Raw genomic sequence first — 57,281 nt, 5'->3', positions numbered from 1 at the left:
TCCGAATAATTACAAATAATAAAGAAGGGCGGCGCTAACGCGCTACCCTTCTTTATTATTTGCAGTTTCAGGCGTTTGCCGTACGGTCAAGCACTTTGCCGATGTTGATAAGCCACCGGACTTCATCCGTAATGGTATCATCGAAGGATCGGGTACGGTAGCCGAGTTCTATCTGGGCCTTTTCCGATGAGAAATTATTATTGCGTACCATATTATAAAGTCCGAATTTCAGTGTCGCCAGTTGGGCTTCTTTATCCGGTCCATCAGGTATTGTTTGTGCAGCATTGGATAGCATGACGTCTGCCGGTAAAATGCTTTCTACTCTCGGCGCACCGCTTGCGGCACTAATAAGGTCAAACATCCGGCGGATCGGCACCATTTCATTGCTCATAATGTACCCCTCACCTTTGGTTCCTTTCTCTGTGCAAGCGATAACCCCTTCCGCCAGATCGCGTACATCTACAGAATTGAAGGAGCCTTCAAAGCCGACTGACATTTTCCCTTCGCAGTATTGCATAATCAAATGTGCTACCGGTCCGAACGCGTAATCATTGGGCCCGCATATGCCGGAAGGATAAACAATGGATGCGTCCAGATTATGTTCCTTTACCGCTCTTTGGACGATTTGGGTCGCGAGTGCTTTGGTTTTACTATAGTATCCGACAACCGCTTCCGCATCCAGAATCTCCGGCTCGAGGATAATTTCCCCATGCGGTAATTCTGGAATAGCACCTGTCGAGCTCACGTATACCAGCTTCTTGGCCTTGCGGGAAATACAGAGATCAACGATATTCTGTGTGCCGGTAACATTCACGTCGTAAACTTTCAGGCTGGGCAGCGGGGACACTGATACGATACTTGCACAATGAATGACAATGAGCTCGGTACCCTCCGTTACAGTAAAGAATCTTTCCAGTGAAGAAAGATCCGTCACATCACCTGTGACAATCTCTGCTTCGGCGGGTATATGCTGTGCTGCCGGATCTCCCTCCAGGACAAGCGCCCGGACCTGCTTACCCTGGGCAATCAGTGAAGCGGCAACATTGTTTCCCAATAGTCCGGCTGCTCCGGTCAGTAGATAGATAGTATTTGTATTCATAGTAGATTTCCCTCCATGCTTGATTCAAATGATGTCTCACTTGTTGGTTACATTCTACCGGGAAGTTGTTGTCAAGTTGATAACGAGATGTTTGAGAATTGTTAATATAAATATGGATTGCATTATGAAACTAATTAAAGATCATTCCTTGGAGGATGATATAAATAAAAGGGTTAATCAGCAATAAAACAAGCCCAAACCTATAACGGTCTGGGCTTGTTTGGGTATACATTTTAGAGATGCATACCTATTCATTTTCCAACTAATTTTGGAATTTCGGATATCAACAACTCACCCGCACCGGCTGTACCCGCAATTTCCGCAGGTCTTGCATCCCTCAATATTAATAAGCGATGCACCTCCGCATGAAGGGCAGAGATCCCGCGATGCCGCCGAATGGCTATGCGCCCCATGGCCTCCGTGCCCGGCATCCGCAGGAGCCGCGGCTGGCACGCTTGATTTCAGCTCGGCGCTCAGCGCCTCATTGAAATCGAGCTCCAGGGTGGCCGCGATCGGAGCGGCCACGTGGTCGTCATGTGCGTTGTTCTGCACATGCGTTTCGAGGGCTTTGGCTACCGCGTCGGCAATGGACTCGACACGGTTCGCGCCGAAGCCGATGGCGCCGGAGCCGCCGATACCTTTGAGATGCTTGATCAGCAGCTCGACCTTCTCGCCGTGGTCGCCGTAGCGCAGGAACAGCGAGCAGACACGGCCCAGGGCTTCAGCCATGGCGAAGACGTCGGAGCCGGCCTTGCCGACATTCAAGAAGATTTCGGCCGGAATGCCGTCCAGGTCGTTGATGGTGATATACGCCATGCCGAATGGCGTGTTGATTTTATAGGTAGCGCCGCGCAGCACCTGCGGGCGTTTTTTGTATTGCTTGTCGACCACATTCGCCTGTGGTGCCGGAGCTGCCGCCACTACCGGAGCCGGTGCTGGTGCAGGAGCAGGCTCAACTGCAGCCGGCTCTGCTGCGGCTGGTTCGTCCTTCTTGTCTTCCTTCTTCGACGTTTCCAGCACCTGAACATCGCGGCTGCCGTCGCGGTAGATCGTTACGCCTTTGCAGCCGAGGTCGAAGGCCATTTCATACAGCTCAGCCGTTTCTTCGACGGTGAAGTCGGACGGGCAGTTCGCTGTCTTGGAGATCGAGCTGTCCACCCAGCGCTGAATCGCCGCCTGCACACGGATATGGTCCTTGGCAGACAGATCCATCGAGGTTACGAAGTACTCCGGCAGCTCCTCACCCGGATTGGCCTGCAGCCATTCCTGTGCAATCGGCACGAACTGCTCGTCATAGCCGAGCCGGCTCTGGCGGAAATATTTGAAGGCAAAATACGGTTCAATCCCGGTCGATGTACCGACCATTGTACCAGTGCTGCCTGTCGGTGCCTGTGTAATAACAGTAACGTTACGCATACCGTGCTTACGGATGGATTCGCCAACCTCCGGATACACATCGGCAATATTGCGTATAAATCCGCTCTGCAGATATTTTTCTGCATCAAAGGCCTTGAAGGATCCCTTATCACCTGCGATGGCCGAAGAAGCCAGATAGGCCTCTCTTGCCATGAAGCCGTAGAGCTTGTCCAGGAATTCCAGAGATTCCGGGCTGCCGTAGCGGATATTCAGCTTGATCATCAGCTCGGCCAGGCCCATCGTACCGAGACCTACGCGGCGCTCCAGCTTCTGGTTCGCTTCATTTTCCGGGAAATGATACGGCGTCTTGTCGATAACATTGTCCAGAAAACGGACGGAATAACGGGTCGTTCTCGCCAGATCCGCCCAGTCCACATCATGATTCTCGGCATCATAGAATTTGGACAGGTTAACCGCCGACAGGTTGCAGACGCCCCAGCCCGGAAGCCCCTGCTCACCGCAGTTGTGTGCAACTACTCCGCCGGCAATCAGCGAGTGCGTTACAGGCTCGGTGATATCATAGACCGTTACAACCTCTCCAGTCTCAATACCAACGACTTTGGACATAAACTTCTCTGATTTGCGCGAAGGTCTGGCGATCCGTTCCAACGCTTCTTGTTTTCTGGTGATCAGCTTGAAGCCGATCTTTTCCTTGAATTGCACAATGTTGTTTCCGCTTAGAATCAGCTCATAGAATCCGCTGCCCTCGTAGGTTCGCTCTTCTCCACTTAGAGTTGTGTAAGTAAAGACAGCCTGTGCTTTCTTTGGACGGTTATAAATAGAGCTGTTAATCCCAAAATTAAGCAGCAGCAACTGAACCCCCTGCAGAAGCTTCTTTGATGCGGATGTCAATCTCACAGTCCGGTGCATCTCGTCATTCTCATACACCGTTCCGTCTGCCGAAAATAATCCTTGCAGGAAAGCCACAACTGTCGCGCGCGAAGCGGTATACAGTGCGGCCGGAACCTCTTTTTCCGCCGCTTTGACAGCCTTGACTCCAAGGGCTTCAAGCTGCTCACGGAACGATTTGCGCCACCAGTATGCCTGCTTTGTCCCGTTGTCCCGGTTAAACACTTTGGCGGTTACGCCTGTAATACTTTCTCCAGCAGCAATCAGTGCCGGGATGACTTCACTGTCCGCCTCACCGAATACCATGCCGATGTCGCCGCGTCCTGAGATCCAGCCATCTCCGGTCAGCCACCCCAGGAACCAGCCCCACTGCTCCCCGAGTGTGTCTTCTGCCGCAAAGCCGCCCTCACCGGACTGCAGATAGACACGATCGTCAGGAGTTAAAGCGTGAGCCTCTTTCCAGCCGGAATCGGTAAACAGACGATGTTCAGGTGTTACAGATAATTCAACCCCATTTTGCAGGGAAATTTTCAAGGTCTCTCTGGTTCCCGTAGGGAATACCTTCGCCCTTCTCATCTGCAGCCCCGGAATTTCATAGCTTCGGCCGCCGACCACTTTTACCTGCTCGACCAGTCTCAAATCGGTTCCGACAAGGAACGATTCTCCAGCCGTCTTTTTGTATAATTCCTCTATAGTAAGAAGTCCATATTCTGTTGCAATCCGGGTGTCCGGGTGGAAACAAGGATTCGTACAAATAATCGGACTGAAATACCAGCTGTTCGACATCTGGTTGTAATACTCCATAAATACAACACCCGGCTCCGCAGACTTCCAGGCCGATTCGATAATCGTATGCCAGACATCGCGAGCCTTGACAGTCCGGTAAGGGATGACCGCACGGCCGGCTGCCTTCCATTTATCCAGATCGCCGTCCCAGATTTCGTCGTAGTCCGGATCGGTCGTATCCGGGAAGACCAGCTCCCAGTCCAGATCCTCTTTGACGGCCTTCATGAAGCTGTTACTCACGCACACCGACAGGTTGGCATTGGTCACCTGCCCCATTGTCTGCTTCACAGTGATGAAATCGACTACGTCCGGATGCCAGTCGTTGATCATCAGCATCAGCGCACCGCGGCGGCTTCCGCCCTGCTCAATCAGTCCGGTCGTGTAGCTGAACAGGCCGCCCCAGGATACGGAACCGCTGGATGAGCCGTTAACGCCTCTCACAATCGCCCGGCGCGGGCGCAGCGAGGAGAGGTTAATGCCGACACCGCCGCCGCGGGCCATAATTTCGGTCATTTCGGAGAGGGTCTGCATAATCCCGCCACGGCTGTCTTTTGGCGAAGGAACAACGTAGCAGTTGAACAAGGTCAGCTCTTCACTCGCCCCCGCTCCTGCAGCAATCCGTCCGCCCGGAACGAGCTTCCAGTCATCAAGAATGGAACGGAATTTGCCGGTCCACTCCTCCTGCAGTTCAGGTGTCTTCTCGACAGAGGCCATGGCCGCAGCCAGACGGTCCCACATTTCCTCCGGAGTCTTCTCTATATTAAGGGTAAGCTTCTCCACATCCGATTGCACAAGCTCACCGCTGCGGGTCTTTACGGTTACAATCCGTCCGCTGCGCTCGACAATTTCGCCAACTTCCTTGGTCGGAAATTTCGGGTCATCCTTGGTCAGCACCAGCACGACATCGCCCACCTTGGCGTTATTGCTGTCCGCATCCTTCCAGGCGTAACGGTCCAAAAATATTTTCTCGCTCAGTCCCTCAAGGCGCTGCCTGGGTTCCACTGTACTCAATAGAAAAACCTCCCGGTATGTGATATGTAAAACAAGTACTGCAGATAATGCCAGCTTCGGCTTGTCAATAAAAAATTAACTCAAAAAGCCTGCCGCAAACCAACATTTCAAGCTTTTGTAACAATATATTGTGTAAACATGCTTTAACACTATACCACATATTGTACCAGAGTTCCTTTTTGAAAATAGAAGCCTTAGCGCAAAAATAAGCCTTTTCGGCAGCATTTTCCGGCAAAATCTCGGTTTTTTAGTCTCTGTTATGAATTCTCTTTTTTACGAGCATACTACTTTTACGCATTCCGATATGAGACCTTGCCGGAGGAGGCTGCAACATGATGCAATTATCCCGCAATTCCTTGCCGCAGGAGGGAGGCATATCCGCTCCGCTGCTGCCGGTTCCCCTGTCCTTTGAACGGAACTGGCTGCAGGATCTGGAATCCAGGCTGGAAAAAGGCGGCCCCTGGGGCGACTGGAAATTATCCCGGCTGGCTGTGCAGGGGGAACAATGCGGTCTTGTCACCAGCTTTGACGAACTGCAGTGCACGAAGCATCTGTCCGGCCTGTCCCCGCTGCCCCATCAGCTGGATACTGCCCATAAAGTACTGTTTGAAATGTCCGGCCGGGCCATTCTTGCTGATGAGGTGGGGCTTGGCAAGACGATTGAAGCCGGCCTGATACTGAAAGAGTATCTGGTACGCGGTCTGGTGGGCAAGGTACTGATTCTCGTCCCCGCTTCTCTTGTGCTGCAATGGGTCCGCGAGCTTAATGCCAAGTTCGGAATTAACGCCGTCGCCCAGAAAAAAGCCTATTCGTGGAGCAATGACATCGTTGTCGCCTCCCTGGATACAGCCAAGCGTGATCCGCATAAGGAGCTTCTGTTAAGCGCTGAATACGACATGCTGATTATTGACGAGGCCCATAAGCTGAAGAACAAGAAATCGACCAATTATCAGTTCGTTCAGCAGCTGCGCAAAAAATACTGCCTGCTGCTCACCGCGACGCCTGTCCAGAACGACCTCGGCGAGCTGTTTAATCTGATTACGCTGCTGAAGCCGGGACAGCTGGGGAATCAGGGTGATTTTGCAGCCAATTTTGTCGTCGATAAACGTCAGCCGAAGAACGAGGTCCAGCTGCGCGGCGAGCTCTCCAAGGTGATGATCCGCAACCGGCGCGGCGAGGGGCCTGTTACCTTCACAAAGCGCAAAGTACGCAATATTCCGCTCACTCTTTCATCTGAGGAAAAGGCACTCTATGACGGGGTTACCGCGTTTGTCAAAGATACTTATCAGGAGTCCGGCGGCAATCTCAGCAGCATGCTCTCCCTTGTAACACTGCAGCGTGAAGTCTGCAGCAGCCGTGACGCCGTATTCATTACTCTCGTTAATCTGATCAAAAAACTGCCTGCCGATTCGCCCAAACGTGACCGGATGATGGAGCTGCTGCAGAGTATCCGTACAGTCAAGACGAACACCAAGGCGGAGAAGACGATGGAGCTGATCCGGGAAATGAATGAAAAGGTCATCGTATTCACAGAGTACCGGGCCACCCAGGAGTATTTACTGCAATATTTCCGTGATCACGAGCTGCAGTGTGTGCCTTATTCCGGCGGAATGAACCGCGGCAAAAAAGACTGGATGATGGATCTGTTCCGCGGACGCGCCCAGGTCATGATTGCCACCGAAGCGGGCGGCGAGGGTATTAATCTGCAGTTCTGCCACCATATGATCAATTTCGATCTGCCCTGGAACCCGATGCGGGTGGAGCAGCGGATCGGCCGGGTACACCGGCTGGGCCAGACGAATGATGTCGTCATCTATAATCTGTCTACCCAGGGAACGATTGAAGAGCATATCCTTCATCTGCTGCATGAGAAAATAAACATGTTCGAAATGGTGATCGGGGGGCTGGATGTCATTCTCGAACGCTTTGAACAGAAGGAGTCCCTGGAAAAAAGCCTTTATAAAATCATGTTGGAAGCCCGCAGCGACGAGGAGCTGCGCAACGGACTGGATCATATCGGCGAATCGCTGAGTGAGCTGTCCCAGGAAACGCGGCAGGAAAGCAGGGTTTCGCCATGACACTGACTGCACAGGAGGTCCGCAGGCATGTGATGGATTATCTGGAGGCTACGGACTGCACCGTTATCGAGGTTTCACCGCTGCATGTAACGGTCAAGCTCTCACCCCGCGCCGACCGGATGCTGACCGACAGGCCCTATTACTGGGGTTTCGTGGAGCGGACAGGCGCAGAGCCGGAGACGCTTTCCTTCACCTTCGTATTTGATCCCGAGCAATATGATCATGCCGCAGCCCAGGCAGCTGCAGCCCCTGCCCGGCCGCGCGGCGGTATGAACCTTCCGTCAGCACCCTTGGTTCAGTCCGGCAGCACAGAGATGGAGGCTGCGTCAGAGCCTGCCGCAGGCGCTTTTAACGGCTCCCCGAACGGTGCGCCGCCCGGAGTTTCCACGGACCCGCAGGACAGCATTCTTGCCCGCTATTTCGGCATCGTGCCGGCACTGCCGCGGCTGGGACCGGGCCTGATCCGCCGTGAGGATGTCACCTACGGCAGCAAGCGGCTCAAGCAAATCTGGGACGCTGCAAGAGATGAAGGCAAGTGCCTGCAGCTGTTCGAGGACCCCGGCAGCAGACAGCGCATGACATTATTCTCGGCAGCCTATGAGCCTTGGCTTGGCGTGTGTTACAAGGTCGAGATGACCTGCGACCTGAAGCGGGAGGAGCTGCATTTCCTCGGCATCTCCCTGACCACAGGGAGAATTGCCGCTGATTTCGGCACCAGGCTGGGCAGTCTGGAGCTAACCCCCCGCCTGCCTGAGAATATTCATATCCAGCCCTATGAGCTGACCGTTTCAGGCGGAGCAGACAGGCTGGAGAGCTATCTGACAGATCAGCTCGCCGGACTGGATTACAGCTGGGCTGAGGAAGCGCGGGAGCGGCTTAGACTGGAGCTGGGCATCGTGGATCTTTATTATTCCGAGCTGCTGAAGGAGCCGGACGAGGAGAAGAAGCAGGCCATCGAGGAGCAATATAACGCCCGGCGGACCGAGACCGCCTGGCAGTACGAGCCGCAAATCGCAGTTTCCGCTGTCACATATGGTCTGTTTCATCTACGCAGCTCATAGAATACGACCAGGTCTGCTAAAAGCAGGCAAAAAAAGAAGCCGAATTCTCCGCAGCCGCGCGACAGCAAGCAACAGCCTTTTCAGGGCTTGTCTTCTACAATAGCTGTAGAGGACAAGCCTGTATGATTTTGGAAGAAGAAAGGTGAATGATGAGATGAAAGCATCTGCAAGACCACAGGCAGTGCCATGGCGCCGCCGGCTGTTTCCCCTTCTGTGTCTCGGACTGGCCCTGCTGCCTGCAGCTGCAGTGGTTCCGTCAGCAGGTGAAGCAACCGCCCAGGGCAGCCGTATTCTTGTGCCGCAAGCCGTTTCCCAGGCGCTTCAGCCTGACCTCTCCATAAAGCCTCTGCCGTCACCCAATACCTTGCAGGAATTCACTGCCGATACAATCAGCAGGTTATCTGCAGCTGAACCTTTTACAGCATGGAAGAATGCCGAAACGGAATATTACCCGCTTGGACCAGGCACACACAGCTGGCTGATCAATGTGCTCAGCGGCGGGCAGCGCATCGGGTATCTGATCATCTCTGCTGTTGAAAACGGCGGCTATATGCTCAGTGAATACGGTGCGGGTACGACCGGACTTCCATACAGCTTGACCGAACTGCGCCAGTTTGTGGTGCAGGAGGCCCTTATTCCCTCATCCTATTCAGGCAACACCGAACTCACTGCTCTTTATGCTCCCATGCTGCCGGTATGGAAGCTGACCGTTGATCAACAAACCTACTATATTAATGCTGTAACCCTGCAGCTTCTGCCCTGGAATTCAGCCAAGGCTGATGCTGTCCTGAAGGCAGCGCTGACGGCAGCCGATGCGGTAATCAGCACCGGCAGCCGCTGGTCTCCGCTTCAGGCCAGCCTTAGCGGCGGCCAGGACGATCCGTATGCGGATATCCGGTGGCTCGCCAGCTCCAGGCTGAAGGCTGTCGACAGCGGCAATGTTGCCGTCCTGCTTGGCAGCGGCCGGTCCCTGGCCTATCAGTCACCTGGAGCGAATGATACGACCGGCGCTCCTTTTATGATCACCGGCTATCAGAGCTGGCGTCCCTCCGTCCAGGAGAACACCAAAATCAGCCGCACAGTGATCTATGCCGCTACAGGCGTGAAGGGACGGCGCTATTTGCCCTTTGCCCTGCTGCAAAAGACGGGAACTCTGCACAAGCTTCCCGATGGGCAGGGCAGTGATTTAGCTTACAGGACTGAGATTGAATCTGTTACAATATTGCGTTAGCTGATGAAGTTTTGCGTCTGTTGTTGTTAAGGTGTAACTGCTGTAAAGATTGTGTTAACTGGTGGATGAGTCACTTGCTGAAGCGCCTGAGATCGCCAATTCTACAGACCGCACGATCCAAATAAGCTTATCTCTAAACACAAAACAACCTTCCCTTTCAGTTGCCGTAATGCGGCCGGGAAGGTTGTTTTATTTACACAGATACCGCTGTGCTTCTTGTATACTTAGTTCACTTGCGGCTTTCCCGGGTCCATTTGCTCCGCCAGATCGACAGGCCAAGCGGCAGCATGCCGAACCATTTTTGCGCCCACGGCTGCTTCTCCGCTTTGCGCCGTTCCCTGCTGGCCCGCGGGTCCTCCATATAGACTACTACCTTTTCGGTGATGTACTTTACCAGATCATCTCCGCTGGAAGCCATAATCCATACCTCCTTTTAGATCTACAGCTATTCTTTATCCGGTCTGTGCCGGACCTCTATGGATCTAGTGTGCTCGAAAGGTGACCTCTCTAAACCGGCAGCAGCCCGTATAGAGTTGCCTTTTACAGCACAATCTAACAAAGATTCCACCGGATGAACCAGTAGAACATGCAAGGAGGTCATACACTTGAGAAATGTAAGCTTGCGGTCTGCCGGCTTTGATAACAAGGCTGTATACCGGAGATGGCGCAGATGGACCATTCTGCTTGCTTCAGCGGGACTGCTGGCGATGCTGGCCGGACCTGCCGATGCCGCACACAAGGCATCTTCGGACCCGTCGCCTCAGCCGAATGATGAACGCCGCCAGGTGCTGGGCCATGATCAGCGGATTATCCTGATTGATGCCGGGCACGGAGGGATTGACGGCGGAACCTCCCACGGCGAGATTCTCGAGAAGGATATTACCCTGGCTATTTCCCGCCGTCTATTCCTGCTGCTGCGCAGTGACGGCTTCGACGCCATCCTTAACCGTACCGGGGATTACGCCCCCAGCGACGAGAACCTCTGGCTGCGCAGCAAATCACGCCATCTGCGCGATCTGGCCCAGCGCAAGGAGCTGGCAGAGACACTGCCTGCGAATGTGGTCGTCAGCGTTCACATTAACTGGGCGCCTTCACCCGCCAAGCACGGGCCGCTGGTGCTGTACCGCCAGGAAGGGCGCAGCTTTATGCTGGCCAGGTCAATTCAGGATCAGCTGGACAAGCTGTATGGCATGAAGACCGATCCCAGACCCGGCAAACCGTTCTATCTGCTTAACAAGATAACTGCCACAACGGTAATCGTTGAGGCGGGATTCATAAGCAGTCCGGACGACCGCAGCCGGCTCTGCACCCCTCATGGGCAGGAGGAGCTGGCTGAGGCCATCGCCGCCGGGATCACAGCCTACCTTATGGAAGTGTAAGCTTCGCATTCCATTTCCATTCTGCCTTAACCAGATCCGAGATGCCGACAAAGTCTACACTGTCCTTCAGTTCTTCAATGCCGCTGCGGATGCCCGCGGCGGTCTCTTTGCCCTGTATGCCGACATGCCCGATGGTTATACAAAACCGCTGGTCCTGTGCATGCTCCTGCACCAGCCGCATTTGCTTCAGGACATGGCCTGCAGAATGGACATCATCAAGAAAGATGTGGTTCTCCACCGGAGGAAGACCTTGCTCACGGGCAAGCTTACCGGCTATTGACCGGTAATTGGTATGGCTGTCTACAAAAAACAGCCCCCGCTCCCTGCAGACCTCCAGCACAATGCCCATAACCCGTTCATCCCCGGTTACCTTGGAGCCCATGTGATTGTTGATGCCGATGGCGTAAGGGACATTATCGATCGCCGCTTCCACCCTTTCCCGAACCTCTGCGTCGCTCATACTGGTCAGCACAGCACCCGGTCCGAGCCACTCCGGCTTGCCCTGCCGCGGCTCCATCGGCAGATGCACAAGCACATCATAGCCGCGTTCATGCGCTCTCTTAGCGTCCTCCTCTGTGGTGGACAGAAACGGCATGACTGCAGCCGTAATTTTGATCGGCAGCGCAAACATCTCCTCTGTCCCGCGCATCCTGTTGCCGAAATCGTCAATGATGATCGCTACCTTGCTGCGGGCTGCCTGTACGGGCTTATCCCCTGTCAACTCTACACCATGGATCCCGGACAACTTCACGACCGTCCCGGCCCCGCCTCCTGTTTCAGAAGCTGCTGATCCTGCAGCAGACGGAGCTCCCGGAGTCAGTGATGTTATAAGGACAGCAACGGCAACATAGGAGAGCAGCTTGCGGCAGCTTAGCAGCGGGTACTGGCTTTTGTTCATAAGAAACGCCTCCTTCATCTGTAACTAATACTCTCATTGTTTGGAATCCGCAGGAGTAATATGTACAGGCGGGATGCGCAATAATTAACAGTCCTGCTCAGTCTGCCGTCCAAAAAGGTCGGCTGCCAGCAGTGCGTCATATACATCCTGAGGCATTACCGCAAACGGCATGTTCTCCATCGGTCCGTCTCCGGCACAGCTGGCCGCAGCAGCAGCCATAAGCTTCTCCGCAGCAACACCTCCAAGCCCCATCTGATCCAGGGTAAGGGGTAAGCCCACCCCGCGGCAGAAGCCGGCAACGGCAGCAGCCTCTTCCTCAGGCGCCTGCTCCAGCATCAGCTGGGCCAGGGTGGCAAAAGCCACCTTCTCTCCGTGCAGCATGTGCCGGCATTCTTCAAGCATGGTCAGCCCGTTATGAATGGCATGGGCTGCAGCGAGGCCGCCGCTCTCAAAGCCTATCCCGCTGAGATAAATGTTCGCCTCAATAATGCGGGCAACCTGCGCGGAGGCTCTGCCCTGCCGGACATCTTCCAGAGCGCAAAGCCCGTCCTGTAGAAGGGTATCATAGCAGGCCCGGGCGAGAGCGAAGGCAGCGGTCGAGCCCACGCCGCCGGCTTCGGTGACAGCGCCCGATCTGCGGCAGGCTCTCGCTTCAAAGTAGGTCGACAGCGCGTCTCCCATCCCCGCTGCCAGCAGCCGGGCCGGTGCCTTCGCGATCAGCCCGGTGTCTACAATCACAGCATCCGGGCTGCGCCGCAGGGATAAGTAACGGTCAAATTCTCCTTGTTCCGAGTACAACACGGATACTGCGCTGCACGGCGCATCCGTTGAAGCAACCGTCGGAACCAGAATGACCGGCAGTCTGGCGTAGTGACTGACCGCCTTGGCGGTATCCAGTGTTTTGCCTCCGCCGATCCCCAGAATAACCCCTATCCTGTCAAGATCTAGCTCAGAAACAATCTGTTCCACTTGCGCAAAGCTGCACTCGCCCTGAAATTCCCGCAGCCGGAGTCCTAGCATCTCCCTTTCAAAGCTGCTCCGGATCTCCTCACCATATACCGACAAAATATAAGGATCTACTATTGCATAAGCCTCCCCGGCTTCCATTTGTACACAATAGGCTCCAAGCCTGGCTATCTCGCCCTCTCCCTGAATATACTTTGACGGAGCATATGTAACCTGTCTCATGCCAATCCCCTCCCTTTTCCAATTGACCTCCATTGTAAAGAAGCACTGCTCCCTGCGCTATTAAAAAAGCCCCAATCCCGGCGGGATGGAGCTTAAGTAGGCAGTTATCTATTTTTTCGGGCAGGCATCCGTTTGACATCTCCGGTCAGTGTACAGTTCTCATTGCGGGTTCCAATACCGCTGACGCTAACCTTGTTGTCGATGAAATCCACGATCTGCTGCAACGATGCAATCTGATCAATGATATTTTGCTTGTGGATCTGGATTTTGTCATACAGCTCCGGGTATTCGCTCAGGGCGGAATCCGGGGTCAGACTCAGATAAGGGCGCATCTCATCCAGCGGCATTCCTGTTTTTTTGAGGCAGACAATAAGCTTCATCCGCTCCACATCCGTCGCGCTATAGATCCGGTGCGTATTCCCTTTGCGCTTTGCCCGGGGCAGCAGCCCGATTTTTTCGTAGTAGCGGATGGTATCCTCGGCAATACCGGTAAGCTCTGCTGCTTTTTTAATGGAATAGCCCTCCTGGGCTCCCTCCTCTACTCCACCTGCTTGTTCTTCCTTCGCCAATTCTTCTTTTGCCTGTTCCATTCCAGCTTCCGTCGCCTCTATCATTCCTGCACCTCCAGAATTTCCCGGCCTATTCTTGGGACTGTAATATCCAATTAACTTATTGTATAACTTGGAGTCAGCTCCAAGTCAAGCGCCTCATTTTCCGCCAAAACACCCCTTGACTTGGAGCCGGCTCCAGGTTATAGAATGAGCCCACCATCAGATACACGGTGTTGCCGCACCCGCTATCCTGGACCCTATTTTCAAACGAAGGAGAGATATCAATGAATGAACAATATAATCGCACCAGCCGCGGAACCGCGCTGATTACCGGAGCCAACAACGGCATCGGACTTGAGCTGACCCGTAAAATGCTGGGCGAGGGCTGGCAGGTCGCCGCGCTGATCCGCTCTGCTTTTCCCGCCGGTGATCCCCTGATCACTGAAGCTGCAGCCGGCAAAAGGCTGAGGATTTACAACGCGGATTTGACCGATTTCGCCAGTCTGCACCAGGCCCTGGATGCAATTAAAGCCGGCGAGTCCAGGCTGGATCTGCTCTTTAATAATGCCGGAGGCAGTTTTTCGGAACTAAGCTATTCCGCACAGGGCCGTGAGCTGCATTTCGAGCTGCAGACGGTTGTCCCGTATATTATTACCATGGAACTGAAGGAGCTGCTGCTGAAGGGTTCTGCTCCGACCGTCATTAACACATCCTCCAATGCGATTCTGAGTGTAAAATCCTTCGACCCCGCCCTGCTGGAGCGGCCCCGTTCCTTCAGAAAGCTGTTCGGTCCGTACGCGGTCTCCAAACTGGCGCTGTCCCTGTGGACGAAGGAACTCGCGCCGCAGCTCGCTGCCGAGGGCATTATGATCCGCAGTGCCGACCCTGGAGGCAACAACACGCTCCGCAAGAATAAAAATTCAGGCCTGCCCTTCTATATTAAGCCCCTGATGAAAATGTTCTTTCACCATCCGAGCTACGGCGCCGGTCTGCTGTATAATGCCGCTTTGGGCAGACACAAAGATCAGCCGGGCATTTTCCTGATGAAGGATAAGGTATCCGGCCTGAAATTTTCCGAGCATGCCCCTGCCGTTCTAAGTAAGGTCCACAATATTTATGCCCAAGAGTTCTCTGCCATCCGTAAAAGCTCCTAACAGCGTTCCAGCAAAAGCGCTATCCTGCTAACAGCGGATAAAAGGCGGCGCCGCAAGCCGTCTCCCCAGGGAGAACAGCTGCGCCGCCGCCTTATTTATTGTACCCGTATTCAGTTTAGCCGTCCGAAGGACCGCAAGAACAGCAGCTTCTCCAGCGCAATCCAGCCCTTCCACCAATTTTCGCTGACGGCAAACTCCCGCTCATAGCCCGCCCAGCTCCAGTTCAGGTTCCAGACGCCTTCCCCGTTGCGGCTTTCAAGCGTATAGTCCAGCTCCTTCTCCACGATAGCTGCATTGTCTTCGTAGCCCAAGCTTTCCCGCTTTTGAATGAAAAACGAAGGTTTGCAGGTATAGCCGGTCCAGTCACCGGCATCCCGCTGCAGCAGGGCATTAATCCGCCGCTCAGCGGCTGATTTCATCTCAGCGTAAGCGAACTGGTCCTGAAGGCCTGCCAGGGCGATATACTCTAGCAGCGTCACGACACATTTGAGCGGATGCATTTCGATCTCCGGTTCCTGTAAGAAAAGAGCTTCTAACTCCTTCACAATCACCACTCCACGTGCAAAAAGCGCACTGTCCCTGTCAGCGAACCGCAGAATGAAGCCGGCGAGGATCGCGGTCGGATTAAATATACTGCGGGCTGTGCTGTCCGAGTCCATATTCCACCAGGGTGCATGCGGGTAATCGTTGTTAGAGGCAATCACATTCCGCCATGTGTTACCATCCATTTCGGCTCCGCTGTCCAGATACCTGAGTATGCCCTGCACTACGGGATGATCTTTGTCCTCAAACCCGATCTCCATCAGCATATCCGCCCCGGTTGCGGTCTGAAGCGGCGAGGAATACGGATTCCAGCCATCCGGTTCGAGGGCCTTTCCGAATCCGCCGTCTTCATTCTGGAAGGCTCCCAGTGCCGTCAGCACAGCAGTCTGTCCGCCATTCTCGAAATGAAACTGCCACTTTGCCAGTTCGAGCGGTCGGGCATTACGGTAAAACCAGTTTCTGATCCCTTGAAAATCCTCCCGTGCAAGCTTCATCCTCATTCCCCTTTTATTCAATTTATGCTGCCCAAGCAGCCCTTACCCCTGTATTATATACCTGACAGGCAGCATCTTGACTGTGATGTTGTTCAAGCAGGTTAATATTATAAACATACCAGTGCATATTATAGAGTACACAGAGGAGGGAATTATGAAGAAGAATGCCGCCGGAATGTACGCTTTTGCCAAAGAGCTGTTCAGCAAAATAAAAAACGATGATGTGCAGGGCGTCAGTGCGCAATTAACCTATTATCTTATCCTCTCCCTGTTTCCGTTCCTCATCTTCATCATGACGCTGATCGGGTACGCCCATATTTCCCTGGAGGACAAGATTCAGCAGCTCGAGCGGATTATGCCGGCCGAAGCCTATTCTATCATTGAAGAAATTCTGCAGGATGTCTCCGAGGGGCGGAGCCAGGCCCTGCTGTCGTTTGGTATGCTGGCTACGCTCTGGGCCGCCTCGAAGGGAGTCAACGCCATTATCAAAGGGCTTAACCGCGCTTATGATATTGACGAGAGCAGGGTCTTCTGGAAAGTCAGGGGGATCGCTTTTCTGGCTACGCTGTCCATCGGCCTGGTCGTGCTGCTCAGTATTCTGCTGCTCGTATTCGGGAGCTGGCTGAAGACACAGGTCTTTTTGCTTACTGATCTGCCTTATGGTCTGCAAAAGCTCTGGGACCTGCTGCAGTATGCCGTTCCCCTATTCGTTATGTTCGTCGTATTCACGCTGCTCTACTGGATTGCTCCCAGCCGCAGGCTGCGCCTAAGGGAGGTTATGCCGGGTGCACTCTTCTCTACCGTCGGCTGGATCGTCACCTCTGTACTTTTTTCCGTCTATGTCAATCAGTTCAGTGATTTCACCAAAACCTACGGCAGCCTTGGCGGGGTCATGATCCTGTTAATCTGGCTCTATATCAGCTCAATCATCATTCTGGCGGGCGGAGAGATCAATGCGCTTCTGCTGAACCGCAGGACTGCTCCGCGTATCCGGGCCTGATTTTGTATACCGCCGCATAACAATAAGGTGCTCTCCACATATGGAAAGCACCTTTCATCGCAGAGTGCGTAACGGGTATTTATACTCCGGATCCGTTAAGTGCATATCTGAAGCAGACTGCAGATTCAGCCTCCCTGAAGCCCTCACCGGTATACAGCGCCTTTGCCTGTTCATTTTCTGCGTTCACACACAGGATGCTCCGGCTATATCCGTTATTCTTTGCCGTGTGAAGCGCTGCCCGCAGCAGGACTCTTCCAAGGCCTTTCCCCTGATACTCCGGCAAAAGCGCCAGCGGGCCGATGTTCATAATCGGCTCACCGCCGTATTCATCGTCCGAGCCGCGGACAACACCCACGGCCTTGTCCCCGTGGTACAGCAGCAGCATTCCATCCTCAATATATTCCGCTCCTGCAGTCATTGTCTTTACCATCTCCGGAGTTACCGGCGTTTCACTGCCCTGCAGCCTGGCGAAGCCGGCATTTCTGACCTGGCACCATACATCCTCATCTGTCCCCGGACGAAACGCTCTCAGATCAAAAGGTTCCGGCACGCCGGCATCTGGCAGCTCCCCGATGTCACGGATAAGCAGATAGGAATACCGCTCCACCGTGAACCCTGCGGCAGCAAGCTTTTCCAGCTCATCCGGATTTGTGGACGGGACAAAAATATTCAGCTTATCCAGTCCGGCTGTATGCTGAAGCACCGTCCGCAGCATTCCGCGGTACACTGCCGGGTCCTTCGGCTCTGCATGCAGAATCCGAAGCCGCGCCTTCCGCCCTCTGCGTGCGTAATCATTAAGCATCAGCGAGGCCGCTCCGGCAATATCTCCCCGCTCATTCACTGCAATGTATGTCGGATTCTCCGCATTCCGTTTAAACGCTGCAAGCTCTTCATCGCTGAGATAGGAATCATCCAGCAAACTGCGGTGTTTCCGGCAATAGTCCAGAAAGCCTTCGGTTTCACCCTGCTCCAGTGCTTTGATTATCAAATTCTCTCCCCCTGCGCTATAGAAAATACCTTCAGCTATGTTCACCCGGATTCAAGGGTTCAAGCCGTTAAACTGCTTAAGCATTTCAACAAAATCATATAGCTGCTTATCCTTCCAGCCGGCAATCCGCTCATAAAAAACAGTGCCCTTCTCTTTAAGCGCCTCCGCGATCTTCTCCTGCCCGTGCCCGGTAAGCGAGAGCAGAATGGCCCGCCCGTCCTCCGGAGACGATTCTCTCTTGACATAACCCAAGGCTTCCAGTTGTTTGATCAGGCGGCTTACCGAACTGCGGTCCATTGCTGTGGATTCCGCCAGCACCGCAGCACTGGCCGGGCCATAAGAATACAGCCAGCGGATGAGGTGAAAAGCCGCCGGCTGCAAAGAATCATCGAACCGGGCCGCTGCCCTCACATTGATGGCATGGGACGCGCTAAGCAGCGCGTTCAGCTGTTCTCCGAGCGCTGCTTCAAGCGCTTCTCTCCCTGCATCAGCCAAGAAATCTCTACTCAATCTGTTCACCTTTCTTCCTTCAGTTCAGAATGAATGCCCAATATAGTTGACATATATCAACCATATTATTATGATGGACATATATCAACTATATCGCGATACCATTATATCACATGAAGGAGACTGAACCCATGTCTAAAAATCCTGTTGCAGTCATTACCGGAGCAACCAGCGGACTCGGGCAGCTGGCTGCCGCTACGCTGGCGCAGCACGGCTTCAGGCTTGTATTGACAGCCCGGAGCAAGGAACGTGCCGAAGCGACAGCACTCAAGATCAGACAACAAGCCCCCCGGGGCGCAAATCGACTTTTATTACGGTGACCTCTCGTTAATGAAAGATGTCCGCAAAGCCGGACAAGAAATCCTTACCTCTCATCCGGCAATCGACGTATTGTTAAACAATGCAGGTATCCATGCTTTTGAACCGCGTGTCACTTCTGAAGGTTATGCTGAAATGGTTGCTGTCAATTATTTAGCCCCCTGGCTGCTGACACAGATCCTTCAGCCCTCTCTATTGAAGGCCGGGCAGGCCCGGGTAGTCAATGTTGCCCCCGAAGCTTCACGCCGTCATGGAACGCTGCAGCTGCCAGGGGATTTAAGTGACACCCGCCCGTTTACAGCACGCGGCTCCTCCGCGCTTTACGGCAAAACCAAGCTGCTCAACATTATGTTCACCGCTGAGCTGGCCCGCAGATGGTCCGGCAGCGGAATCACTGTGAACGCCCTGAATCCGGGGTTTAACGTCACGGGTCTTGGTCGTGAACTAAGATTTGCCGGGGTAATCGAACGACTGTTAAAAGGGCTTCATATCGGCGATCCCCGCAGAGGGACAGATATCATAATCCGGCTCATTCTGGAGCCTGAATACGGTAAGATAACCGGCGGATATTTCAATGTCGGAACCGGCAGGCCCATTGAACCTGTCTTCCCTGGCAATGATGCAGCACAGCAGAAAAATCTGTGGGAAGCTACGGAAGACCTGCTCTGCAAAAGGGATTAACGGATGCCGGTCAGATCAGCTCGCCGCGTTTGCTCAGGAACCGGTACAGTACAAAGGCGCATACCGCACACAGCAGGGCACACAGGCCGATAAATCCGTATCCCGCCTGTAACCCGTGCAGCAGGGCATTCGGGTTATTTTCACCATACAGCTTCTTCACCGCTTCGATCACAAAGCCGATCACATAGTTCCCGATTACACTTCCCAGTCCCATCATGGTAACAGTAAACGTAATAGCTGTATCGCTTCCGCCCGGATAACGTTTGGCAATAAAGGCCATCACGGTCGGATAGATCATCGCAATCCCGAGGCCTGCAGCCGCGAACAGAAATGCCAGGGACTCTCCCCCTGCAATAGCCGCAAAGGTACAGACAGCGGAGAAGCCCGAGAAAATAATCAGCGACAGGGTGAAGCCGATTTTGTCCGTCACCGGTCCGAGCACAAGCCTGCCGACCGAAAACAGCAGGAAGAAAACTGACAGCAGGCCGGATGCCTTGACGGTATCCCAGTCGTATGCCTTCTCCAGAAAATTAACCAGCCAGCCGCCGACGGCCAGCTCAGATACAACGCCGAAGGACAGGATCAGCACCATCCACCACAGGGCAGGGTCCCGTCTTAATTCCTTGAACGGCGTACGGTGCTCAGCCGGCATATCATCTCCCGGAAAGGTGCTGCGCAGCGCAGTCAGGATCGGCAGCACCGAGAGCGAGAGCATGACCAGATACATTCCCCGCCAGTCCAGTTCATGGCCAAAAAGGTGTACAGACATCATGCCTGTAGCGATCAGCGGGGCAACTGTGGAGCTTAGTCCATAGAAAAAGTGGGACAGGTTCATCATAGTCCCGACATTTTTAACAAAAATACGTGCCCCCAGGATAGCCAGGGCAATCTCCAGCATCCCGTTACCGATGTACATCAGGAAATAAGATGCCGCGAACGCAGGATAGGCATGGGATACAAAGATAAAAATACCGGACAGCAGCATGGAGGCAAAGGACATGATGCTTGTCGCCTTGATTCCGAACTTGCGCACCAGTATAGCGGTGAATGAACAGGCGATCAGATAGCCGAGGGCGTTCAGGGACAGCAGACTGCCCAGCTGCTCCTCGTTCAAAGCAAAGTCAAACTGAATCCGCGGGATAGCCGGTCCTTTAATATTTTCCGAAATACCGAAGATAATAAAGCCTAAAAAGATCGTCACAAGCTGCATGGCATAGGTTTTATTAAATGAGGTTGTGCGCTGTTTCAACTTGATGGCCTCCTGAAGAATTTGATGTTATTGGACAAATGAGTATAACAATGGACAAAGGGACTGCGTGAACCCGTCCGTTATTTCCGTTCCACCAGCTGCAGCCGGTAAGTGAGACTCTCCAGCGTAAGCGCAGTTAGGCCGGTTTTGTATTCCTCCTGTGTATTGTTCTTGATAAGCAGCGCTGGCAGATGCTCTTCCGGTATGTATTGCCGGCAGCCGTCAAGCAGCTCCTCTGTCATCGAAGGATGGGTCAAATCGCCTGTGACCGCAATGGAAACCGGATTAAGGACCGTTATGATGGAAGACAGCATATGAGCTGCTACAGACACGAACGTATCCTTGCTATGCAGCTTTTTCAGCTGCTCCTCCCGTGAAAGGCCAACCGGAAAATAAGAGATCTCCCCTGCAAAATTGGTCGAGCCCGTCACCATGCGCCCGTTAACGATAAAGCCCGCTCCCGGAAAATGATTGTCAGGAAAGGTTACCACGGCAAACGGCTGATCCTCCTCCAGATTCTGAAGCTGATAAAAGCCGTACACTGTAGCATTCATATCATTCTCGATGATGATGTCCATATTGTACATCTCACTAAGCTGCTCACCCAGCGGCACCCCGGCAAGTGCAGCCACATCACAAATTCCGATAACCCCGCGGTGCGCGACTCCCGGAATGCCGATGCCGGCTGCTTTTACATTGCGGTGTCTCCCGACAAGCTCACCGACCAGAGAATGAATAGTATCGGCATCAATATAGTCAAAATGCCGGGTCCCCTCCTCCACCTGATCACCTGCCAGATTGACAATAAGGTAGGTTATGGAATGACGGCCGCCTTCCGTCTTCACCATCAGACACAGTACACAGGCATAATCAGCATTGAACATATACTGCCTGGCAGGACGCCCGCCGCTCGATTCCTCCAGCTCCAGTTCAATCACCTCACCGCTGCGGACCAGCTCATTCAGAATACTGCCGCAAGTGGCTACGCTCAGCCGCGTCATATTGGCGATTGACGCCTTCGTGCCTGTACCGGCAGCCTTCAGCGTATTTTTGACCAGCTCAACATTAATCTTCTTGACTTGAGCGGTGTTGTGGGATATTGGCATGGTTGGCCCCTTCCTGTTCCCTGAGTTATTACAACTCTTTTAATAAGTGCAAATATAATGGCTTTGGGCGCTGCTGTCAAGGGGGCGGCTATAAACAACAGATCAATACGGGGATATAACTAAAGCGCATTTCACGCAAAAAAAGACCCGCAATTGCCTAAGGCATTACGGGTCTTTCTTCATTAGGATGCGGTCGAGAGGACTCGAACCTCCACGGTATTGCTACCACACGGACCTGAACCGTGCGCGTCTGCCAATTCCGCCACGACCGCAAATTCTGTTGTGCCACTCTCGCGGCCACAAGATAGATCTTACCATGTACGGACATAAGAGTCAACATTTTTTTATTTTCATTATTTTTTGGATAATTATTGCTTTTCATTATAAATTTAAGGTATAATAAGAACAAAAGTTCGCATACTATAAATGAGGTGATTTATATGGCGACTACTACCAGAACCACTCTGAACACACCAATTATCCCTGAAGATATAACCAAAGACGAACTGTCCCTTGTGAGAAGCTATCTGCTGCTGACGTTTATTCATAAAGTATTCGAGCGTGATTGCCGGGTAATCGGCAAGAGCGGTTTATTTAAGACTCCCCAGCTCTACATGGAGCTGGTTACGGGCGCAACCAAGAAGACTTCGCTGATGCTGCAGGAGGTAACCCGTGAGCTGACCTCCCACAATCTGAAGATCACCACGATCCGTCAGGATCAGCGCGGAGTAGAAGCCTCCTATGCCTGCCGGGGCTATACCGGCGAGATCAACATCCAGTGGCCGGGCTTCCGTAATGAGATGATGCAGCGCATGCGCGCTTATCTCGGACTGAATCCCGAGCTCGCCGTACTGCCCAAGAACGAGAGCGTTGAACAGATGGCTATGTCCATCTGATGGTTATCAGCCTGTATGCAAGAAGCCCCGTCCATACCCGGACGGGGCTTCTCTGCGTTTAACGCGCTTAATCTTATAAATCCTCCAGCCCTTTACGCGGCTCCGAGTACGGCTGGAAAATGTAATTGCGGTCGAGCTTGACTACATGCTTATTTGGACGGCGCACCATCACCTGGGTCTCATTCCAGGCCAGGATTATACCTCTTACATCATTGCTCTGGAGTGCGTCACGAATGACACGCACCTTCTCACCGGACAAACGGTAAGCATCCAATTCTTCATCACTGATCATGTTCCTAACCCTCCAATACAAAAAAGCTTGTCTATTCAAAAAAAGACCCAAATGAGAATCCATTTGGGTCTTGCTTGACTAAGATCCTATATCAGCGCTTCATTCTTCTCAAACCAGAAATCAAGAACTTTAGCGGACATCACACGTTGTTCCAGGTATTCAACCTGATTGTCTGTGAAATTCTCTTTCCAGTTGAAATCCAGCTCTTGGCACAAACTGGTGATCGTTAAAAGTTCCGACCAGGCAACATAACGTTTATACCAGAAAAATTGAGGATGTTCAATCATATAGGGATACAGATCGTCGAACTCTGTGTGTTTACAATCCAGGGCACGCTCGAAATGATCCTTGGCCTCGGTTAGCTTATCAATAAAAAATTGCTCTGTCACCGGTTCTTTCCCCATTGTGACGCCTCCTCTCCTATGTCTAATCTTTATTATAAAGGAAAAGTTATAGGGTGAAAAGAAGATGTTTTAAAAATAGGCTTTTGTTTGGATAATTGTCACTGAATTAATCGGCGAAATGAACCTTCCCGTCTTCCAGCGACTCTATACGGACCAGCGATTCCAGACGGATACCCTGATCTCTGATCGTACGGGCTCCTGCCTGGAAGCACTTCTCCACGACGACTCCCATCCCGGCAAGCTCAGCACCGGAACGCTGGATAATCTTGATCAGCCCGCGCGCAGCATCACCGTTGGCAATAATATCATCAATAAACAGAACTTTATCTTCCCGGGAAATATACTGGCGGGACAGCATGATGTCGGTAACAATCCCTTTGGTAAAGGACGGAACCCGTTCACACAGGGCATCAGGATCAGCCAGCAGCGTTTTTTTGCGGCGGGCAAATACAAGCGGCACCTTCATTTCCAAAGCGGTGGCAAACGCCACGGCAATACCCGAGGATTCCACAGTGACCACCCGTGTGATCCCTGCATCCGCGAATCTCCCGGCAAACTCCCGTCCCATTTCCATCGTCAGGATCGGATCAACCTGGTGGTTGAGCAGGGCATCCAGCTTCAGCACCTGATCGGAATGGACAACCCCTTCCTCTAATATCCGCTGTTTCAATACTTCCATGACTTAGTACCCCCATTACCTTAATAATTCCAGACGCTCCGCATCCGCATACCTTCATTTCAGCTGTGCGGAAGTCATGTCCCTCTGGCTATCATCATAACCTGTACTATATGGACTGCACAAGGCAATCCGGCGGGCAACGCCCATTTTTATAATCAGAGCACACGAGGAGTGAAGCCATGAAATCGCATGTCCGCACGCTGCAGATTGCTTTCACCTATATCGGCACCATTGTAGGCGCAGGGTTTGCTACCGGCCAGGAGATCCTCCGTTTTTTTACCCGGTACGGCCACTGGGCCCTGCTTACCATCATGCTCTCCAGCATTCTGTTCGTTTGGCTCGGCACCAAGATGATGGTCATCGCCCGCCGGATCGGTGCGGATTCCTATGAGGATTTCAACCGCCATCTGTTCGGTGAAAAAGCGGGCAGCCGCATCAGCCTGTTCACCATGGTCATCCTGATCGGGGTCAACAGCATCATGCTGGCCGGCGCCGGGGCTATTTTTCAGGAGCATCTGGGTCTGCCTTATCAGGCGGGACTGCTGATTACAGTAACCGGTTCGTTCTTTTTGCTGAAGCGCGGAATGTCAGGGATTATGCAGCTTAACAGTCTGGTCGTGCCGCTGATGCTTACTCTGTCGCTTATCATCATTTTTAATACATTCGGGCTGCCGGGAGCGGGGCGGTTTCTGTTTCTGCAGACGGACAGCAGCACCTTTGGTGCCTGGATGTCCCCCTTACTCTACACCGCCTTTAATCTCAGCATGGCCCAGGCTGTGCTTGTCCCGCTGGCCCGGCATACTGAGGATGAAAAGGCGCTGATGCGCGGAGGCATTCTGGGCGGAATCGGCATCGGCTTCATGCTGCTGGCCGCACATTTTGCCATGAGCTCACAGATGCCGGGTATTTTGCAATACGAAGTCCCGATGGGCAGCATTGCCTTCCGGCTCGGCTCCATCGTTCAGCTGATCTATTTGCTGCTGATCTTCCTGGAAATCTTCAGCACCTTCATCGCCAACATTTACGGAGTCAGCGTACAGCTGCAGCAGCGTCTGCCTGTCGCCCCTGCCCTGGTCACCCCGCTGCTCATGCTGTTCTGTTATCTGTTCAGCCAGTTCGGCTTCAGCTCGCTGCTCGGGGTATTCTACCCGATCTTCGGCGCCCTGGCCCTGGTCTGGGTCAGCATGCTGCTGCGTGCACCGCTATCCCCCCCTCCTCAGGGACCTGAAGGGAAAGGCAAGGCTAAGGGCATAACAATTGTTGCAGTCAAGCCGGTTGTGCGCGGGCGGAAATGAGGGATGTTAGACGGAAATAACAGCCGCAGCCGGAATAATCCGCGCTGCCGCTTCCGCAACATAGCGGTGGCAGGTCATCATTACGATCTGCCTGGTTGCCGACAGTTCGCCTATCAGGGCCAGTGCCGCAGACAAGCGGCCTTCATCAAAATTGACGAACAGATCATCCAGCATCAGCGGCAGCCTGATCTGCCGGCTCATTGTTTCGGCCAGAGCCAGCCGGACCGCAAGATACAATTGCTCCTGTGTGCCGCGGCTCAGCAGCCCGCTGTCGAGCAGCCCCAACGCTTCATGCTCAGCTTTTAGCTCTTTATGGCCAAGGGTCATTACTATTCTCCGGTATTCCCCCTGTGTCAGCTTTGCAAAGTAGGCAGAAGCCAGCTGCAGGACCTGCGGCTGCTTCTCCTGCTCATAAATCCTTCTCGTCCGTCCGATCAGCTCTGCTGCCAGTGCCGTCACAGCATACTGGCCGGCCAGCTGGCGGAGTGCCGACCGCTGCTCCTCCAGCTGCTGGCTGACTGTGTCCCCCATGCAGCGTTCATGCAAATGCTCCTGCTCCTGCAGCAGCTTGCCCCTCTGCTCCAAAAGGATATTGCGCTCTTCTTCCAGGTTCACCGCAGCATTTTCGGCTGCAGAGCGTTCCTCTTCAAGCGCAGAAGCATCGTGCTGCTCCAGCAGCAGCTGCAATTGCTCCGCTCTGCCGCCCTCCCAGCCGGTGAACATCGCAAGCTCCCATTGGCGGATTGCTCTCACAAGCTCCGTCCGCCGCTGCACTGCCGAAGCGCGCCGCAGAAAGTCCTCGCCGTCTCCTGCTCCGCCTTCACGCAGAAGAGCCCTGCTGCGATGCACCAGACCTTCCAGCTGCCGCCTGTTCTCCACCAGCTCCTCGTGCATTTCCGCCATCCGCTCAGACAATCCCTCCCTGCGAAGCAGCTCACTCCGCAGTACATCCCACTCCCGTTTCCGGTTCTCCAGCCAGCTGAGCAAGGTGAACAGGGGGACTTCACTGCTACTGTTCTCTCCAGCCTGCTGCTGCAGTGACAAGGCTTCATGCTCATACGCTTCACACTCTGCTCCAAGCTCCCCGAGCCGCGCAGTCAGCTTGTCACGCTGGCGGAGCAGCTCATTCCCCTGCTCTACCAGCGCAAAGAGATCCGGCAGCCCTTCCGGAGACAAGCCTTCCGGCAGCTTGCGCTGACGCAGCCAGTCTGTGTACCGGCCGTCGAGTTCAGCGAACTCCGCCTCAGCGCGCTCCAGCTCCTCTGCCAGAGCGCGCTCATGCCCGGCGAGCGCCTCTACTTCTGTCCGACACGCTTCGCACTCGCCGGACAGCCGGTCCATGCGCTGCTGCCAGGCGTTCCACGCCTCCATCAGGCGGCGCAGCTCCCGCATGCCGGCTTCAAGCGCGCCGGCATCCATGCCCCTGCTCTCCGGCTCCGCACCGGAGAGCAGCAGCCCGCGCAGCCGCAGCATCTCCGCTGCGGCCGCTGCGCTATCCCCGCCGCCATGCTCCGGCGGGGTGCCCTGCCGGCCCGCTGCGCGCAGGCCGGCCCACAGGGCCAGGTCCGCTGCGGCCAGCAGGCCGAGCGCGGACCAGACGCTGAGCGGCGGGGCCCCGCTCAGCTGCAGGGCCGCCGGCAGCAGCAGCGTCAGCGCTGCGCCTGCGGCCAGCCACCGCCGGTAGCGTGCCGCCCGGCGGTTCCCTGCGCCGGAGCTGCGGCGCCCGGCGCTTTCCGGGCCGCTGAGCGGCCCGGCTATGCCGAGCTGGGCTTCGCGCCAGCGCTCGGCAGCCTGCTGCAGCTCGTCCCACAGCTGCAGCCGTTCACGCGGGCTTCGCGGGGCCAGGCCCGTGAAGCTGGCGGCGCCGCTTGCGTGCTCGCGCGCAAGCGAGCGCTCCGCCGCCTGCAGCGCAGCGGCGGCGGCGGCCAGGCGGGAGCGGAGGCTCTGCCGCTCCGCTTCCCGGGCCTCCATGCGCCGGTCGTAGCCGGCGAAGGAGGCGGCGAAGCGCCGCGCAGCTTCGCGTTCCGCTGCAGTAACTGCAAAAGCGGCAAGCTCCGAATAGCCCCACCCCGCGCCGATACTGCGCAGAATGCGCTCCAGATGAGCCTCCTGTACGGCAAGGTCGGCTTCCAGATGCTGACGCTCTGCCCGGCGGTCTTCGTAGCTCGCACGCCTGCGGTCAAGACGATCCAGCACAGGACCCTGTGCAATGAGCAGCTCGTCCGGCGGATGAAGCGCCAGCTCGGCGGCAAGCTCGTCATGCTGCCGTTGAAGCCGCTCTGCAGCGCCAGCAGCACTGCGGATTTCCGCCTCCAGCGTCTGCCACCGCACCGTGCCGTTTTCCGGAAAATCCGCGATTTCCGGCAGGCTCTCCAGCTCAAACCGGGCTTCACGCCACTTCAGCCACAGTTCACGGATATCTGCCGCTTTGCGCAGCAGCTTCAGTCTGCTGCCTGTATTGACCCTCGCAAGCTCAAGCTCTGCCAGCTTCTGTTCCGCAAGCTCAAGCGCAGCCAGATTCGCGTTATACCGGGGCAGCAAGGACCGGCTCTCGGCCATATCCCGCTCCAGCTTCTCAATCTGCTGGAGGATTTTGGCCGCCTCCTGCACTTTGCCCCGCGGTTTATACAGCTTCTCCGCTTCCTGGAACAGCTTGCGTTCGGCGCGCATAATATCACCGCCGCCGCCCATTCCCGCATGGAACAAATAGCTGCTCATTTCCTCGGACTGCAGTGCACCAAGCTCCTGCAGCTCGTCCAGCGACACAGCGAACAGCTGCCGGAACATGCTTCGGGAGATGCCGCCCAGCAGCCGGCGTTCCAGCTCTTCCTGTCCCGCCTCTTCAATCCGGCCGTCCGGATGCCGGACGGTAATACTAAGCCTTTCACTCCGGCCTTGCTGCTCCCCGCCGGCAGCGTAGCGCCGGATGATCCAGCATGCCCCCGAACGGTCGCATGCTGTTAGAATCCCCCCGTGCTGACCGCCCTGCAGCGGTTCATACCGCTCCACCGGCTGCGCCCTGCCGGGAATCCCGAACAGCATGGCCCGGATAAATTGCAGTGTGGTGCTTTTGCCGGCTTCATTGCGCCCGTACAGTACTGTGACGCCTTCCTTCAGCTCAATTTCCCGCTGCTGCAGCCGGCCAAAGCCGCTGATCTGCAACTGCTCTATCTTCATTCCGCATTCCCCCGCTCTGCCGGTCAGCCCGTCTGATACAGCTTCTACATGCCCGGCTGCTGCTTACAGTCTGTCATTCCGTTTCTTGAACTACACGTTTTATTGAAAACCGTCTGCAGCCGCTTTTACTATTCTCCAATAACACTGCCTGCGTCTACTGAAGTCTCATTCAATGCATCCGGCAATGCATCCGGGGTACCCGCTTCACTAGCAGCCTCTTCACCATAAACCGGACGGCTGCCAGCCCGCGAAGCTTCCTCCGTGCCGCTCAGCAGTGTAATGCCAAGCTCTTCGGCGCTGCGCAGCCAATCCCGCTTGTCATCGCCGTCTATGGCGGTAAGCAGCCTGCGCAGCTCGCGGTTTTCCATCAACGGCTTCAGCGCCGCCGAGAGCAGGTCCTCCAGCCCGTCTGGAGTCTGTCCGCTCCGGCCCGAGAGCCTCAGCAGTTCGCCAAGGAAACTATCCTCCTGCACAAGACGCTCCCGGTCAACCGGCAGGCCTGTCTCTACAGCAAAGCCTTCGGTCCACACCAGCCCAGCGTACATTTGCTGCCCGGCACGCACCGACTCCCGCCGCTGCAGCTCGGCCAGAAGGTCGGCAGCGGCACCTTTTTCAGACAATATTCTGTGTACGTTCCCCCGCCCGGTAAGTCTAAAGCGTACGACGGACATCAGCTGCGGAAGCTCATCACGGATTTCCTCTACTGCCCGTTCCACGGCATTTGTCCACTCTGCCTCATCTGCCAGACCGTCAATCGGAATTTCCTTCACCTGCCAGCGGACCGAATCCAGCTCACGAAAGCGCAGAGCAGTATGGCCTTCTTCATTTACATCCACTATGTAACAGCCTTTTGGGCCTGTCTCCTTGACACTGCGGCCTTGGATGTTGCCCGGATAAACTATGGCCGGACGTTCATGCAGAATACTGCGTTTATGAATGTGCCCCAGGGCCCAGTAATCAAAGCCCCGTCCGATCAGATCCCTGCGGGTGCAAGGCGAGTAGGTTTCATGCTGCAGATCCCCGTCTACATTGCCGTGTAAAAGCGCGATATGGAACAGGTTGCTGCCCGGCTTGCGGCTGAACCGCAATGCCGTATTCTCTGTTACTTTTGCCGTGGGATAAGAGATACCGCTGATTACAGCCAGCTCCGCCCCGTCACTCCTGCGGCAGGCTACGGCTTGTCCCGGCTCTCCGGCTCCGAACAGGGTGACTCCGGCAGGCAGCTCCATGTTCAGGCGCGGCCCGTCCAGCGGATCATGGTTGCCGTGAATCAGGTAGACCTGGATGCCCCGCCCGGCCAGCTCCCTGAGGGCCTCCTGAAAACGCAGCTGGCCCTGCAGCGAAGCATCCGAAACATCATACACATCACCGCTGATGACTACAAAATCGACCTTCTCCTCTACAGCTACGCCAACAAGCCGCCCGAGGGCGGCGAAGGTGGACTCCCGTAAATAGGAGCGGACAGCCTGCGGAAGCTGCGCCAGACCAACGAAGCGGCTGTCCAGGTGCAGATCCGCAGCATGCAGGAATCGGAAAGGAATCACCTAAGCTCACCCTTTCGTTTCCGGCTGGTACTGCAGATAGATTTTTTTGAGCTCGTTAGCGACCCGGGTCAGGGAATACTGGCTCTTTGCTTTATCCCATGCGGATCTCGACAGCTCATAACGGTAGCCGGGATCTGCAATCACTTTTTCGAGAGCATCGGCAAGTGCGCTCTGGTCATCCGGGTTGACCAGCAGACCGTTGACCCCGTCTTCAATCTGCTCCGGTATCCCGCCTACATTTGTACCGACCAGGGCAAGACAGCTGAGCGCAGCCTCCGCGAACACGGAACCGAATGCTTCCGCCCTTGACGGCAGTACAAAAATATCAAAAAACGGCATGAATTCCTCCGGATGCAGCGTATAGCCGTAAAAAATCGTTTCATTATAAATTCCGAGCTCCTGCGCCAGCGACTCCAGCTCACCGCGCGAAGGTCCGTCTCCGATAATATGCAGCACATATTCATGACCGCGGTTTTTCAGCTCTGCACATGCTCTGAAGAGGATATCCAGGCCTTTGGCAGGAACCAGGCGCGTAACCGTCACCAGCTGCGGAATGCTGTTATCATGCGGAACCGGCTTAAATCTTTTTTCGTCAAAACCGTTCGGGATAATGCCGATGTTCGCAGGATGATCTGTATAAGGTGCCAGATAATCGGCAAAAGCGTGCGATACCGTCATCAGCCGGTCGCTGACATGCTCAAGCTCGCGGTAAATGGAGACCAGAAACTGATGCTCCATTCCGCCTTCCTGGATAACGCCGTTAAGGATCAGCTCGCGTTCGTAACTGGAGTGAAGCGTCTGAATCAGCGGAATTTCCGGATAGATCCTCTTCATCGCCAGGCCGGCAATCGGATGATGGGCATGGATCAGATCATACTGCTTGCTCATCCGCAGCTTGGTCCACCAGATGTAGTCGCGGTAGGTCTGGATATATTTTTGCACAACCGGACTTTCGCCATATACAGTCCAGTCAAACGTTTCAAAGACAATCTCTTCGCGTCCCTTGTTCCGAATCCGCTTGGGCAGCCAGAACAAATCCATATCCCAGCGGCTGGAGCGGAACCGCTCCTGCAGGTAAGGAATCATGGAAGATACGCCGCCGGGCTGCTCCGGCGGGAAGAATAGCGCTTGCAGCAAATTCATAAGGTACATCCCCTTTTCGATTGCCCCGATTACGGTGAGACTCGGCAATTATGATATAGTTAAATATATGTACATATACAGGCAACGCTGAGGTCCCATATCTTGATTTTATCGGTATCCACCTGAAACAGCAAGGAATAAGAACACTTGAGCCTGTTTTGAAATCAACAAGAGGAGAATGACTTATGAATGAAGAACGGCTGCCCGCCGCATTTACCACTGCCATGAAAGAGATGCTGGGGCAGGAGGCAGACGCTTTTCTGCACAGCTACACGATGCCGCGGACCCAGGGCTTGCGGTTCAATACTTTAAAGAGCACCCCCGTCAGCGCTTCTGCCAGCAATGCAATCGAACAGTTCAGCCTGACTCCGGTCCCCTGGTGCAAGACAGGTTATTATTATGAGGACCCGGCCCGGCCAGGACGGCACCCCTTCCATACTGCCGGACTATATTATATTCAGGAACCGTCGGCAATGTCCGCGGCCGAGCTGCTGGCACCGCTGCCTGGTGAAACCGTGCTTGATCTGGCTGCTGCGCCGGGCGGTAAAACAACCCATCTCGCCTCCCTGATGCAGGGACAGGGCCTGCTTGTCTCCAATGAGATTCACCCCGAACGCGCCAAAATTCTGGCCGAGAACGTCGAACGTCTGGGTATCCCGCATACACTTGTAACCAGTGCTGCTCCGGACGAGCTGTCTCGGCGTTTCCCTGAGGTCTTCGACCGCATTATGCTTGATGCTCCCTGCTCCGGCGAAGGCATGTTCCGCAAAGACCCTGCAGCCATCCGTGAGTGGTCGCCCGATCATGTCCGGATGTGTGCATCCAGGCAGTGGGATATTTTGCAGGATGCCTATATCATGCTGAAGCCCGGCGGCAGAATGGTCTATTCGACCTGTACCTTTAACCGCCAGGAGAATGAAGAGACGATCGCCCGGTTTACGGCGGCTTATCCCGACATGGAGCTGCTTACTGCCAAACGGCTATGGCCGCATCTGGAAAAAGGCGAAGGGCATTTCGTTGCCCTGCTGTACAAAGCCCCTGCTCCAGCTTCCGGTGACGCGGGCAGCACCCGCAGTAAACGCAGCGGCGGAAAAAGCAAAAACGGCCCGCGCGTAAACGCTTCGGTCCGTGAAGCTTATCAGCAGTTCCTGGACTGGGCCGCCAAGGAGCTGCCCGGTTACAACGTACAGGGTACACCTGTGTTGTTTGGAGAGTCGCTGTACCTGCTTCCCGAAGCATTCAATGAGCGTCTGCATACCGGCCTGCTGGAAGGCCTCAAGGTTCCGCGCGCCGGACTGCATGTAGCGCATTTGAAGAAAAACCGCATCGAACCGGCCCATGCCCTCGCCATGGCTCTTTCACCCGAGCAGGCGGCACGCAGCTTCGACCTGTCTGCCGACAGCCCGGATATTCAGGCCTGGCTGCGCGGCGAGAGCCTGCCGGTTCCCGCTGAGCTGCACGGCTGGACGCTTGTCTGCGTAGAAGGCCTGCCTGTCGGCTGGGGCAAAGCCAGCTCGGGCCAGCTGAAAAACCATCTGCCCAAGGGGCTGAGAATCCTGAAAGCCCATCTTGACGAGTCTTAGGCAGCTGACCAGTTCAGACCTCCCTTATATGCATATGATGTCATTATCCCAAGGACGCCGCAGCCGCAGCAGGCGCGGCAATGGGAACCAGACATGAGCTAAGGGAGGAATCAGACATGGGTGCAATGCCAGGCTTTACTTCGACCGGTGCAATTTTGGTGCTCTTTATCCTGCTCGTCATCATTTCCCGTTCGTTGTTTGTCTAATTCCGTCCGGCAAGTAATGCGACAGTGACACCAAGCGGCTGCGCCGCCCTTTCCAGGGCAGTGCCGGCCGCTTTTTGGTCTGAGGGCTACTGCGGGCGGGCAGCTAAACACCCACATTTCCTCCCGCCACGCCAGCCAAACTCAAAAAAAGCATAAATCAGCGCCATACGGCACTGGTTTATGCTTGGGAAGATTATAATGCAATTATGGCCGGAGTTACTAGAGGCAATATTTCACAAGTGCATCCCTTACGCCATGCTCGTTATTCGTACCTGTAATTGCATCCGCGGCCGCTTTTACCTCAAGCGGAGCATTATCTACGGCAACGCCCAGGCCGGCATAGGTCAGCATGGAGATATCATTGTAATAGTTACCGATAGACATTACTTCCTCCTGCGCGATACCGAGCCTTTCCGCAAGATTCTTGAGCGCATTGCCCTTAGAGGCTTCATGATGCATGAAATCGGCAAAAAATTCGCCGCTGCGCAGCATATTGTACTGCTGGGTCCAGGTGCCCCACTCCCGCATGGCCTCATCCAGCACCGCAGACTTGGTGAACACTGTAAATTTGACAATCGGCTCGCGGAATTCCTCCCACGCCGGCAGGGAGGCCGGCATGATCCGGAAGTGCTCATACATATAGTTGGCTTCCTTGGTCAGGTTCTCCACGTTGTCCACATACATTTCGAAGGCTGTGCTGACGTCAAAATGGATGTCATGCTTCCGGCAGTATTCGATATACGGATCAAGGCCGCGGCCGTCCATTCCGTATTGATCAAGCACCTTGCGGTCACTGACCGATACCGTCGCTCCGCCGTTGTGGCCGATGACATACCCCGTAAGCCCCAGCTCCTCCATAAAAGGAATCGAATTCTGCGGGCTGCGGCCGGTGCACAATACAATTTGGCCTCCACGGCGCGTAACCTCGGCAATGGCTTCTTTATTTTCATCACTCAGCTTATGGTCATCATTCAGGAGTGTTCCGTCAACGTCCAGCGCAATCAGCTTGTATTTCATACCCCACCATCCTTGTCTGTCTATTTCTATCCGGCTGTAATAGCAAGCTTATCAAACAGAGGTCAATGAAGACCCGTAATTATATTAAGCTTATATAAAATCGGCCCGGACGCTCATGCCTTCACTCCGCAGATTCTCCCGCCCCGCCGGTTAACAGCGCAAGCTCTGCGTCTGTCAGCTCCCGGCAGGCTCCAAGCGGCAGGCTCTCATCCAGCTTCAGCTCGCCCATCGAAACCCGCTTCAGAAAGGTCACTTTTTTGCCTACAGCGATAAACATCCTTTTTACCTGATGGAACTTGCCTTCCGTAATCGTAAGCGAAATGTACGAGATGGTCTTGCTTCCGCGCTCGCGGCTGAGAATGCTTAGCTGTGCGGGCAGGGTCACATAACCGTCTTCCAGCTCAATCCCCTTGGCAAAAGCCTCTACATCCGCAGCATCCACATCCCCTTCTATGGTAGCTTCATAAGTCTTGGGCACATGCTTGCGCGGGGAGAGCAGCTCATGGGCCAGCTTGCCGTCATTGGTCAGCAGCAGAAGGCCAACCGTATCCTTATCCAGCCTGCCGACCGGAAAAGGCTCGAACAGGGCATGCTCCGTTTTCAGCAGATCCAGAACCGTCCGGTCCCGTTTATCCTCTGTAGCTGACAGGACACCGGCTGGTTTGTTCATCATCAGATACACAAATTCCCGGTAGCGGACAACCTCACCGCCGACCTCAATTAAGTCTTTATAAGGATCGACATGAAAGCCGCTGTCTTTAACGACAGAGCCGTTCACGGTAATCAGGCCCTGCTTGGCCTGCTTGCGGATATCGCTGCGTGAGCCGATGCCCATATGGGACAGCACTTTATCAATGCGCTGCTTCTTGCCGGCATTTCCTGATGCGCTCATGCTTAGGTCCACCTCCATCCTGCGGGATATTCATTCTTCAGCATACCGTCCTGCCATTTGCCCCAGCCTGCACTGAATCCGTCGATGCAGACCAGAACATATCCTTTGGGGGAGCTGTCAGGCTGCACAGACAGGCGCTGTCCGGGAACAGACAGCGTTTCGCCTTTCAGATAGGAGACGGCTTCACCGTTTCCGCTGTCCAGCGACAGGCTGCGGAGGCTCTCAGACGGCTTCAGAGCTGTGGCCAGCGGATGGCCGGGAATGAACCGGCCGCTGCGCAGCTGGCCCATATACCAGCCCGGACGGATCGTTTTGAGTCCGTCCAGGGCTGAGGAGGGCAGCGGCGAGACATACAGATGCTCGCCGAACAGCACCGGGAAGCCGGCCGGCTGCCAGCCGAGCTGCTCCCGGCAGAACCCGGCGAACGCGGCCAGCGCCGCTTCCTCGCCGGAGCCCTGCGGCCGCTGCCCGCGCGCGCCGCCGCCTTTGCCCTGACCGCGGCCGCCTTTGGCCTCGCGGTCCCTGCCGCCGCCCGCCTTGACCGGCCGGGCGGCTGAACCGCCCTTGCTGCGCACGGAAGCCGGGAGCGCGGTATCCGCGTCCCCGGCACTTCCTGGCGCAGCAGCACTGCCGTCATGGCGCAGAACCGCCATGAAATGGCCCTCGCCCTTGACCTTGTGCGGCCACAGCCGCGCGGCCTCGGGGAGCCCGCTAAGGCCCGGCGCGAACCAGCCGGCCCCGCCTGCCGGGACCGCCGTAAACTGCGGATGCCCGGCGAGGAATTCCAGGATCGACCCTTCATTCTCCTCCGGGGCGAAGGTGCACGTCGAATACACAATCGTACCGCCCGGCTTCAGCGCATCCGCTGCCGTGAGCAGAATCTCCCGCTGCATGTCGGCATACTTCCGGGGAGTGCCCGGCTCCCACTGCTTCACCATGTCCTCGTCTTTCCGGAACATGCCTTCGCCGGAACAGGGGGCATCGATCAGAATCCGGTCGAAAAAGCCCGGAAAAGCCGCAGCAATCCGCTCCGGGCTCTCATTCAGAACGATGCCGTTCCTTACGCCGTACAGCTCCAGATTTTTAGCCAGCGCCTTGGTCCGGTCCGGATGGAGATCATTGCTGATCAGCAGTCCCGTGCCCTGAAGCTTGGCGGCGATCTGGGTAGACTTCCCTCCCGGTGCAGCGCACAAATCGAGCACCCGGTCACCGGGCCGGATATCCAGCAGTTCAACCGGCGCCATCGCGCTCGGCTCCTGGATATAGTACAGACCGGCATGGTAATACGGATGCTTGCCCGGCCGGGCGCCTTCTTCTGTGTAGAAGCCTGTAGGACACCACGGGATAGGCTCAAGGCCAAACGGCGAGCGTTCGAGCAGCTCCTGAACCGTAATCTTCAGTGTATTGACACGGATACCCGCATAAGGTGTCTCCTTATAGGTTTCCGCAAATTGCTCATATTCTGTTCCCAGCAGCTCCTTCATCCGCTCTGTGAAAGTGCCGGGCAGTTGTGCTGCCATGATGCCGTCCTCCTGCTTGTGTTACCTGAATTTTGGGGATCAATAATCAAGGAACACCCCTGCGGGTGCTCCTGATTAGCTGCTCCTATTATTGCATCGTTATTTGCGGTGCTCCCTCGCTGGTCTTTGCGGGCCGCGCCGCTGCGGCCGGTTAGGCACAATGCCTGACGCAGCCTGCTCTACTTCCTGTGCAAGCGCCGGATCGGCAACTTCAATCGTCAGGTCGTAATAAGCAAACGGCCTTTCAGCGTAGTGATTGAGCTGAGAAGCATACAGCCCTATCTCTTGCACCAGCTTGGCAAGATTAATACCCAGCGTCTCGCCCGGATAGGTCCCCAGCACGGCATATGACCTGTTCATCATGATCAAGCCGCCGCGTACATTACCGTTACGGAAATGATACAGTCCGACTGCCACCTGCAGCAGCGCTTTGTATAAAGGATCTTTGTCTTTTTCCAGCCATAGCTCTTCAAGCACCTCATGGCATTCAAAATAATCCCTGTCCCGGTTAAAGTAGACCAGATACGCCAGGTACAGCGGTTCATAGACCATCAGGCAGACTATCCTTTTTGGCCCTTGAGATCAGCTCACGCACATGCTCCAGCAGCTGCTTCATCGCTTCCATATCCTGCGTCTGCCAGATCTCATTGAAGCGGTTCTGGCTTTCAATCGCCTCATTCACCAGATGATAGAAATACAATTGATGAATGGCGGTGAGTACCTGTGTGGTTGTATTGGAGTTTTCCTCGAAGGTCTTCTGCGCCTCCAGAATTTCTTCGCGTATGCTGGACATTTCACTGTCCAGAATCGACGCGGCTTCCGCTGCAGTCTTCAGGCGCAGCCGCATTTCATCCGGCAGGCTTTCACGGTATTTATAGTTCAGGGAATGCTCGATGGTTGCCCAGAAATTCATTGCCAGCGTGCGGATCTGAATTTCGGCCAGTACGATCTTTTGTCCCAGGGCAGTCTGTACCGGATATTTAATAATCATATGGAAGCTGCGGTAGCCGCTTTCCTTATAGTTAGTGATATAATCCTTCTCGTACAGCACTTCAAGATCCTTACGGGCCCGGATATATTCCGCCACTCTGCGGATATCCTCCACGAACTGGCACATGATCCGGATGCCGGCGATATCCTCAATGCCTGTCTCCAGATCCTCCATCTTCACGTTCAGGCGCTTGGCCTTTTCCAGAATGCTGGACAGCCGCTTTACACGTCCGGTTACAAATTCGATCGGCGTGTATTCCTCTCTCTTTTTGAGCTCCGAGCGCATTGTTTTGAATTTAACCTTGAGTTCCTCCACAGTCTGTTCATATGGAAGCAAAAAAGTTCCCCAGTCCCTGCCGTCCATCGCCTTCGTCCTCCTGTCCATTCATCCTTCAGTGATGATCAGCGCCCACCGCTTCCCGGATATGAGAGAATCCGTCCCGCCGCAGGAGCTGCCTTAGTCCGGCATGCAGCCGGCGGTTAACCTCCGGTCCTTCATAGATGAGCGCCGTATAAATTTCAACCAGACTTGCGCCTGCCCGGATTTTGTCATACGCATCCTGGCTGCTGAATATACCGCCTGAGCCGATAATCGGCAGCTTGCCGCCGGTCTGGCGGTATATGCTGCGGATAATTTCCGTTGACCGGTCCCTGAGCGGCTTGCCGCTCAGCCCTCCCGTTTCCCCGGCTTTATCGCTGGTCAGCCCCTCGCGGCTTAGCGTAGTGTTAGTGGCAATAACGCCGTCTACTCCAGCTTTTGAAAGCGTATGTACCATAAATTCAAGTTCGCTGTCGCTGACATCCGGAGCAATCTTGACCAGCAGGCTTTTGCGGGTACCGCTCTTGCTGTGCTGGACCGCCATCTCCTCCTTCACCTCAGAGAGCAGCTTCGACAGCTCACTGCCATGCTGCAGACTGCGCAGGTCCGGCGTGTTCGGCGAGCTGATATTAACCACAAAAAAATCACCGTACGGATACAGCGTGCGGATACACTTACGGTAATCCTCGTGCGCTGTTTCATTCGGAGTGGATTTGTTGCGCCCGATATTGACCGCTACCGGTATTCTGCGCTGCTTAAGCCCTTTCAGGCGATCCGCCATCGCCTCAGCGCCTTCATTATTGAAGCCCATCCGGTTGATGAGCGCTTCGTCAGGAATCAGGCGGAACAGTCTTGGACTGTCGTTGCCCGGCTGCCCTACCGGCGTTACTGTGCCGACTTCCATAAATCCGAAGCCGATGGATGAGAAGCCGCCGACCGCCTCCGCATTCTTGTCGAGACCAGCCGCAAGGCCGACCGGTGTAGGGAAATGCACACCGAACAAATCAACTGCCATATCCGCAGTTTCGGGGACACCGTACATAAGCCGCATAGCTGCACTGCCGCCGGGTACAAAAACTGCTTTGTTTAATCCGCCGATCACGAGATGATGCGCTTTTTCCGGGTCCATTTTAAAGAAAATAGGTTTGCCTAAATGCCGATACAGCAACGTTCTCGCTCCTTCAAGGGATTACCCGAATCGTCCTCCGATTCCCCGTTTCATTAGTTTTCTTCTTAATTTTATCCGTTTCCGGGCGAAAAGAAAAGTTTTTTACCCTGCTGATCTTCCACGCTGAGGCCGGGAGTATAGTAATTTTCATCTAAACCCATTACAATGTAAGGGTAATCACCGATAAAGAGAGAAAGAGGGATGGCTATTATGTCAACTAAACGCAAACCTCCAACACTTCAGCAGAAGAAAGAAGAAGTGAACCGCAAAGCAATTCTGTGGATTAGTGCAAGTCTGGTCCTGCTGATTCTTCTGATTATCGTTCTGTTTCTGGTAGCGGGCAACTAATTTAGCCAGTGGTAGACTTTATTGGGGTTCGTCTGATTGCTTGTTGCTTCTGAAGGATAACGATCCGCAGGAACCAGCAGTTCTTCAGGCAGACCCCCTTTACTTATCTGCACCTTCGTGCCCATCGCAACCATGGCGAATAACTCCTCCACATCCTCACGGCTCATCCGGATACAGCCCAGCGATTCATCCTTGCCGATGCTCTCCGGCTCATCTGTTCCATGAATGGCATAATTGCTGTCCGAGAGCTGCATTCCCCTGCTGCCGAACTCTCCGTTGTCGCGACCGTTAGGGTTTACAACCTTGTCGGTTATGGTAAAAGCCCCCTCCGGCGTCCTCGCGCCGCCCAGTCCCACTTTATAATTCCTTAAAATAACGGAGCCGCTGGTGACTGCCAGGCGGTGATTTTGTTTATCTACTATTATAGTGAGCGGTCCGGTAAAAAAGGGCAGCTCCTGCCCTCCGCCTCCGGCGGCGGCAGCATTACCTCCGGCGGCTTCCCCGCTGCCGGCAGCCGGTTCCTTACCGCCCGGATCTGCCGCAGGCTGCCGTGCCGTTCCTTCGGCTGCCGCACTTCGTACAGAAGCGAATTGCTCCTTCATCAGCGGAGTAGTTCCGCCCAGCCAGTTACCGGGAAAAGCACCGGTCAGTACGGCGAGGGATTGCGGAAGACTGCCTTTGCTGCTCTTATAGGCACGCATAGCGCTCCACAGCACAGCCAATTGCTCCTGCTGCCGCTGCCACTGTCCGGCCTGCTGCTGCAAGGCTCCTGCTTCCGGCGGCTCACAGTAGCAGGTAGCCTTGTCATAGGACTGGTATACAGCGCGGCCTTTGCCGCTTTGGGCCACAGTTGCGGCTAGCGGAAGCTTTTCTTTCCATAGCAGCCACTTCCCGGAGCGCTCCATCGCCAGGATTGCTGTAGCTGACCGGGCTCCGTCCCGCAGCAGCTGCGCAATCGCCGCGCCGGAGGCTGCGGTGTCACCGCCCAGAGCAGTGAATCCCAGCGCCGGCTCTGGTTCTTCCGGTGTGTCCGGCTCAGCAGCCTCCGGTGCATCTGCCGCAAGCTCAGCAGCCGCATCGTCTGCATCACTAAGCAGTGCAGCCAGAGCTGCCCCGGCCCCCGCGTCCGTGCCGGCCGGAACTGCAGACGGCAGGAACACGAGCAAGGCAAGTGCCAGCGCAACCAGCAGACGGCGTTTGCGGAGCCTGGCCTGGTGGCGTTCATGCTCCACCTTGAGCAGGCCATCCTCATATTCACGCAGCATGTCTGCCGGAACTTTACTGCGTTCAAAAGCTTCATACACTTCTCCGGCCTGATTGAAGCAATAGTTTGCCTTTCCCTGCTGGCCGTTCTTATAGTATTCCTTACCAAGCAAGTACCATGCCATCTTGTTATCGGGGTGCATTTGGACATAAGCCTTGAGATGCTGCGAATTTTTCATCGGGGCCTCCGCGGGTAATGGATTCTTTATACCTTATATCGGCTTGTCCATGAAAAAAAGACATCCCCGCCGGTCAAAGCCGGCGTAAAGATGTCTTTATGTGTATACAAGAATCAAATATAAGCCTGTATCTTATATCCGGCCCTCATATCCGGTGCGAAACCGCCAGCCTGTAAGATTAGCCTTCCTTATTGAAAGGAGCGTCCGCAATTTTAATGGAATCGGTCGGGCAGCCGTCAGCCGAATCCTGCAGATCGTCGAACAGATCATCAGGAATCACTGTGCATCCGCGGTTTCCGTCATTCTCAAAAATCACTTCTGCCAAACCTTCATCATCGTAATCAAAAATATCAGGAGCCGTTGCGCCACAGGCACCGCAAGCGATGCAAGTGTCTTTCTCGACCCAGGTGTACTTAGCCATTTTATCTCTGCCTCCCGTTGAACAATACAGCCTGCAGCAGCAGCCTGTTATTTCACTCATATTAATATAAAAAGAATACAATTTCAATGAAATTTCAACATGTTTACAGTTTTGCCGCATAATCTGTCGGATATAAGCCTTTGCATCCGCCGGATACTGTCAGTCTTTATCGGGGTCCACCTGCCGCAGATTATCCTTTTGCAGTGAGGTACCGCGCTCCTTATGGTTACGCAGGCGGGCGGAATGGCTGTCACTGAGCATTCCGGCGGTAAGCACGGCATTCTCACCGAATTTGTTGCGCAGCATATCCATGGCCTTATTCAGGGATTCCTTCTTCGGCTGCCGTTCATAATCGAACAAATCAAGCTGAATCGCGGACTCTTCCTTTGGGCTCAGGTTCTGCAGGGTTACACCGAGCAGCCTTACGGGCTTGTCGCCTTTCCAGTGGCGGGCAAACTGATCGCACACTACCTTGTATATATCCTCGGCGGTTTCTGTAGGGGCCTCAAACTGCCGGGAGCGTGTAATGGTCTTCATATCCGGGGTACGGATTGTAAGCTGTACGCCTGAAGCCACCAGTCCCTGCTTCCGCAGCCGCCTTGCCACCTGGTCGCTGAGATTGAGCAGGATTGGCCTGGCATCTGCCAGACCGACCACATCCTTGGGCAAGGTAGTCGTATGTCCGATGGACTTGCTCTGTTCACGCTCAGGATTTACGACTCCATAATCAATGCCGTTACCGGCCCGCTTCAGCCAGGAGCCCATCACCCCGAAATGGTCTGTAAGCATCCGCTCGTCAGCTGCCGCAAGCTGCCCAATATTGTAGATTCCCAGCTTGCGCAGCTTTTCGGCTGTCTTGCCGCCGATGCCGAACATTTCACCGCACGGCCTATTCCATAGCACCCCAGGTACGTCGCGCAGACGCAGCACCGAAATGCCGTTTGGCTTTTTCAGATCGGAGGCCATTTTAGCCAGAAGCTTGTTGGGGGCAACGCCGATCGAGCAGGGAAGACCCAGCTCATCCATAATCCGCCGCTGTATCTCCCCGGCAATTTCAAGCGGAGTCCCAAACTGCTTAGAGCCGGTAATATCAAGATAACATTCATCGATCGAGACCGCTTCAAGCAGCGGGGTATAGCTATAGGCAATCTGCATAAAAGCATTGGAATATTTGCGGTATAGATGAAAGTTCGGCTGAATAAGAGTTAAGGACGGGCATATGCGCAGCGCCTTCTGCACCTGCATTCCTGTAGATATCCCAAATCTGCGCGCGGCATAGGAACAGGTCACAATAATCCCCCTGCGCTGCTCGACACTCCCGGCAACGGCAGTAGGCTTGCCCTTATACTGATCCGGGTCCTCCGCTTCATGCACAGAGCAGTAAAAAGCGTTCATATCCACATGCAGGATAACCCTTCCGCTTGCCGGATAATACTGGTCTACATTCTGCACAATATCTACCTTCTTATCTACATGGTTTCCATTGTTCAATTCAGCATAACGCTTTTGTCTGCAGGAGGTCAATTAAAGACGTATCTCTCCTGTAAAGTTCTTTGTTACATTCCCGCGTAAAAATGCTATAATATAAAAATTATTTCAATACGTAGTTGATGCTTCCGATGACAGTTTTGTCCGAAGCCGAATCAATGGAGCAGATGCTCACAAAACTTTTAGGAGGAGACTTAATGTCTAAGTCCATTTCCATCTTCGATACGACACTTCGCGACGGCACACAAGGCGAGGGCATCAGTCTGTCGGCAGATGACAAGCTGAAAATTGCCAAGAAGCTCGATGATCTCGGTGTGCATTACATTGAAGGTGGCATCCCGGGAAGCAACAATAAAGACATTGAGTTTTTCAAACGGGTCAAGGAATTGTATCTGAACGCCAAAATCACCGCCTTCGGCAGCACCCGCCGCAAAAACTCCATTGCCGAGCATGATGACAATCTGCAGAGGATGATTGATGCCGGTGTGCCTGCAGCAACGCTGGTCGGCAAATCGTGGGATTTCCATGTGCATACCGCACTGCAGACCACGCTCGAGGAGAATCTCGCGATGATCGGCGACTCCATCTCCTATCTCAAGCAAAAAGGCCTTGAGGTCATCTTCGATGCCGAGCATTTCTTCGACGGCTACAAAAACAATCCGGAATATGCTGCAGCCGTGCTGGCCAAAGCCCGGGAAGCGGGTGCAGACTGGCTTGTCATGTGTGATACGAACGGCGGAACCCTTCCTAATGAAGTATACGACATCGTAACTTCTATTTCGGGCCATCTTCCCGGCGCTGCGCTGGGCATTCACACCCATAATGACTGCGAGCTTGCTGTTGCCAATGCACTGAGTGCGATCAACGCGGGAGCGCGCCAGGTACAGGGCACCATCAACGGGTACGGCGAACGCTGCGGCAATGCCAATCTGTGCTCCATCATCCCGACACTCCAGCTCAAGATGGGCTATCACTGCATACCTGGCGACTCTCTCCCGCAGCTGACCAATACCGCCCGCTATGTAAGCGAAGTGGCCAATGTGAATATGCCGGTGAATCAGCCTTATGTCGGAGCAGCCGCGTTCGCGCATAAAGGCGGTATCCATGTCTCGGCAATCCTCCGTGATTCCCGCACTTATGAGCATATTGCCCCGGAGCTGGTCGGCAACAAACAACGGGTACTCGTCTCCGAGCTAGCCGGCCAGAGCAATGTGCTCTCCAAAGCCCAGGATATGGGGCTCAGTCTTGATCCAACCAGTGAGCAGGCCCGCAAAGTCATTGACAAGATTAAGAATCTTGAACATCAGGGCTATCAGTTTGAAGGCGCCGATGCCTCCCTGGAACTGCTGCTGCGTGAAGCAACCGGTGAGCTGAACGAGCTGTTTGTCTTTGAATCCTTTAAGATGCTTGTTGAAAAAAATGCCGGCCAGCCTGTAGTCTCAGAGGCCTTCGTTAAGCTCCGCGTAGGCGGTGACAGCCTCTACACTGCTGCCGAGGGCAACGGTCCTGTCAACGCGCTGGATAATGCGCTGCGCAAAGCGCTGAAGACCTATTTCCCGCGGCTTGATGAAATGCATCTCTCTGACTATAAGGTACGTGTTCTTGATGAGCAGGATCAGACGGCTGCCAAGGTACGCGTGCTGATCGAATCGAAGGATTACAATAATACCTGGAGCACGGTCGGTGTATCCAGCAATGTGATCGAGGCTAGCTGGGAAGCGCTGGTAGACAGTATGCGGTATGCCCTGCTCGGACAGATCTCTTTGGGGAACGAAACTACAAACAGCAGCGAACCGCGGGGCCTGGTCAATCACTAATATTAGACTGACTCGCAAGCCTCACATCATGAAGCCCCTCTGCAGCGGGAGTCTACAATTCCCGAACTGGCAGAGGGGCTTCATTTCCGGAGGCTGATTGCTCAGGAGCCGGTCAGAGCTATTATTTTTTTCTCCAGCTCTTCTCTGGTCAGGGCACCCAGTACAACCTCGGTGACCCTGCCATTCTTGTCAATCAGCACATTGGTCGGGAAAACCTGGCCCCGGTACTGGTCAAACACTTCTCCTTTAAGATCAAACATAACCGGAAAAGCCAGCATATATTTCCTTATGAACCGCTCGGCATTCGGCTTATAATCCTGGCTGGTCACGTTAACTCCGTAGATATCCAGCACATTCTTGTATTTCAGTGCCATCGCATTCAGCTCCGGTGCCTCCTGCTGGCAGGGATCGCACCAGGAAGCCCAGAAATTCACAATCAGCGCCTTCTTCCTCGGACCGCCAACCGTATACTCACGGCCAGCGTTATCCTTGAGCGAAAAGGCTGGGGCTGGATCACCCACGCCAATCCCGCTCGCAGAGGCCTGCTGAACTGCCGGAACAGCTTCCAGTTCCTTATTCAGCCAGCGTACCAGGACGACTGCTGTAACCAGGACAACCAGTGCCAGGACTGCAACATTCCGTCTATTAACAGCTCTCATCAGATGTCTGTTCCTTTACATATGGGATGGGTTGCTCCTATTGTACCCCCATTGCCGTCCATTTCAAACCATCCAGACACAAAAAAGAGGACTCCGTCCAAAGACGGAATCCCATGAAGAGAGAGGGGTCAATACATGACAGCATTCCAGGGAACAACCCCGCCGGTTTGGCTGGTTTCCTCCGTACAGCTCATGCTGGGGAAGCATATGCTGACCTGTCTTCCGCACGAAGCATGCGGAATACTGCTGGGTACTGCCGCAGCGGGAGGCATACTCATAAGCAGCTATGTGCCTTTGAGCAACGTTGCGCCTGACCCGCTGCATGCATTTGAGCCTGATCCGCGGGAGTGGGTCAAGGCGCTTTACGGTGACCCTGCCCCCATCGGCTTGTTCCATTCCCATCCAACCTCACCGCCGTGGCCTTCCCCTGCAGATATTCAAGGGCTTGAAGCCCTTGGGCCGGAATTCAAGGTTTATCTGATCGGCTCTCCGGGAACAGGTAACGGCTCGCTTCCGGTTCTTAACAGCTTTATTATCAGCCGGGAGAGCAGTACTGAAGGCAAGACCGCTGCGCAATTGCTGCCGGCAACGCTTCAGGCTCTGCTCAAATAGGCGTAGAGATCACCAAGTGTATCTACCTGGCGTCTGTTCGAAATCTCACGGAGATACGAAACCCACAGCCGTGCTGTCATCTTGGCATCCTCCAGTGCGTGATGCCGCCCCTGGATTGGAATATTATGAACTGCGAGCAGCTCATCCAGCGTATAGTTGCTGCGTTGCGGCTCCAGCCAGCGGGCCAGCATCATCGTGTCCAGTACACGGTGGGTCAGCTGAACCTTGGAGGTTTTCCACAACGCCGCATTCAGAAAGGATTTGTCATGCGCACTGCCATGCGCCACCAGGACACGCTGGCCGACAAAAGCCATAAAGTTATGCAGGCCGTCTATCAACGAAGGAGCCGCAGCCGTCATCTCTTCCGTAATTCCTGTGAGCCTGGTAATATTCTCCGGTATAGCGGTTTGGCATTTTACCAGCGTATAAAAGCAGTCTTCTTCCTTAATTTCCTCACCAACTACGCGGATTGCACCAAATGACATGATTTCATCGCCATGCTGGTGGGAAAAACCAGTCGTTTCCAGATCAAATATGACCGTCTCCAGCTCGGAAAGCGGAGTATGCAGTACTTCCGGCCGCCGTTTCTCACGCATAAGCGACCTTATAAAGGCCATCTGCTGCGCAGTTTGCTGGGCGGATTCGCCGCCTCTTATAGATGCAATTGCAGAGGGCATTCCGCCCTGCCGTAAGTTGTTCCAGAATCCGCCGCCTTTATTCGGCTCCTTCATGACTGCCTCCTTTCCGCTGACCGGAGCTGGCGCTGTAAGGCCCTATGCAATCTTCTGACCAGCAGCAGACTTTCACGCAGCTCGGACATAAGCTGTTTATTCTTCAGATCATTTTCGGAAATATAATCGCTGCTGAACAACAGTCCGTCCTGTACCGTATGCGGAGTATTCACTCGCATCCGCAAAGCAGTCAGAAAGGCCTCACGGATCTCCTGCAGATGCCCGTATTCCCCGAGCACTTCCAGTCTTGTGAGCCGTTTCAGGGTTGAGCTGTCCTTGACCGCATGCAGCAGCGCTAAATGCCTGACTATATTAACAAGCGGAATATAAACGCCATATTTAACATCAAAGCCGCCGGCATAATCACCAAAACGTTCGGTAAGCACCTGTCCAAGCAGGTTCAAAGTTGCTTTGTGGCGGACAGTGTTGCGTAAAACAGCCGTACTCAATTTTTCATTGCCCACAAAGCCGGCGTGAAAGGCTTCCCTCCATTCAGCCGACAGCTCCGCACTTCCAGCCACATGCCTCATATCCGAAGCAATAATGAGATAACGGATGGGCTCCCATTCCAGCTGGCCCATCCAGCTGCTCAGCTGCTCCTTCCACTCCGGCAGCGTCTTCCGCCAGAGCGGCTCAGAGCACATGACTCTGCCTTCACATTTCTCATAACCGACTGCCTCAAGCACATCGGACAGCAACTCGCCAAAAGCAGTAAAATAGGTCAGCTTGACGTTATCAGGTTCCCCCTCCACAATCAGGCCGTTATCCTGATCGCTCCAAAGGGTGGATTCCTGTCTGCCGGCGCTGCCGAATACAATAAAGGAATAGGCGCAGGGAGGCGGGCCGTAGCCCGCCTCTTTCATCTGCGCCTCACAAATGTTCACCGCAGCCGCAGCAATCAGATCATGCATTGCGTTGACTTTGGACACCCATTCCTCAATCGGAATCACATTTAACTGCTCCAGAAGTGCCTGCTGGCAGGCAGTACGCCTGCCTTTCAGCTCTTGCGGCGAACCGGCCGTTGCGATGGATAGCATTCTTTTATCTTTACTCCACTCTGTCATTTCCATCCCAGCCAAGCGGTCCGCCCCCCGTCTGTATATAATTACAACTTCTGGGTTTTGGATTCGGAATCTGCAATCAGCTTCATCTGCTCAGGATAGCCGTAGGTACCGTGCTCACTGATATCCAGACCCATCAATTCTTCTTCTTCTGTAACACGGATACCCATAACCAATTTCATAACATATAGGATTACAAAGGACAGTACAGCTACGAAAGCGAATGTTCCGACCACACCAAGTGCCTGAACGCCCAGCTGATGGAAGCCGCCGCCGTAGAACAGACCAGGTTCACCTACAAGTGCTCCTTGTTCAATCAACTCAGGAGTTGCGAAGAGACCTGTGGACAACGCACCCCACATACCTGCAATACCGTGTACTGAGAAAGCGTAGATCGGATCATCAAGACCAGCGCGCTCCAGCCATTGCGAAGTCATGAAGGTAAATGCTCCAGCAACAAGACCGATAATGATGGCAGCCCAAGGCTCTACGAATGCGCAGGCACCGGTGATCGCAACTAGTGCAGCCAGTACGCCGTTCAGCATTGCCGGAATGTCAGATTTTCCAAAGTACAGCCAGGAAGCGATAAGTGCAGCCAGACCGCCGGCAGCAGCTGCAATGTTGGTTGTCAGTGCTACGTGTCCGAAGAAACCGCCCATAGGGGACAATGCGCTACCAGGATTGAAGCCGAACCAGCCAAACCAGAGGATAATTACGCCAAGTACGGTGAATACCTGGTTGTGACCCGGGATAATTACCGGTTTGCCTTCTTTATTAAACTTGCCGAGACGCGGTTTAAGCAAAATGGTCGCTATTACAGCAGCCGTTGCACCGGTAAGGTGAACAACCGTAGAACCTGCATAGTCCTGCATTTCAAGCGTAGCCAGCCAGCCGCCGCCCCATACCCAGTGCGCTACGACAGGATAGATAATAACGGAGAACAAAATCCCGAAGATAATATACACACTCAGTTTAGCACGTTCAGCCATACCACCGGATACAATCGCCAATGATACTGCAGCGAAAGCCATTTGGAACAGGAATTTAGTGTTAAGTGTTACATCGGAGAAGGCCAGCGACTCAAAAGCTGCGGACATTGAATCTCCACCATAGAAGAAACCATCAAGTCCGATTAAGCCGTTACCGTTACCGAAGCCAAAGGCAAAACCGACAGCCCAGAAGCACAAGCTGGCAATTGCCAGTGTCAGAACTGTCTTACCGGCTACGTGACCGGCATTCTTCATCCGGACCGATCCGGCTTCAAGCAGTGCAAATCCTGATTGCATAAAGAACACTAAGATGAATGCCAGGAACGTAAACGCTGTGTCCAGACCGATCTGCAAGTCCGGTGCTGTCGGACCGTCAGCAGCAAAGGCGCTGACCGGATAGATCATTAAGGTAATCATGGCCAGAAACATCATCAATAACTTTTTCTTCATCTTAACCCCACTCCCCAATGTTATATTTTCTAACAAAGCGTGAAACTCTTAATGTCATTATAATCAGAAGTCAGGTAAATTGACAAGACTATTTTTTGATAGTCCGTCCTTTTATTTTTGAATACCATTATTTCTGCACAGCTGGATAGCATTAAAGCAATATACCAGGTGAAATAGCACAATCCCCGCAACTTTTAGCCCTTTTCCTTGCAAACGCATACAACGCTTATACAATATGTGTTGTATTTTTATTAACAAGTTCGCTTAAACATGCCGCTCTATTTGTAGTATTGTTTTCTTAATTATGCTGACATCACAGAAAAACAGGGACCACTCCGCTTCGTTTTCAAGCTTCAAAACAAAGCACATGCTTTTCTAAGACGAGCTAGGAGTTTAATATATGACATATTCATGTTATGTTTCGAGGATTATCAGCAGTATCTTTCCTCTTGATACCGCATATACTTAAAGTAAGTATGACGTTTGACTGTACGGTTCGATTTTTGGTATCATTTTGATATAGATACTATTAATCATTAAGTGAGAAACTTCCGCTTCATTAGCGGGAGGATTATACAGCGAGGTGAACTGACATGGGGATATGATCCTTTACCGGATTGGTGAGCTCGCCAAAGCCGCCAGTTTAAGCGAACGGACCATCGACTATTATACGAAGCTCGGCCTGATCAAGCCGGAATCAAGAAGCATGAAGAACTACCGGCTGTACAGCCATGAAACCTTAGCCGCCTTGGAACGTATTAATCAGCTAAAGCAAGAGAAATATACATTGGAAGAAATCAAATCCATGATGGATAAATGGAATACAGCTACTCCTGAAGCCGATGTTTCGGACAAACTGGCGGAGCTGGAGCTTCAGATGCAGCGTCTGGAACGTGAAGTCAAGGCGCTGGAGCCCATGATACATGGACTGAAGCCGGTACAGGCCAGACGTGCGCTGGCTGCCCTTATTCCGCAAGGTGTTGCCTGCATGGAGGCGATCAAGCTGCTGCTGACGCAGAATCCGCCAATGTAATTACTCACACACATCATGATGGAGGAATGAGATATGTTTTTATTAGTTATTGTTGCCTTTCTGTTCTCTTTGTGGGCCCAGTTCAGAGTTAAGGGTACTTTTAATAAATGGGCTAAAGTCCCGAACGCAAACGGCTTGACCGGTTATGAAGCGGCACGGCGCATGCTCGATGCCAACGGCCTGCACGACGTCCCTATCGAACCTGTTCGCGGAACTTTGTCTGACCACTATGATCCGATTAACCGGGTAGTCCGCCTGTCCGAACCGGTATATTATGAGAACTCTATTTCCGCCGTTTCCGTTGCCTGCCATGAGGTTGGCCACGCTATTCAGCACAAGGTGCACTATCCGATGCTGACGCTCCGCCACCGGATGTTCCCGGTCGTTAACTTCGCTTCAGGCGTTGCACCGTTCATGCTGCTGGCAGGCTTCATTTTCAGCGCAACCAATCTTATCGGACTTGGAATTATCTTCTTCTCTGCTGCCGTAGCATTCCAGCTTGTTACGCTGCCGGTCGAGTTCAACGCCAGCAACCGCGCACGTCAGGTCATGGTTGAGCAAGGCTTCATCCGCAACGAGGAAGAACGCGGTGTTGCCAAGGTATTGAATGCCGCCGCTCTGACTTATGTGGCTGCCGCTCTGGTCTCCCTGCTTGAGCTTCTGCGTCTGATCACTATGTTCCTTGGCAACCGTGAATAATCCCACCTCCGCTGCAAAGCGCAGCTGAAACAAATAACCCGGAAGGCTCTAGCCTTCCGGGTTATTGTTGTTTTTGTCCCTGAAATAGGTTAGCAGGAAAGTCCTGAACGATCTGGCAACCAGCGGCAGCTTACCGTCACTGCGGTGAATGATGCCCACCGTCCGGGTAACAGCCGGTTCTACGACTCTAACCTGGGCAGGCTGCATCGGATTCGTCTGGTACAGCGCCGTCTCCGGAAGCAGGCTAACGCCCATGCCGGCGGCAACCAGACCGCGGATGGTATCCGTCTCCCCGCCTTCAAAAGCGATCTGGGGCTTAAAACCGGCCTGAATACAGGCCTGCCAGACAATCGGCCTCAGGGAGTACCCCTGGCTGAACAATACGAACTTCTCATCACGCAGCTGTTCAAGCCGGATCACCGTTTCGCCAGCCAGCGGATGATGCTGCGGCAGGATGGCAAACAACTCCTCTGTCATTACGATATCTCCGGCAACATGGCCGTCATTCTCCGGAAAAGGGGAAATAAACGCCAGATCCACTTCACCCGACGAGACATCCTTGATCAGGGACGCATAGGTCCCTTGCTTGAAGCGGAACCTGACATTAGGGTAGTGCCTGCGGAACTCTGCCACAATGGACGGAATCAGGTGCGTTCCCAGACTGTGCGGAAAGCCGATACGGATCTCCCCCAGCTCCGGGTCGAGGAATTCATGCACCTCTGCTACAGAGCGCTCCAGATCCTTAAGCAGCGTTTCGACCCGCTTGCAAAAAAGCTGCCCTACAGGCGTAAGCTGCAGATTCCGGCCTTTTTGCATGAACAAATCCACCCCAAGCTCATGCTCCAGCTGATGAATCTGGCGGCTTACCGCCGACTGGGCTACATGCAGCTCCTCCGCCGCTTTGGTAACATGCTCCTTTTGGGCAACCTTCAGAAAGTATTGCAGCTGTCTAAGTTCCACTTCCCAACCTCTCCTATCGCCTGCTTCTTTTTAAAAGACGGATAATCAGCCCGTACAGGAAAAACCCGGCAACCAGTCCGCCCAGATGAGCCATCCAATTGACATACGGAGTAACAAACGACATCACAATCCCCATCACCAGCAGCCCGTACAGTGTCTTACGTGAGCCCTCATCCATCATCCCGCGCTGAAGGGTGGCGATATATAGAAATGCGCCGTAAATCGCGTATATCGCGCCAGAGGCGCCTACAGATACGGTAGCGGTATAAGGATCCGGCGTCCCGCCCAGTGCAACCGAAAGCACATTGGCCAGAAACCCGCCGATAATGTACAGGATTGCATAGCGCCACCAGCCCAGCAGCCGTTCAAGCGGAGGAGCAAACACCAGAAGCGAGAAGCTGTTAAAGAAAAGATGGGAAAATCCGTTGTGCAGGAACATAGCAGCAAAATAACGCCACAGCTCTTCTTTTTCCGGCCCGTTATCCACCACAGCACCTAGCTTCACAAGCGTATCCAGATTTGTTGAACCGCCGTTCAGCGATGCTACTATAAACATCACAAGGTTCGCTAACAGAAGAATAACGGTTACGGGATAGTATCGCAGATAGCTTTTCCAGTTTTCGTAACGTATGAATATCATGGCACCCATCCTTTATGTATGTTGTCCGGTTGGACATCAACCTTCTAAAACGATTATAATTTATTCTGGCAGTAACAATCCAATATTGTAACCTGAGGAGGAAACAAGGACATGACGCAAGAAAGAACAGGCGTAGCCGCATTCAAAGGCAATCCGATTACACTGGTGGGACCTGAGCTCAAAGCCGGAGACAGCGCTCCCGATTTCACAGTAAGCAAGAACCTGCTGGAGGACGCTACACTGGGCGACTATGCCGGCAAAATCAAGCTGATCAGTGTCGTGCCTTCCCTGGACACAGGCGTATGCGACGCCCAGACCCGCCGCTTCAACAGCGAAGCAGCCGAGCTTGGAGACGACGTAGTCATCCTCACCATCAGCACAGATCTGCCGTTCGCCCAGGCCCGCTGGTGCGGCGCTGCCGGCATTGACCGGGTTATCACCCTGTCTGACCACAAGGAAGCCGCCTTCGGACAAGCCTACGGCGTACTGATCAAAGAATTCCGCCTGGATATGCGCTCCATCTTCGTTATCGACAAGAACGACAAATTAACTTATGTTGAGTACCTTGGCGAAATGTCCGAGCACCCGAATTACGAAGCAGCGATTGCCGCCGTCAAAGAATTGCTGTAGTTCCACAAAGCCGGACGATATAAAAGAAATACGATATGTTAAAAAAGCGGCAGAAGGCTTTCCTTCCGCCGCTTTTTGTTATAGATAACGCATCCTATTATATAGCCGGATTCTTCCGGAAACCGCATACAATCACCGGACAGCAACCCGGCGGTTCATTAGTCTGTCTTGTACTTGCCCAGCTTCTTGTCCAGCGATTCATACAGGCGCTGAATTACACGGTAATTGGCACCCAGGTCGCCAAGCGAGCCTCTGGATGCGGAATATATGTCGATACCACAGCGTACCGGCGAGGTATTCAGTACGGATACTGTTATGTCCAGCGTACGTCCAAACCCCGTTCTTTTCTCCAGGGTAATTTCTCCTACGGACTGCACCTCATGCAGAACCTTATAACCGGGAATTTTCTTCAGTGTTGAAGACACTTCATCCCATGCCTTGTCTTTCGAAAGAGTGTAATAACGTGTCTTTAATGCCGGATCCTTTGCACGGTCGCTAGTTCCGTCATGACTGCGGAATATACCGACCAATGTTCTTTTGAGCGACAAAATATTTCCCCCTCTTTTAGTCCCAAGTTCATTATTATCAGTGTAACATTCTTAACCCAGGAACAAAAGAGCATAGCTCACTTTCCTGGACCTCTATGTAAGAAAGGCATCTGCAGATACCGTTTCCAAAAAGGCAAAACAAATAAAAAGGTGCCCTGAATCCGCAATTGCGGGATACAGGGCACCTTGTCAAAATCAGCAGAAAACCCGCCTATGCCGTCCGGCTACAGTGTCTTCTGAACCTGCGAGAGCAGGTGGGTGACCGCAGAAGTCGTTTTTGAATTCCCCAAGTCGTATAGACAGGGCTGTTCAGCCGCGCTCCGTATTAAGTCTCCCGAGACATTATCATTGGTTCAAAACAACGAGCAACCGTAACGTACATCGCAGGATTTATAACTATTATATTGCGTTTTGACGAAAATGTAAACCTGTATGCGCTTTAATTAACACTGGAATTAAATTCTCGTCCCTTTTTGCCGGTGATTGTAACGCTGATATTAAAACCGTTTAGGTGATCTGGAATTATCCTTATCATCGAAATCGTCATCATCGTCGTCATCATCGTCATCGTCTTCCGCAAGCAGCCGCTCTGCCGCTTCTTTTTCCGCTGCTTCCTGTGCCTCCAGCTCCTGCTGCTGTTTTTTCTCAGCCTGCAGCTGCAGCTTGTTGTAAGTAGCAAAGAAGTTAAAGAAGGCCAGCATAGCAACCAGTGTAGGAATGCAGATCACATACAGTACAGGGTACCGCAGACCTATATATGCAAGCAACGCAGAACCGATCAGTGTAGAGAACACACGAATAGGCCGGGCGATGGTCAGCAGGACAGAGTTCTTAATAACTTCCTTAAAGGTCATCTGGTAATGAACGACAATTGAGAAGAAGTTAAACATTGATACAAACAGAATAATCATCAGCACCAGCATCAGAATACCGACGATTCTGAAATTGGCCATTTGAGTCATGTATACGGTCACATCAACGTACATTATAACAAACAGCACGGTATAGATGAGTCCCCCAAGCATGCTCTTGAGATAATTTTCTTTGTAACCCTGGAAAAAAGTACGGAATGTGCTGACATCCGTGTTGCCCATCACCCACTTGCGCACCACCGTAAACAGCGCAGCCGTAGCGGGGAATACCGTAAACGGTGCCAAAATCCCCAGTGCCCAGTTAAGCGTAATCTGTTCGTTGGGCCCCCCTGTTGCTGAACCAAGCATAATAATCTTCATCACAGCGATAAACAAAAACGGAATCGAACACAGCCCCCATAATATATTGCTGAAGGCAATACGTGAAATCCATTCCGTGATGCGGTATAAACCGCCCATAGCTCCTTTAAACTCCAATTCCCTTCCTCCTGTCTGTCTCGCGCATACTGCGTACCTTAACTATAACCTATTTGACCCGGACTTTTCCAGCGCCCATTCTTATGAATTCGGGTTACGGTCTATGCAGACTGAACGAATTGACTATAAATTAGAAGATTTACCTTAGAAATCGGATTTGCGGAATTGTTATTGACAGTTACCGCTGCGTTAATTCCGCCTGCCAGATAAAGACCAAATATTGTACTAAATCAAACATCAGCATATATTTGAACAGCACAAAAAAAGCGAGAAACCGCTGAGCGGTCTCTCGCCTTCTAAATGCCGGAATACCGGCTGCTGCTTAATTATCGAAGTCTTCGCGCTTAGCCGGGCGTGTGCCAGTACCGCTTGGACGGTTGTACGGCTTACGCTCGGAACTGCGGCCTGCATCATCGCGGTTGCCTTTGTAGCCGCCGCTGCTGCTATTGCTGCCGTAGCCGCTGCTGTAACCGCCGCGTGTTGTTCCGCCGGCGTTGTCACGGTTGCCCTTGTAACCGCCGCCGTAGCTTCCGCCTTCACGGTTGCCGCCTTCACGGTTACCACGGTATCCGCCGCCGCTTCCGCCGGAACGGTTGCCGCCGTAGCCGCCGCCGTTTGGCTTGCGTCCGCTGCGGATGTCGTACTTGCCACCGCGGCGCTTAGCACGGATCGGATCCTCAGGTGTCAGTTCAACCTGCGCATCCTTGGATTCGCCAGTCAGCAGCTTCATTGCTGCAGACAGCAGCTGTACAGAATCGTACTGCTCCAGAAGCTGGATCGCAATACCTTTGTATTCGTTCAGCTGATCTCCAGCTTCAACCATTGCCAGCAGGCGTTCTGCTGTAATGCGTTGTTTGCCTTCAATCGCTTCTGCCATTGTAGGCAGCGGTTTGCGGGTGATGCGGTGACGCGTAACACGCTCAATCAGGTGCAGGTGATCAATTTCGCGCGGTGTTACGAACGACCATGCTGTACCTTCTTTACCGGCACGGCCGGTACGGCCGATACGGTGTACATAGCTTTCCGGATCCTGCGGAAGGTCAAAGTTGATTACATGTGTTACACCGGATACATCGAGTCCGCGTGCAGCTACGTCAGTAGCTACCAGAACGTCAATACTGCCGTCACGGAATTTGCGCATAACCGCATCACGCTGATTCTGTGAAAGGTCACCGTGCAGTCCGTCAGCGGAGTACCCGCGTTTCTGCAGGCCTTCAGCAAGCTCATCAACACGGCGCTTGGTGCGGCCGAATACGATAGCCAGTTCAGGGGATTCCATATCGATCAGGCGGCTCAGGGCCTCAAACTTCTGACGCTCAGGAACTTCAATGTAAGCCTGGTCGATCAGAGGTGCGCTGATCTGCTTAGGAATTACTGATACGTGCTGCGGATTCTTCAGGAACTGCTGGGCAAGACGCTGGATGTTCGGAGGCATAGTGGCCGAGAACAACATAGTCTGGCGCTCTTCCGGTACAAGCTTGAGGATGCTCTGGATATCTTCCATGAAGCCCATATCCAGCATTTCATCAGCTTCATCCAGTACGATGGTCTGAACGTCGTCCAGGCGGATGGTCTTGCGGTTGATGTGATCCAGGAGACGGCCTGGTGTACCGATAATGATCTGAGGTTTTTTCTTCAATCCGCGGATTTGGCGTCCGATGTCCTGTCCGCCGTAGATGGCCAGGGAACGGAGACCCTTGAAGCGGGACAGTTTGCCGATTTCTTCAGCTACCTGAATAGCCAGCTCGCGGGTAGGCGTCATAACAAGCGCCGTGATTTTTTCGTCTTCCCGGGAGATTTTGGAGATAAGAGGAATACCGAAGGCAGCGGTTTTACCGGTACCTGTCTGAGCTTGGCCGATCATATCCGCTCCTGTCAGCGCGATCGGAATCGCCTGCTCCTGAATCGGTGTTGACTCCTCAAATCCTAGCTCTGTGATTGCCTGAAGCACTTTGGGCTCCAGGCCGAATTCTGCGAATGTTTTCAAATTATTCATGCTCCTTCTATACAGTGGACATTCCACATGCTTATCTGTATTCTTAAGTAGCGGTAAACACCTATATAGGCTGTCCAATCATGCCGCAATCTCTGCATGGGTTTACGCGTATGGGACGAAAAAAATGTCCTTTAGATCAGGTCAGGTTAACGGCCTGAACAATTGTAGCTTCACATCCGAAGCAATGCAAAAATACCATTGTAACGTTCTACTCAAGAATATCCTATACATTATATCACAAACCTATTTAGGAATACCAGTGTATTCCTTTCTTTCATTACTTACATTACATGTCAGAGGTGAAACGCTTGTTAAAACTTAGACAAATCGGCAGTTGCCTTGCTGTAATCTTCGGTTCAGCAATGATTGCCTGCGGCTTTAATCTGTTTCTGATCCCCCACAGGCTGCTTAGCGGAGGGGTTTCGGGTCTGGCCATGCTGGTCGGTTACTTTACCCCGTTCAATATCAGCCTGCTGTATCTGCTCTTCAATGTACCGCTGCTTGTTGCCGGCTGGTTCCAGCTGGGACGGAGATTTATTATTCTCAGCATCCTTTCCGTTGGCTCCACCACCTGGCTGATGACCCTGGTACCGGAAATAACCGTAGCTTCCGATATGCTGCTGGCCTCCGTATTCGGCGGTGTGCTTGTTGGTGTCGGCGCCGGCATCTCCTTCCGCATGGGCGGATCCTCCG

52 protein-coding genes, 1 tRNA gene, 1 other RNA gene and 1 pseudogene (1 of these 55 cut by a window edge) are annotated in these 57,281 nt (G+C 53.7%); 18 read left to right on the top strand and 37 right to left on the bottom strand.

What is annotated here, in order from left to right; translation table 11 throughout:
• Positions 1–67: 67 nt before the first annotated feature.
• On the bottom strand, positions 68–1,099 hold the full coding sequence (locus tag AC4G46_RS11945) for an NAD-dependent epimerase/dehydratase family protein (RefSeq protein ID WP_491128109.1): 1,032 nt from the start codon (positions 1,097–1,099) through the stop codon (positions 68–70).
• 291 nt (positions 1,100–1,390) lie between these two features.
• On the bottom strand, positions 1,391–5,161 hold the full coding sequence (locus AC4G46_RS11940) for a ribonucleotide reductase barrel domain-containing protein (protein WP_491128108.1): 3,771 nt from the start codon (positions 5,159–5,161) through the stop codon (positions 1,391–1,393).
• Between the two features lie 332 nt (positions 5,162–5,493).
• Here AC4G46_RS11940 and AC4G46_RS11935 point away from each other — a divergent pair, with 332 nt between their 5' ends.
• From AC4G46_RS11935 to AC4G46_RS11925, 3 genes are all read left to right on the top strand, one after another.
• A complete protein-coding gene (locus AC4G46_RS11935; protein ID WP_491128107.1) occupies positions 5,494–7,239 on the top strand; it encodes a DEAD/DEAH box helicase in 1,746 nt (581 codons plus the stop codon).
• Positions 7,236–8,300 carry a YqhG family protein gene (locus tag AC4G46_RS11930; RefSeq protein ID WP_491128106.1) on the top strand — a complete coding sequence of 355 codons (1,065 nt, stop codon included), beginning with the start codon at positions 7,236–7,238 and terminating at the stop codon, positions 8,298–8,300. The genes AC4G46_RS11935 and AC4G46_RS11930 overlap by 4 nt, the downstream gene beginning before the upstream one ends.
• 154 nt (positions 8,301–8,454) lie before the next feature.
• Positions 8,455–9,531 (top strand): hypothetical protein, encoded by a 1,077-nt coding sequence (locus AC4G46_RS11925; protein WP_491128105.1) that lies wholly within the window; start codon positions 8,455–8,457, stop codon positions 9,529–9,531.
• Between the two features lie 229 nt (positions 9,532–9,760).
• Here AC4G46_RS11925 and AC4G46_RS11920 read toward each other — a convergent pair whose 3' ends face one another.
• Positions 9,761–9,949, bottom strand: coding sequence for a YqzE family protein (locus AC4G46_RS11920; RefSeq protein ID WP_491128104.1), 189 nt, complete (start codon positions 9,947–9,949; stop codon positions 9,761–9,763).
• Between the two features lie 187 nt (positions 9,950–10,136).
• On the opposite strand from AC4G46_RS11920, the gene AC4G46_RS11915 reads away from it, so the two are divergent.
• The gene (locus AC4G46_RS11915; protein WP_491128103.1) at positions 10,137–10,910 is read left to right on the top strand and encodes an N-acetylmuramoyl-L-alanine amidase family protein; all 774 of its coding nucleotides are present in this window, start codon (positions 10,137–10,139) and stop codon (positions 10,908–10,910) included.
• Here the strand turns inward: AC4G46_RS11915 and AC4G46_RS11910 are convergent.
• The 3 genes from AC4G46_RS11910 to AC4G46_RS11900 all read right to left on the bottom strand — a co-directional run bounded on the left by AC4G46_RS11910 (position 10,897) and on the right by AC4G46_RS11900 (position 13,610).
• On the bottom strand, positions 10,897–11,808 hold the full coding sequence (locus tag AC4G46_RS11910) for a divergent polysaccharide deacetylase family protein (RefSeq protein WP_491128102.1): 912 nt from the start codon (positions 11,806–11,808) through the stop codon (positions 10,897–10,899). The genes AC4G46_RS11915 and AC4G46_RS11910 overlap by 14 nt on opposite strands.
• Positions 11,809–11,892: 84 nt before the next feature.
• Positions 11,893–12,996 (bottom strand): glycerol dehydrogenase, encoded by a 1,104-nt coding sequence (locus tag AC4G46_RS11905; RefSeq protein WP_491128101.1) that lies wholly within the window; start codon positions 12,994–12,996, stop codon positions 11,893–11,895.
• 104 nt (positions 12,997–13,100) lie between these two features.
• Entirely contained in the window at positions 13,101–13,610 is a 510-nt protein-coding gene (locus AC4G46_RS11900) for a MerR family transcriptional regulator (protein ID WP_491128100.1), read from the bottom strand.
• A 221-nt stretch (positions 13,611–13,831) separates the two neighbouring features.
• Between AC4G46_RS11900 and AC4G46_RS11895 the strand changes: the two genes are divergently transcribed.
• Complete coding sequence (locus AC4G46_RS11895) at positions 13,832–14,701, top strand: SDR family NAD(P)-dependent oxidoreductase (protein WP_491128099.1); 870 nt, start codon at positions 13,832–13,834, stop codon at positions 14,699–14,701.
• 110 nt (positions 14,702–14,811) lie between these two features.
• On the opposite strand, the gene AC4G46_RS11890 is transcribed toward AC4G46_RS11895, so the two are convergent.
• Entirely contained in the window at positions 14,812–15,738 is a 927-nt protein-coding gene (locus tag AC4G46_RS11890; RefSeq protein ID WP_491128098.1) for a hypothetical protein, read from the bottom strand.
• A 154-nt stretch (positions 15,739–15,892) separates the two neighbouring features.
• Between AC4G46_RS11890 and AC4G46_RS11885 the strand changes: the two genes are divergently transcribed.
• On the top strand, positions 15,893–16,738 hold the full coding sequence (locus tag AC4G46_RS11885; protein ID WP_491128097.1) for a YihY/virulence factor BrkB family protein: 846 nt from the start codon (positions 15,893–15,895) through the stop codon (positions 16,736–16,738).
• A 79-nt stretch (positions 16,739–16,817) separates the two neighbouring features.
• On the opposite strand, the gene AC4G46_RS11880 is transcribed toward AC4G46_RS11885, so the two are convergent.
• Positions 16,818–17,726, bottom strand: coding sequence for a GNAT family N-acetyltransferase (locus AC4G46_RS11880; RefSeq protein ID WP_491128096.1), 909 nt, complete (start codon positions 17,724–17,726; stop codon positions 16,818–16,820).
• A gap of 51 nt (positions 17,727–17,777) precedes the next feature.
• A complete protein-coding gene (locus tag AC4G46_RS11875) occupies positions 17,778–18,236 on the bottom strand; it encodes a MarR family winged helix-turn-helix transcriptional regulator (protein ID WP_491128856.1) in 459 nt (152 codons plus the stop codon).
• Between the two features lie 131 nt (positions 18,237–18,367).
• Here AC4G46_RS11875 and AC4G46_RS11870 point away from each other — a divergent pair.
• Positions 18,368–19,235: pseudogene (locus AC4G46_RS11870) on the top strand (SDR family NAD(P)-dependent oxidoreductase).
• A 10-nt stretch (positions 19,236–19,245) separates the two neighbouring features.
• On the opposite strand, the gene AC4G46_RS11865 reads toward AC4G46_RS11870, so the two are convergent.
• The 3 genes from AC4G46_RS11865 to AC4G46_RS11855 all read right to left on the bottom strand — a co-directional run bounded on the left by AC4G46_RS11865 (position 19,246) and on the right by AC4G46_RS11855 (position 21,862).
• On the bottom strand, positions 19,246–20,445 hold the full coding sequence (locus tag AC4G46_RS11865) for an MFS transporter (RefSeq protein WP_491128855.1): 1,200 nt from the start codon (positions 20,443–20,445) through the stop codon (positions 19,246–19,248).
• Between the two features lie 119 nt (positions 20,446–20,564).
• Positions 20,565–21,590, bottom strand: a complete 1,026-nt coding sequence (locus AC4G46_RS11860; protein ID WP_491128095.1) for an ROK family protein — start codon at positions 21,588–21,590, stop codon at positions 20,565–20,567.
• Positions 21,591–21,778: 188 nt separating this feature from the next.
• Positions 21,779–21,862: transfer RNA gene (locus AC4G46_RS11855), tRNA-Leu, on the bottom strand.
• A 168-nt stretch (positions 21,863–22,030) separates the two neighbouring features.
• On the opposite strand from AC4G46_RS11855, the gene AC4G46_RS11850 reads away from it, so the two are divergent.
• On the top strand, positions 22,031–22,486 hold the full coding sequence (locus AC4G46_RS11850) for a YhjD family protein (protein WP_491128094.1): 456 nt from the start codon (positions 22,031–22,033) through the stop codon (positions 22,484–22,486).
• Between the two features lie 73 nt (positions 22,487–22,559).
• Here AC4G46_RS11850 and AC4G46_RS11845 read toward each other — a convergent pair whose 3' ends face one another.
• From AC4G46_RS11845 to AC4G46_RS11835, 3 genes are all read right to left on the bottom strand, one after another.
• The gene (locus AC4G46_RS11845; RefSeq protein ID WP_068728179.1) at positions 22,560–22,778 is read right to left on the bottom strand and encodes a hypothetical protein; all 219 of its coding nucleotides are present in this window, start codon (positions 22,776–22,778) and stop codon (positions 22,560–22,562) included.
• Positions 22,779–22,864: 86 nt separating this feature from the next.
• Entirely contained in the window at positions 22,865–23,182 is a 318-nt protein-coding gene (locus AC4G46_RS11840) for a hypothetical protein (RefSeq protein ID WP_491128093.1), read from the bottom strand.
• A gap of 106 nt (positions 23,183–23,288) precedes the next feature.
• Positions 23,289–23,861, bottom strand: a complete 573-nt coding sequence (locus AC4G46_RS11835) for a xanthine phosphoribosyltransferase (RefSeq protein ID WP_068728181.1) — start codon at positions 23,859–23,861, stop codon at positions 23,289–23,291.
• A 179-nt stretch (positions 23,862–24,040) separates the two neighbouring features.
• Between AC4G46_RS11835 and AC4G46_RS11830 the strand changes: the two genes are divergently transcribed.
• A complete protein-coding gene (locus AC4G46_RS11830; protein ID WP_491128092.1) occupies positions 24,041–25,156 on the top strand; it encodes a YkvI family membrane protein in 1,116 nt (371 codons plus the stop codon).
• Between the two features lie 6 nt (positions 25,157–25,162).
• Here the strand turns inward: AC4G46_RS11830 and AC4G46_RS11825 are convergent, their stop codons facing one another.
• The 3 genes from AC4G46_RS11825 to AC4G46_RS11815 all read right to left on the bottom strand — a co-directional run bounded on the left by AC4G46_RS11825 (position 25,163) and on the right by AC4G46_RS11815 (position 31,020).
• Positions 25,163–28,333 carry an AAA family ATPase gene (locus AC4G46_RS11825; RefSeq protein ID WP_491128091.1) on the bottom strand — a complete coding sequence of 1,057 codons (3,171 nt, stop codon included), beginning with the start codon at positions 28,331–28,333 and terminating at the stop codon, positions 25,163–25,165.
• A gap of 128 nt (positions 28,334–28,461) precedes the next feature.
• Positions 28,462–29,877 (bottom strand): metallophosphoesterase family protein, encoded by a 1,416-nt coding sequence (locus tag AC4G46_RS11820; RefSeq protein WP_491128090.1) that lies wholly within the window; start codon positions 29,875–29,877, stop codon positions 28,462–28,464.
• 6 nt (positions 29,878–29,883) lie between these two features.
• Positions 29,884–31,020 carry a glycosyltransferase family 4 protein gene (locus AC4G46_RS11815; protein WP_491128089.1) on the bottom strand — a complete coding sequence of 379 codons (1,137 nt, stop codon included), beginning with the start codon at positions 31,018–31,020 and terminating at the stop codon, positions 29,884–29,886.
• A gap of 185 nt (positions 31,021–31,205) precedes the next feature.
• On the opposite strand from AC4G46_RS11815, the gene AC4G46_RS11810 reads away from it, so the two are divergent.
• Positions 31,206–32,603 (top strand): RsmF rRNA methyltransferase first C-terminal domain-containing protein, encoded by a 1,398-nt coding sequence (locus AC4G46_RS11810; protein WP_491128088.1) that lies wholly within the window; start codon positions 31,206–31,208, stop codon positions 32,601–32,603.
• Between the two features lie 116 nt (positions 32,604–32,719).
• Positions 32,720–32,809, top strand: coding sequence for a sporulation protein YjcZ (locus AC4G46_RS11805; protein WP_198536574.1), 90 nt, complete (start codon positions 32,720–32,722; stop codon positions 32,807–32,809).
• A 219-nt stretch (positions 32,810–33,028) separates the two neighbouring features.
• Here the strand turns inward: AC4G46_RS11805 and AC4G46_RS11800 are convergent, their stop codons facing one another.
• From AC4G46_RS11800 to AC4G46_RS11775, 6 genes are all read right to left on the bottom strand, one after another.
• Entirely contained in the window at positions 33,029–33,826 is a 798-nt protein-coding gene (locus AC4G46_RS11800; RefSeq protein WP_491128087.1) for a Cof-type HAD-IIB family hydrolase, read from the bottom strand.
• Between the two features lie 121 nt (positions 33,827–33,947).
• A complete protein-coding gene (locus AC4G46_RS11795; RefSeq protein ID WP_491128086.1) occupies positions 33,948–34,718 on the bottom strand; it encodes a pseudouridine synthase in 771 nt (256 codons plus the stop codon).
• Positions 34,719–34,720: 2 nt separating this feature from the next.
• Complete coding sequence (locus AC4G46_RS11790; protein ID WP_491128085.1) at positions 34,721–36,238, bottom strand: RsmB/NOP family class I SAM-dependent RNA methyltransferase; 1,518 nt, start codon at positions 36,236–36,238, stop codon at positions 34,721–34,723.
• A gap of 99 nt (positions 36,239–36,337) precedes the next feature.
• Entirely contained in the window at positions 36,338–36,790 is a 453-nt protein-coding gene (locus AC4G46_RS11785; protein WP_491128084.1) for a DUF309 domain-containing protein, read from the bottom strand.
• The gene (gene yjbM / locus AC4G46_RS11780; protein ID WP_491128854.1) at positions 36,780–37,592 is read right to left on the bottom strand and encodes a GTP diphosphokinase; all 813 of its coding nucleotides are present in this window, start codon (positions 37,590–37,592) and stop codon (positions 36,780–36,782) included. Before yjbM ends, AC4G46_RS11785 begins: the two co-directional genes overlap by 11 nt.
• 28 nt (positions 37,593–37,620) lie before the next feature.
• The gene (locus tag AC4G46_RS11775) at positions 37,621–38,715 is read right to left on the bottom strand and encodes a quinone-dependent dihydroorotate dehydrogenase (protein ID WP_491128083.1); all 1,095 of its coding nucleotides are present in this window, start codon (positions 38,713–38,715) and stop codon (positions 37,621–37,623) included.
• Between the two features lie 210 nt (positions 38,716–38,925).
• Here AC4G46_RS11775 and AC4G46_RS11770 point away from each other — a divergent pair, with 210 nt between their 5' ends.
• Entirely contained in the window at positions 38,926–39,063 is a 138-nt protein-coding gene (locus AC4G46_RS11770) for a hypothetical protein (protein WP_167360562.1), read from the top strand.
• Here AC4G46_RS11770 and AC4G46_RS11765 read toward each other — a convergent pair.
• The 3 genes from AC4G46_RS11765 to AC4G46_RS11755 form a co-directional block, all read right to left on the bottom strand.
• Positions 39,060–40,505 carry a L,D-transpeptidase gene (locus AC4G46_RS11765; RefSeq protein ID WP_491128082.1) on the bottom strand — a complete coding sequence of 482 codons (1,446 nt, stop codon included), beginning with the start codon at positions 40,503–40,505 and terminating at the stop codon, positions 39,060–39,062. The two genes, AC4G46_RS11770 and AC4G46_RS11765, sit on opposite strands and share 4 nt — an antisense overlap.
• Before the next feature lie 178 nt (positions 40,506–40,683).
• The gene (locus tag AC4G46_RS11760; protein ID WP_039872044.1) at positions 40,684–40,926 is read right to left on the bottom strand and encodes a ferredoxin; all 243 of its coding nucleotides are present in this window, start codon (positions 40,924–40,926) and stop codon (positions 40,684–40,686) included.
• Between the two features lie 159 nt (positions 40,927–41,085).
• On the bottom strand, positions 41,086–42,378 hold the full coding sequence (locus AC4G46_RS11755; RefSeq protein WP_491128853.1) for a DNA polymerase IV: 1,293 nt from the start codon (positions 42,376–42,378) through the stop codon (positions 41,086–41,088).
• A 233-nt stretch (positions 42,379–42,611) separates the two neighbouring features.
• Between AC4G46_RS11755 and cimA the strand changes: the two genes are divergently transcribed.
• Positions 42,612–44,231, top strand: coding sequence for a citramalate synthase (cimA, locus tag AC4G46_RS11750; protein WP_491128081.1), 1,620 nt, complete (start codon positions 42,612–42,614; stop codon positions 44,229–44,231).
• A 101-nt stretch (positions 44,232–44,332) separates the two neighbouring features.
• On the opposite strand, the gene AC4G46_RS11745 is transcribed toward cimA, so the two are convergent.
• Positions 44,333–44,890, bottom strand: coding sequence for a TlpA family protein disulfide reductase (locus tag AC4G46_RS11745; protein WP_491128080.1), 558 nt, complete (start codon positions 44,888–44,890; stop codon positions 44,333–44,335).
• A gap of 135 nt (positions 44,891–45,025) precedes the next feature.
• On the opposite strand from AC4G46_RS11745, the gene AC4G46_RS11740 reads away from it, so the two are divergent.
• Positions 45,026–45,502, top strand: a complete 477-nt coding sequence (locus tag AC4G46_RS11740; RefSeq protein ID WP_491128079.1) for a M67 family metallopeptidase — start codon at positions 45,026–45,028, stop codon at positions 45,500–45,502.
• Here AC4G46_RS11740 and AC4G46_RS11735 read toward each other — a convergent pair.
• Genes AC4G46_RS11735 through AC4G46_RS11725 form a run of 3 tightly spaced genes read right to left on the bottom strand, consistent with a single transcriptional unit; the run spans position 45,484 to position 48,733 of the window.
• A complete protein-coding gene (locus AC4G46_RS11735) occupies positions 45,484–46,233 on the bottom strand; it encodes an exonuclease domain-containing protein (RefSeq protein WP_491128078.1) in 750 nt (249 codons plus the stop codon). The genes AC4G46_RS11740 and AC4G46_RS11735 overlap by 19 nt on opposite strands.
• Positions 46,230–47,303 (bottom strand): DUF294 nucleotidyltransferase-like domain-containing protein, encoded by a 1,074-nt coding sequence (locus tag AC4G46_RS11730; protein ID WP_491128852.1) that lies wholly within the window; start codon positions 47,301–47,303, stop codon positions 46,230–46,232. The genes AC4G46_RS11735 and AC4G46_RS11730 overlap by 4 nt, the downstream gene beginning before the upstream one ends.
• A 35-nt stretch (positions 47,304–47,338) precedes the next feature.
• A complete protein-coding gene (locus tag AC4G46_RS11725; RefSeq protein ID WP_491128077.1) occupies positions 47,339–48,733 on the bottom strand; it encodes an ammonium transporter in 1,395 nt (464 codons plus the stop codon).
• A gap of 601 nt (positions 48,734–49,334) precedes the next feature.
• Between AC4G46_RS11725 and AC4G46_RS11720 the strand changes: the two genes are divergently transcribed.
• Both AC4G46_RS11720 and AC4G46_RS11715 read left to right on the top strand, forming a co-directional pair.
• Positions 49,335–49,766 (top strand): MerR family transcriptional regulator, encoded by a 432-nt coding sequence (locus tag AC4G46_RS11720; protein ID WP_491128076.1) that lies wholly within the window; start codon positions 49,335–49,337, stop codon positions 49,764–49,766.
• A 33-nt stretch (positions 49,767–49,799) separates the two neighbouring features.
• Positions 49,800–50,465: a zinc metallopeptidase gene (locus tag AC4G46_RS11715; RefSeq protein WP_090711136.1), complete on the top strand. Its 666-nt coding sequence runs from the start codon at positions 49,800–49,802 to the stop codon at positions 50,463–50,465.
• Between the two features lie 48 nt (positions 50,466–50,513).
• Here the strand turns inward: AC4G46_RS11715 and gltC are convergent, their stop codons facing one another.
• Together gltC and AC4G46_RS11705 are read right to left on the bottom strand one after the other, a co-directional pair.
• Positions 50,514–51,425 carry a glutamate biosynthesis transcriptional regulator GltC gene (gltC, locus tag AC4G46_RS11710; protein ID WP_491128075.1) on the bottom strand — a complete coding sequence of 304 codons (912 nt, stop codon included), beginning with the start codon at positions 51,423–51,425 and terminating at the stop codon, positions 50,514–50,516.
• A gap of 13 nt (positions 51,426–51,438) precedes the next feature.
• Positions 51,439–52,065: a rhomboid family intramembrane serine protease gene (locus tag AC4G46_RS11705; protein ID WP_221795721.1), complete on the bottom strand. Its 627-nt coding sequence runs from the start codon at positions 52,063–52,065 to the stop codon at positions 51,439–51,441.
• A 111-nt stretch (positions 52,066–52,176) separates the two neighbouring features.
• Between AC4G46_RS11705 and tpx the strand changes: the two genes are divergently transcribed.
• A complete protein-coding gene (tpx, locus tag AC4G46_RS11700; RefSeq protein WP_491128074.1) occupies positions 52,177–52,695 on the top strand; it encodes a thiol peroxidase in 519 nt (172 codons plus the stop codon).
• A gap of 158 nt (positions 52,696–52,853) precedes the next feature.
• Here the strand turns inward: tpx and AC4G46_RS11695 are convergent, their stop codons facing one another.
• The 4 genes from AC4G46_RS11695 to cshA all read right to left on the bottom strand — a co-directional run bounded on the left by AC4G46_RS11695 (position 52,854) and on the right by cshA (position 56,579).
• A complete protein-coding gene (locus tag AC4G46_RS11695) occupies positions 52,854–53,243 on the bottom strand; it encodes a DUF1499 domain-containing protein (RefSeq protein WP_068727867.1) in 390 nt (129 codons plus the stop codon).
• A 200-nt stretch (positions 53,244–53,443) separates the two neighbouring features.
• Positions 53,444–53,636: non-coding RNA, 6S RNA (gene ssrS, locus AC4G46_RS11690), on the bottom strand.
• 104 nt (positions 53,637–53,740) lie between these two features.
• A complete protein-coding gene (locus tag AC4G46_RS11685) occupies positions 53,741–54,592 on the bottom strand; it encodes a YesL family protein (RefSeq protein ID WP_491128073.1) in 852 nt (283 codons plus the stop codon).
• 322 nt (positions 54,593–54,914) lie between these two features.
• A complete protein-coding gene (gene cshA / locus AC4G46_RS11680) occupies positions 54,915–56,579 on the bottom strand; it encodes a degradosome RNA helicase CshA (protein ID WP_491128072.1) in 1,665 nt (554 codons plus the stop codon).
• 317 nt (positions 56,580–56,896) lie between these two features.
• On the opposite strand from cshA, the gene AC4G46_RS11675 reads away from it, so the two are divergent.
• Positions 56,897–57,281: the start of a YitT family protein gene (locus AC4G46_RS11675; protein WP_491128071.1), read on the top strand. Its footprint extends 449 nt past the window's final position; 385 of the gene's 834 nt are visible here — the first part of the coding sequence; the start codon lies at positions 56,897–56,899; the stop codon falls past the right edge of the window.

This window comes from Paenibacillus sp. fava2 (assembly GCF_058313675.1).
The sequence above is the reverse complement of the archived record's forward strand: the minus strand, read 5'-3'. Positions and strand labels throughout refer to the sequence as shown.

Excerpts from the sequence above, each read along its gene's own strand:
- AC4G46_RS11740 (WP_491128079.1), top strand. The coding sequence starts at position 45,026 with ATGACAGCATTCCAGGGAACAACCCCGCCGGTTTGGCTGGTTTCCTCC.
- AC4G46_RS11920 (WP_491128104.1), bottom strand. The coding sequence starts at position 9,949 with ATGGCTTCCAGCGGAGATGATCTGGTAAAGTACATCACCGAAAAGGTA.
- AC4G46_RS11765 (WP_491128082.1), bottom strand. The coding sequence starts at position 40,505 with ATGAAAAATTCGCAGCATCTCAAGGCTTATGTCCAAATGCACCCCGAT.
- AC4G46_RS11790 (WP_491128085.1), bottom strand. The coding sequence starts at position 36,238 with ATGGCAGCACAACTGCCCGGCACTTTCACAGAGCGGATGAAGGAGCTG.
- AC4G46_RS11825 (WP_491128091.1), bottom strand. The coding sequence starts at position 28,333 with ATGAAGATAGAGCAGTTGCAGATCAGCGGCTTTGGCCGGCTGCAGCAG.
- AC4G46_RS11810 (WP_491128088.1), top strand. The coding sequence starts at position 31,206 with ATGAATGAAGAACGGCTGCCCGCCGCATTTACCACTGCCATGAAAGAG.
- AC4G46_RS11905 (WP_491128101.1), bottom strand. The coding sequence starts at position 12,996 with ATGAGACAGGTTACATATGCTCCGTCAAAGTATATTCAGGGAGAGGGC.
- AC4G46_RS11835 (WP_068728181.1), bottom strand. The coding sequence starts at position 23,861 with ATGGAAGTATTGAAACAGCGGATATTAGAGGAAGGGGTTGTCCATTCC.
- cimA (WP_491128081.1), top strand. The coding sequence starts at position 42,612 with ATGTCTAAGTCCATTTCCATCTTCGATACGACACTTCGCGACGGCACA.
- tpx (WP_491128074.1), top strand. The coding sequence starts at position 52,177 with ATGACGCAAGAAAGAACAGGCGTAGCCGCATTCAAAGGCAATCCGATT.
- AC4G46_RS11865 (WP_491128855.1), bottom strand. The coding sequence starts at position 20,445 with ATGCAGCTTGTGACGATCTTTTTAGGCTTTATTATCTTCGGTATTTCG.
- AC4G46_RS11945 (WP_491128109.1), bottom strand. The coding sequence starts at position 1,099 with ATGAATACAAATACTATCTATCTACTGACCGGAGCAGCCGGACTATTG.
- AC4G46_RS11910 (WP_491128102.1), bottom strand. The coding sequence starts at position 11,808 with ATGAACAAAAGCCAGTACCCGCTGCTAAGCTGCCGCAAGCTGCTCTCC.
- AC4G46_RS11730 (WP_491128852.1), bottom strand. The coding sequence starts at position 47,303 with ATGGAAATGACAGAGTGGAGTAAAGATAAAAGAATGCTATCCATCGCA.
- AC4G46_RS11890 (WP_491128098.1), bottom strand. The coding sequence starts at position 15,738 with ATGAAGCTTGCACGGGAGGATTTTCAAGGGATCAGAAACTGGTTTTAC.
- AC4G46_RS11845 (WP_068728179.1), bottom strand. The coding sequence starts at position 22,778 with ATGATCAGTGATGAAGAATTGGATGCTTACCGTTTGTCCGGTGAGAAG.
- AC4G46_RS11830 (WP_491128092.1), top strand. The coding sequence starts at position 24,041 with ATGAAATCGCATGTCCGCACGCTGCAGATTGCTTTCACCTATATCGGC.
- AC4G46_RS11815 (WP_491128089.1), bottom strand. The coding sequence starts at position 31,020 with ATGAATTTGCTGCAAGCGCTATTCTTCCCGCCGGAGCAGCCCGGCGGC.
- AC4G46_RS11770 (WP_167360562.1), top strand. The coding sequence starts at position 38,926 with ATGTCAACTAAACGCAAACCTCCAACACTTCAGCAGAAGAAAGAAGAA.
- AC4G46_RS11860 (WP_491128095.1), bottom strand. The coding sequence starts at position 21,590 with ATGCCAATATCCCACAACACCGCTCAAGTCAAGAAGATTAATGTTGAG.
- AC4G46_RS11725 (WP_491128077.1), bottom strand. The coding sequence starts at position 48,733 with ATGAAGAAAAAGTTATTGATGATGTTTCTGGCCATGATTACCTTAATG.
- AC4G46_RS11850 (WP_491128094.1), top strand. The coding sequence starts at position 22,031 with ATGGCGACTACTACCAGAACCACTCTGAACACACCAATTATCCCTGAA.
- AC4G46_RS11935 (WP_491128107.1), top strand. The coding sequence starts at position 5,494 with ATGATGCAATTATCCCGCAATTCCTTGCCGCAGGAGGGAGGCATATCC.
- AC4G46_RS11785 (WP_491128084.1), bottom strand. The coding sequence starts at position 36,790 with ATGGTCTATGAACCGCTGTACCTGGCGTATCTGGTCTACTTTAACCGG.
- AC4G46_RS11800 (WP_491128087.1), bottom strand. The coding sequence starts at position 33,826 with ATGAAATACAAGCTGATTGCGCTGGACGTTGACGGAACACTCCTGAAT.
- AC4G46_RS11930 (WP_491128106.1), top strand. The coding sequence starts at position 7,236 with ATGACACTGACTGCACAGGAGGTCCGCAGGCATGTGATGGATTATCTG.
- AC4G46_RS11720 (WP_491128076.1), top strand. The coding sequence starts at position 49,335 with ATGATCCTTTACCGGATTGGTGAGCTCGCCAAAGCCGCCAGTTTAAGC.
- AC4G46_RS11735 (WP_491128078.1), bottom strand. The coding sequence starts at position 46,233 with ATGAAGGAGCCGAATAAAGGCGGCGGATTCTGGAACAACTTACGGCAG.
- AC4G46_RS11705 (WP_221795721.1), bottom strand. The coding sequence starts at position 52,065 with ATGATATTCATACGTTACGAAAACTGGAAAAGCTATCTGCGATACTAT.
- AC4G46_RS11900 (WP_491128100.1), bottom strand. The coding sequence starts at position 13,610 with ATGATAGAGGCGACGGAAGCTGGAATGGAACAGGCAAAAGAAGAATTG.
- AC4G46_RS11925 (WP_491128105.1), top strand. The coding sequence starts at position 8,455 with ATGAAAGCATCTGCAAGACCACAGGCAGTGCCATGGCGCCGCCGGCTG.
- AC4G46_RS11795 (WP_491128086.1), bottom strand. The coding sequence starts at position 34,718 with ATGAGCGCATCAGGAAATGCCGGCAAGAAGCAGCGCATTGATAAAGTG.
- yjbM (WP_491128854.1), bottom strand. The coding sequence starts at position 37,592 with ATGGACGGCAGGGACTGGGGAACTTTTTTGCTTCCATATGAACAGACT.
- AC4G46_RS11715 (WP_090711136.1), top strand. The coding sequence starts at position 49,800 with ATGTTTTTATTAGTTATTGTTGCCTTTCTGTTCTCTTTGTGGGCCCAG.
- AC4G46_RS11760 (WP_039872044.1), bottom strand. The coding sequence starts at position 40,926 with ATGGCTAAGTACACCTGGGTCGAGAAAGACACTTGCATCGCTTGCGGT.
- AC4G46_RS11885 (WP_491128097.1), top strand. The coding sequence starts at position 15,893 with ATGAAGAAGAATGCCGCCGGAATGTACGCTTTTGCCAAAGAGCTGTTC.
- AC4G46_RS11805 (WP_198536574.1), top strand. The coding sequence starts at position 32,720 with ATGGGTGCAATGCCAGGCTTTACTTCGACCGGTGCAATTTTGGTGCTC.
- AC4G46_RS11840 (WP_491128093.1), bottom strand. The coding sequence starts at position 23,182 with ATGGGGAAAGAACCGGTGACAGAGCAATTTTTTATTGATAAGCTAACC.
- AC4G46_RS11895 (WP_491128099.1), top strand. The coding sequence starts at position 13,832 with ATGAATGAACAATATAATCGCACCAGCCGCGGAACCGCGCTGATTACC.
- AC4G46_RS11745 (WP_491128080.1), bottom strand. The coding sequence starts at position 44,890 with ATGAGAGCTGTTAATAGACGGAATGTTGCAGTCCTGGCACTGGTTGTC.